We start from the raw sequence: 45,114 nt of genomic DNA, 5'->3' as shown, positions 1-45,114 counted from the left end.
CGACAACGTGTCGATCACGGTGAAGCTGATCAACCCGATCGCGATGGAAGAAGGTCTGCGCTTCGCTATCCGTGAAGGTGGCCGTACCGTCGGCGCAGGTGTCGTTGCCAAGATTCTCGAGTAAAATCGCGGATTGACGTTTTGGCAGTAAAGCTTTTGCAGTAAGTGGTGCCCGGAGCCGGGCGCCCGCTCCCGGCGGGCATCCGGCTCTACGCTCTTTTATCGTCTGGCGGTGCAATACCGCCTCGCTCTTTTCCAAGGAATTGTCATGCAGAACCAGAAAATCCGCATTCGCCTGAAGGCTTTCGACTATCGCCTGATCGATCAATCGGCTGCTGAGATCGTCGACACCGCGAAGCGGACTGGCGCAATCGTTCGTGGTCCGGTGCCGCTGCCGACCCGTATTCAACGCTTCGACATCCTGCGTTCGCCGCACGTCAACAAGACGTCGCGCGATCAGCTCGAAATCCGTACGCACCAACGCCTGATGGACATCGTCGATCCGACGGACAAGACCGTTGACGCACTGATGAAGCTGGACCTGCCGGCTGGCGTGGACGTCGAAATCAAGCTGCAATAAGGCCCTTGGGCCGCACCCGGCCCGCCGGGTAACGCTAAGTCTTTGATTGCTTGCAGAAAACGAAAAGCCTCGCTATAATGCAAGGCTTTTCGCGCATTGGCGCAAAAAAGTCGGTGTGCTGCAGCGTGAATTCACGCCCGAAACGGCACCGGCATTTTGTAAATTAGCCCCGACCAATCGCAGTCGGGAATGGAGAAAACGATGAGCCTTGGACTCGTAGGTCGCAAGGTTGGCATGACCCGTATCTTCACGGCAGAAGGGGATTCGATTCCCGTTACCGTGCTGGACGTGTCCGACAACCGCGTGACGCAGATCAAGACTGTTGAAACCGACGGCTACACGGCCGTGCAGGTTGCATTCGGTACGCGCCGTGCATCGCGTGTGACGAAGCCGTTGGCCGGTCATCTCGCCAAAGCCGGTGTTCAAGCCGGTGAAATCCTCAAAGAATTCCAGATCGATGCCGCTAAGGCTGCCGAGTTGTCGAACGGCGCCGTGGTCGGTCCTGACCTGTTCGAAGTGGGCCAGAAGGTCGACGTGCAAGGCGTGTCGATCGGTAAGGGCTACGCCGGTACCATCAAGCGTTACAACTTCGCATCCGGCCGTGCATCGCACGGTAACTCGCGCTCGCACAACGTGCCGGGTTCGATCGGTATGGCGCAGGATCCGGGTCGTGTTTTCCCGGGTAAGCGCATGACCGGTCATATGGGTGACGACACGGTAACGGTGCAAAACCTCGAAATCGCTCGTATCGACGCTGACCGCAACCTGTTGCTGGTCAAGGGCGCCGTTCCGGGTGCGAAGGGTGGCAAGGTATTCGTTACGCCGGCCGTGAAGACGCGTGCCGTGAAAGGAGCGAAATAATGGAACTTAAGCTCCTGAATGCCAATGGTCAGGAAGGTGCAGGCGTTAGCGCGTCGGACGTCGTGTTCGGCCGCGATTACAACGAAGCCCTGATTCACCAGGTCGTGGTGGCGTATCAAGCGAATGCCCGTAGCGGCAACCGCGCGCAGAAGGACCGTGAGCAAGTCAAGCACACGACCAAGAAGCCGTGGCGCCAGAAGGGTACGGGCCGCGCCCGTGCCGGTATGTCGTCGAGCCCGTTGTGGCGCGGCGGTGGCCGGATCTTCCCGAATTCGCCGGAAGAAAACTTTTCGCACAAGGTCAACAAGAAGATGCATCGCGCAGGTCTCTGCTCGATCTTCTCGCAGCTGGCCCGCGAAGGCCGTATCTCGGTGGTCGACGAGCTGACGCTCGAAGCGCCGAAGACCAAGCTGCTGGCCGAAAAATTCAAGGCGATGGGTCTCGACTCCGTGCTGGTGATTACCGACACGGTTGACGAAAACCTGTACCTCGCGTCGCGCAACCTCGCCCACGTGGCGGTTGTCGAGCCGCGTTACGCCGACCCGCTGTCGCTGATCTACTTCAAGAAGATCCTGATCACGAAGGCTGCGGTCGCCCAGATCGAGGAGTTGCTGTCATGAGCGAGATTCGCAAAAACGATCATCGTTTGATGCAGGTCCTGCTCGCGCCGGTGATCTCCGAAAAGGCGACGCTGGTGGCCGACAAGAACGAGCAAGTCGTGTTCGAAGTCGCGCCCGATGCCACGAAGCAGGAAGTGAAAGCTGCAGTCGAGCTGCTGTTCAAGGTGGAAGTCAATTCCGTCAACGTGCTGGTCTCGAAGGGCAAAGCCAAGCGCTTTGGCCGTTTCATGGGCAAGCGCAAAGACGTGAAGAAGGCGTACGTCTGCCTGAAGCCCGGCCAGGAAATCAACTTTGAAGCGGAGGCCAAGTAATCATGGCAATCGTTAAAGTTAAGCCGACTTCGCCGGGCCGCCGCGCGATGGTCAAGGTGGTCAACAAGGATCTGTACAAGGGCAAGCCGTTCGCACCGCTGCTCGACGCGCAATCCTCGACCGCCGGCCGTAACAACAATGGTCACATCACCACGCGTCATAAGGGTGGCGGCCATAAGCATCACTATCGTGTCGTCGACTTCCGTCGCACGAAGGATGGCATTCCGGCAAAGGTCGAACGTCTTGAGTACGATCCGAACCGTAGCGCGAACATCGCGCTGGTTCTGTACGCAGACGGCGAGCGCCGCTACATCATCGCTCCGAAGGGTGTCACCGTCGGCCAGCAACTGATGTCGGGTTCGGAAGCGCCGATCCGCGCAGGCAACACGCTGCCGATCCGTAACATTCCGGTCGGTACGACGATCCACTGCATCGAAATGCTGCCGGGCAAGGGCGCGCAAATGGCGCGTTCGGCTGGTACGTCGGCGATGCTGCTGGCTCGTGAAGGCATCTACGCACAGGTCCGCCTGCGCTCGGGTGAAATCCGCCGCGTTCACGTTGAATGCCGCGCGACGATTGGTGAAGTTGGCAACGAAGAGCATAGCCTCCGTCAAATCGGTAAGGCTGGCGCGAACCGCTGGCGCGGTATCCGCCCGACGGTGCGCGGCGTTGCAATGAACCCGGTCGATCACCCGCACGGTGGTGGTGAAGGCAAGACGGCTGCAGGTCGCGATCCGGTGAGCCCGTGGGGCACGCCTGCTAAGGGTTATCGCACCCGCAGCAACAAGCGCACGACGAGCATGATCGTCCAGCGCCGTCACAAGCGTTAAGGAGTAGGCAATGGCACGTTCTGTAAAAAAAGGTCCGTTCTGCGACGCCCATTTGCTGAAGAAAGTTGAGGCGGCAGCAGCTTCGCGGGATAAGAAGCCGATCAAAACCTGGTCGCGTCGCTCGACGATCCTCCCGGATTTCATCGGTCTGACGATCGCCGTTCACAACGGCCGTCAACACGTTCCGGTGTACATCTCGGAAAACATGGTCGGCCACAAGCTTGGCGAGTTCGCACTGACCCGTACGTTCAAGGGTCATGCAGCCGACAAGAAGGCTAAGAAATAAGGGGCTCATGATGGAAGTGAAAGCAATTCATCGCGGTGCCCGCATCTCGGCGCAGAAAACGCGCCTTGTGGCTGACCAGATCCGCGGTTTGCCGGTCGACAAGGCGCTGAACGTTCTGACGTTCTCGCCGAAGAAGGCTGCGGGAATCGTGAAAAAGGTCGTGCTGTCGGCGATCGCGAATGCGGAGCATAACGAAGGCGCCGATATCGATGAGCTCAAGATCACGAGCATCTACATCGACAAGGCTGCGTCGCTCAAGCGTTTCACCGCGCGCGCTAAAGGCCGCGGTAACCGCATCGAGAAGCAATCCTGTCACATCACTGTGACGGTCGGGAATTAAGGGGTCATACGATGGGACAGAAAATTCATCCGACTGGCTTCCGTTTGGCCGTCAGCCGCAATTGGGCGTCGCGTTGGTACGCGAACAACAACAATTTCGCGGCGATGTTGCAGGAAGACATCGGTGTTCGTGAATACCTGAAGAAGAAGCTGAAGAACGCGTCCGTCGGTCGCGTTGTGATCGAGCGTCCTGCAAAGAACGCACGCATCACGATTTTCAGCTCGCGTCCGGGTGTCGTGATCGGTAAGAAGGGTGAAGACATTGAACTGCTGAAGTCCGAGCTGCAAAAGCGCATGGGCGTTCCGGTTCACGTCAACATCGAAGAAATTCGCAAGCCGGAAACCGACGCGCAACTGATCGCGGATTCGATCACGCAACAGCTCGAGCGCCGGATCATGTTCCGCCGCGCGATGAAGCGTGCGATGCAAAACGCGATGCGTCTGGGTGCCCAAGGCATCAAGATCATGAGCGCTGGCCGTCTGAACGGTATCGAAATCGCTCGTACGGAATGGTATCGCGAAGGTCGCGTGCCGCTTCATACGCTGCGTGCTGATATCGACTACGCAACTTCGGAAGCGAAGACGACGTACGGCATCATCGGCGTGAAGGTGTGGGTCTACAAGGGCGACACGCTCGGCCGCAACGACGCACCGGTGGTTGAAGAAGTCGCCGAAGAAAAGCGTCCGCGCCGCAACGCACGTCCGGGTGGCGATCGCCGTCCGCGTCGCGATGGTGAAGGTGGTGGCCCGGCAGGTGCACGCCGTGGCGCTCCTCGTCGTGCTGGCGGTGCCGGCGGCGACGGGAAGACTGGAGAATAACGATGCTGCAACCGAAACGCAGAAAGTATCGCAAAGAGCAGAAGGGTCGTAACACCGGTGTCGCTACCCGCGGTAACGCGGTGTCGTTCGGTGAGTTCGGCCTGAAGGCTATCGGTCGTGGTCGTCTGACCGCGCGCCAGATTGAAGCGGCACGTCGTGCAATGACGCGTCACATCAAGCGTGGTGGCCGCATCTGGATCCGCATCTTCCCGGACAAGCCGATCTCGCACAAGCCGGCTGAAGTACGTATGGGTAACGGTAAAGGTAACCCTGAGTACTACGTCGCAGAGATTCAACCGGGCAAGATGCTGTACGAAATGGACGGCGTAACCGAAGAGCTGGCACGCGAAGCGTTCCGTCTGGCTGCAGCTAAGCTGCCGCTGAAGACGACGTTTATCGTGCGTCAGCTCGGCGCCTAAGGAGCAAATGATGAAGGCTTCCGAACTTCACCAGAAAGATCAGGCCGCGCTCAACAAGGAGCTGTCGGACCTGTTGAAGGCGCAATTCGGCCTGCGCATGCAACTCGCGACCCAGCAGCTCACGAACACGAGCCAGCTGAAGAAGGTTCGTCGCGACATCGCACGTGTGCGGACCGTCCTGACTGAGAAGGCGAACCAGAAATGAACGATAGCGTAAAAACCTCGCTCAAGCGGACGCTGGTCGGCAAGGTCGTCAGCAACAAGATGGACAAGACGGTCACCGTGCTGGTTGAGCACCGCGTGAAGCACCCGATCTACGGCAAGTACGTTGTGCGCTCGAAGAAGTACCACGCGCACGACGACGCGAACACGTACAACGAGGGTGACCTCGTTGAAATCCAGGAAACTCGTCCGATTTCGAAGACGAAGGCTTGGGTTGTGGCTCGCCTGGTCGAGGCTGCTCGCGTCATCTGACGCCGCATAGCTGTAGAAGTAGTTGAAATCGCAGTAGATTTCGCTTGCAAGACCGAGATTATTTGTTATAATCTCGGTCTTCCCTCTTTATGGGAGCCCCGTCGCGGGCGAAGTTGGTGGGGGAAGCGGTTCAGGCGCCAGTCTGTCCCGAAGGATTCACCGGATTGCGATGGCGGGTTTCGTTTGCCGTCGCTGCTGTTCTAACCCAAGCAGCCGATTGGCTGACGGGACCAAGACTGACCGGGTACGCCATGGTGGTGTGACCGGATTAAGTTGGGAAAGATAAACCATGATCCAGACCGAAACTCGGCTTGAAGTGGCCGACAACACGGGTGCGCGTGAAGTCATGTGCATCAAGGTGCTCGGCGGCTCGAAGCGTCGTTATGCCAGCATTGGCGACATCATCAAGGTGACCGTCAAAGAAGCAACGCCGCGCGGGCGCGTGAAGAAAGGCGAAATTTATAACGCCGTGGTGGTTCGCACCGCCAAGGGCGTGCGCCGTCAGGACGGCTCGCTGATCAAGTTCGACGGCAATGCTGCAGTGCTGTTGAATGCCAAGCTCGAACCTATTGGCACCCGTATTTTCGGGCCTGTCACGCGCGAGTTGCGTAGCGAACGATTCATGAAGATCGTTTCGTTGGCACCTGAAGTGCTGTAAGGAGTCGCGATGAACAAGATTCGCAAAGGTGACGAAGTTATCGTCATCACCGGCAAAGACAAAGGCAAGCGCGGCGTCGTGCTGTCCGTTGGCGAAGGCAAGGTCATTGTCGAGGGTATCAACCTCGTCAAGAAACACGTCAAGCCGAACCCGATGAAGGGTACGACGGGTGGTGTGGAAGCCAAGACGATGCCGCTGCAAATTTCGAACGTCGCATTGGTCGACGCGAATGGCAAGGCATCGCGTGTAGGCATCAAGGTCGAAGGGGACAAGAAAGTTCGTTTCCTTAAGACGACCGGTGCCGAGCTGAGCGCCTGACGCTGCGGAGTAAAAAAATGGCTCGTTTGCAAGAGTTTTACAAAGAAAAGGTTGTACCCGGCCTCATCGAGAAGTTCGGTTACAAGTCCGTGATGGAAGTGCCGCGCATCACCAAGATCACCCTGAACATGGGCCTTGGCGAAGCGGTTGCTGACAAGAAGATCATCGAAAACGCCGTTGGCGACCTGACGAAGATTGCAGGCCAGAAGCCTGTGATCACGAAGGCACGCAAGGCAATCGCTGGCTTCAAGATCCGTCAGGGCTACCCGATCGGTGCAATGGTCACGTTGCGCGGTCAGGCAATGTACGAATTTCTGGACCGTTTCGTGACGGTTGCGCTCCCCCGTGTGCGCGACTTCCGTGGCGTGTCGGGTCGTGCGTTCGATGGTCGCGGCAACTACAACATCGGTGTGAAAGAGCAGATCATTTTCCCCGAAATCGACTACGACAAAATCGACGCACTGCGTGGGCTGAACATCAGCATCACGACGACTGCGAAGACCGACGACGAAGCAAAGGCTCTGCTCGCCAGCTTCAAGTTCCCGTTCAGAAACTGAGGTTACCGTGGCTAAACTGGCACTGATCGAACGTGAAAAGAAGCGTGCTCGCCTCGCTGCTAAGTACGCGCCTAAGCGTGCAGAGTTGAAGGCGATCATCGGCGATATGAGCAAGTCGGACGAAGAGCATTACGCAGCACGTCTGGAACTGCAACAACTGCCGCGCAACTCTAACCCGACCCGTAAGCGCAATCGTTGCGCGATTACCGGTCGCCCGCGTGGCACGTTCCGTAAATTCGGGCTGGCGCGTAACAAGATTCGCGAAATCGCGTTCCGCGGCGAGATCCCTGGCCTGACCAAGGCGAGCTGGTAATAGGAGAAACGTAAATGAGCATGAGTGATCCTATCGCCGATATGCTGACTCGCATCCGCAACGCGCAGATGGTCGAGAAGGTTTCGGTGACAATGCCCTCGTCGAAAGTCAAGGTTGCGATTGCGCAGGTCCTGAAGGACGAAGGCTATATCGATGATTTCGCAGTGAAGTCCGAAGGTGCGAAGTCTGAATTGAACATCGTGTTGAAGTACTACGCCGGCCGTCCGGTCATCGAGCGCATTGAACGCGTTTCGAAGCCTGGTCTGCGTGTGTACCGCGGCCGTAACGACATCCCCGTGGTCATGAATGGCCTCGGCGTGGCAATCGTGTCGACGCCCAAGGGCGTGATGACGGACCGCAAGGCGCGCGCAACGGGCGTTGGCGGCGAAGTCATCTGCTACGTCGCTTAAGGCCGAAAGGAGAGAAACATGTCTCGAGTAGGTAAGAGCCCGATCGCGCTGCAAGGCGCAGAAGTGGCCCTGAGCGATGATCGCATCACCGTCAAGGGCCCGCTGGGTACGATTACGCAGGCGGCAAACCGCCTCGTGAAAGTGGTGAACGACAACGGCATTCTGAAGATCGAGCCGGTTGACGAAAGCCGCGAAGCGAATGCGATGTCGGGCACGATGCGCGCACTGGTTGCGAACATGGTGAACGGCGTGACGAAGGGTTTCGAGCGCAAGCTGACGCTGGTTGGCGTCGGTTACCGCGCACAGGCGCAAGGCGACAAGCTGAATCTGTCGCTGGGTTTCTCGCACCCCGTGGTGCACCAGATGCCGGAAGGCGTGAAGGCTGAAACCCCGTCGCAAACCGAAATCGTGATCAAGGGGATCGACAAGCAGAAAGTTGGCCAGGTCGCTGCAGAAGTGCGCGGCTATCGTCCGCCGGAGCCCTACAAGGGCAAGGGCGTGCGCTATGCCAACGAGGTCGTGATCCTCAAAGAAACGAAGAAGAAGTAAGGGTGCGCAATCATGGATAAGACTCAATCTCGCCTGCGCCGCGCTCGTCAGACGCGTATCAAGATCGCTGAGCTGCAGGTCGCGCGTCTCGCCGTGCATCGCACGAACACGCACATCTATGCGCAAGTGTTCTCGCCGTGCGGCACCAAGGTGCTCGCCAGCGCGTCGACGCTCGAGGCCGAAGTGCGTGCGCAACTGGCTGATCAAACGGGCAAGGGCGGCAACGTCGCCGCTGCCACGCTGATTGGCAAGCGCATTGCAGAAAAGGCTAAGGCTGCCGGCATCGAATCCGTCGCCTTCGACCGTTCGGGTTTCCGTTACCACGGCCGCGTGAAAGCGCTGGCTGATGCGGCGCGCGAAGCCGGACTCAAGTTCTAAGGGAAGAATTCGTCATGGCAAAGATGCAAGCGAAAGTTCAGGCTGACGAACGCGACGACGGCCTGCGCGAAAAGATGATTTCGGTCAACCGCGTGACCAAGGTCGTGAAGGGTGGCCGCATTCTCGGCTTCGCCGCACTGACCGTGGTTGGCGACGGTGATGGCCGCGTCGGTATGGGCAAGGGCAAGGCGAAGGAAGTGCCGGTCGCTGTCCAGAAGGCGATGGAACAAGCCCGCCGCAACATGTTCAAGGTGCCGCTTAAGAACGGTACCCTGCAACACGAAGTGCACGGCAAGCACGGCGCATCGATGGTCCTCCTCGCTCCGGCGAAGGACGGTACCGGTGTGATCGCCGGCGGCCCGATGCGCGCAGTGTTCGACGTGATGGGCGTGCAGAACGTTGTGGCCAAGAGCCACGGCTCGACGAACCCGTACAACCTCGTTCGTGCAACGCTCGACGGTCTGCGCAAGCAGTCCACGCCGGGCGACATCGCGGCGAAGCGCGGCAAGTCCGTCGAAGATATTCTGGGCTAAGGTGGACACCATGTCTGAAAAAACTGTCAAGGTCCAGCTCGTCAAGAGCCTGATCGGCACCCGTGAAACGCACCGTGCAACGGTGCGTGGCCTGGGTCTGCGCCGACTCAACTCGGTCAGCGAGTTGCAGGACACGCCGGCCGTGCGCGGCATGATCAACAAGGTTTCGTACCTCGTTAAGGTCATCAGCTAAGCGGCTGACCAGGACTCAAGGAGTTGATAATGGAATTGAATGATCTGAAGCCGGCTGAAGGCGCGAAGCACGCAAAGCGTCGCGTTGGTCGCGGTATCGGCTCTGGCCTCGGCAAGACCGCTGGCCGTGGTCACAAGGGTCAGAAGTCGCGTTCGGGCGGCTTTCACAAGGTTGGCTTCGAAGGCGGTCAAATGCCGCTGCAACGTCGCCTGCCGAAGCGTGGCTTCACCTCGCTGACGAAGGAATTCGTCGGTGAAGTGCGTCTCTCGGATCTGGAAAAGCTGCCGGTCGACGAAATCGATCTGCTGGCTCTGAAGCAAGCCGGCCTGGTCGGCGAGCTGATCAAGAGCGCCAAGATCATCGCGACGGGCGAGCTGAAGCGCAAGATCGTTGTGAAGGGTCTGGGTGCGACGAAGGGTGCGCGCGCTGCTATCGAGGCAGCCGGCGGCTCTTTTGCCGAGTAACGCGCAAGTTATTTTGCCGTCACTAGCATTTGCATCGGAGAAGGTACTTGGCTAACAGCCCGAGTCTCGCAAAACCCGGTCGCAGCGCGGCGAAGTTTGGCGATCTGCGTCGGCGGGCAGTGTTTCTGCTGCTGGCGCTGATCGTCTACCGTGTCGGCGCGCACATTCCGGTGCCGGGTATCGACCCGGACCAACTGGCGAAGTTGTTCCAGAGCCAGTCGGGCGGCATCCTTGGCATGTTCAACATGTTCTCGGGTGGCGCGCTTTCGCGGTTCACGATTTTCGCGCTTGGGATCATGCCGTATATCTCGGCGTCGATCATCATGCAGTTGTTGGCAATTGTCTCGCCGCAACTCGAAGCGTTGAAGAAGGAAGGGCAGGCGGGGCAACGAAAGATCACGCAGTACACGCGTATCTTCACGGTCCTGCTGGCAACGTTCCAGGCTTTCGGTATTGCCGTAGCCCTGGAAAATCAGCCGGCTCTGGTGATCGATCCGGGAATGGTGTTTCGGTTGACGACGGTCGTGACGCTGGTGACGGGCACGATGTTCCTGATGTGGCTGGGTGAGCAGATCACGGAGCGCGGGCTTGGCAACGGTATCTCGATCATCATTTTCGGTGGTATTGCAGCGGGTTTCCCGAATGCAATCGGTGGTCTTTTCGAACTGGTGCGAACCGGCTCGATGAGCATCATCTCGGCGATTATCGTCGTCGCGCTGATCGCCGCAGTGACGTATCTGGTGGTGTTCATCGAACGCGGCCAGCGCAAGATCCTTGTGAACTACGCGAAGCGGCAAGTCGGTAACAAGATTTACGGCGGTCAATCTTCGCATTTGCCGCTGAAGTTGAACATGTCGGGCGTGATTCCGCCGATCTTCGCATCGTCGATCATTCTCTTCCCGGCAACCATCCTGAACTGGTTCAGTTCGGGGTCGCGCACCAGTTGGTTCGCAGACACGCTGCACAACGTGGCCGAGGCCATTAAGCCCGGTCAGCCCGTGTACGTGTTGCTGTACGCGTTGGCGATCGTTTTCTTCTGCTTTTTCTACACCGCGCTGGTGTTCAACAGCAGAGAGACGGCCGACAACCTGAAAAAGAGTGGCGCTTTCGTTCCTGGCATCCGCCCGGGCGATCAAACGGCGCGATATATCGACCGCATCCTCACGCGTCTGACGCTGGCCGGTGCGATCTACATCGTGTTTGTTTGCCTGCTGCCCGAGTTTCTGGTGCTGCGCTGGAACGTGCCGTTTTATTTTGGTGGAACGTCGCTGCTGATCATTGTCGTCGTCACAATGGATTTCATGGCGCAGGTGCAGTCGTACGTTATGTCGCAACAGTATGAATCGCTGCTGAAGAAGGCTAATTTCAAAGGCGGCGGCGTCCCGATGCGTTGAAAGGACTTATGGCCAAAGACGATGTTATCCAGATGCAGGGTGAAGTCATCGAAAACCTGCCTAATGCTACCTTCAGGGTGAAGCTGGAAAACGGCCATGTCGTATTGGGACACATATCCGGCAAGATGCGGATGCACTACATCCGAATCCTGCCGGGCGACAAGGTGACGGTTGAATTGACGCCTTACGATCTCTCGCGTGCGCGGATCGTGTTCCGGGCGAAGTGATTTGAAAAAAGGGTAATATCATGAAAGTGATGGCATCGGTTAAGCGCATTTGCCGCAATTGCAAGATCATCAAGCGCAAAGGCGTTGTGCGCGTGATTTGCAGCTCTGATCCGCGCCACAAACAGCGTCAAGGCTGAACGCCGCGCTTTTGCTTGCGCTTTTTGTTTGAGGAAAAACAATGGCTCGTATCGCAGGGGTTAACATCCCGAATCACCAGCATACTGAAATCGGCCTGACGGCTATTTACGGTATCGGCCGCACGCGCTCGCGCGACATTTGCGTCGCTGCTGGTGTGGCATTTTCGAAGAAGGTCAAAGACCTGAACGACGCAGACCTCGAAAAGCTGCGTGAAGAAGTCGGCAAGTTCATCGTTGAAGGCGATCTGCGCCGTGAAACGACGATGAACATCAAGCGCCTGATGGATCTCGGCTGCTACCGTGGCGTTCGGCATCGTAAGGGCTTGCCCCTGCGCGGCCAACGTACGCGTACGAATGCCCGTACGCGCAAGGGTCCGCGTCGTGCAGCGCAATCGCTGAAGAAGTAAGCGGAACTGACAGTTACAGGAAAACGTAATGGCTAAGGCTTCGAACAACTCCGCGGCGCAACGCGTTCGCAAGAAGGTCAAGAAGAACGTCGCCGAGGGCGTGGTTCACGTTCACGCGTCGTTCAACAACACCATCATCACGATCACCGATCGTCAAGGCAATGCACTTGCCTGGGCAACGTCGGGTGGTCAGGGCTTCAAGGGTTCGCGTAAATCGACCCCGTTTGCAGCTCAGGTGGCGGCCGAATCGGCTGGCCGCGTGGCGATGGAATACGGCGTGAAGAACCTCGAAGTGCGGATCAAGGGCCCCGGTCCTGGCCGTGAATCGGCGGTGCGCGCGTTGCATGGTCTTGGCATCAAGATCACGGCAATCTCCGACGTGACCCCGGTCCCGCACAACGGCTGCCGTCCGCCGAAGCGTCGTCGTATCTAAGACGCTGTTTTCGCTAGCGCCTGTTGCCGCTGGTTCAAGTGACCGGCGAAACAGGCTGCTTGCGCTATTGAATTGACTAAGCCCACCGTTCGACCCAAAGGGTTCGGACTAGCGCGAGTGCGAGCATTCGCGTGATCAATCAACGAAGGAATCAACGTGGCACGTTATATCGGCCCTAAGGCCAAGCTGTCCCGCCGTGAAGGCACTGACCTCTTCCTGAAGAGCGCCCGTCGTTCGCTCGCTGACAAGTGCAAGCTTGACAGCAAGCCCGGCCAGCATGGCCGCACCTCGGGTGCGCGTACGTCCGACTACGGCACGCAGCTGCGCGAAAAGCAAAAAGTGAAGCGCATCTACGGTGTTCTGGAGCGTCAATTCCGCCGTTACTTCGCCGAAGCCGACCGTCTGAAGGGCAACACGGGTGAAAACCTGCTGCAATTGCTCGAGTCGCGTCTGGATAACGTCGTGTACCGCATGGGCTTCGGTTCGACGCGTGCTGAAGCGCGTCAGCTGGTGAGCCACAAGGCGATCACGGTGAACGGCGTCGTGTCGAACATCCCGTCGATGCAAGTGAAGGCAGGCGACGTCGTCGCAGTGCGCGAACAGAAGAAGAAGCAAGCGCGTATTCTCGAAGCGCTGTCGCTGGCTGAGCAAGGCGGCATGCCGAGCTGGGTCGCCGTGGATTCGAAGAAGTTCGAAGGCACGTTCAAGTCCAAGCCGGAACGCAGCGACATCGCTGGCGATATCAACGAAAGCCTGATCGTCGAATTGTATTCGCGGTAATCGGATTAACGGCCGGGGCACCTCGTTGCGTTGCGCAAGGGGGCGTCTCGGCTGTTTATTTTCAGGTTGTTACCGGTCAGCCTTATCGGTGTAACGAGCCGAGGGTATTGAAAAGGAAAACCTATGCAAACCAGTTTGTTGAAGCCCAAGATCATCGCAGTTGAATCGCTGGGCGAAAGCCACGCGAAAGTGGTCATGGAACCGTTTGAACGCGGTTACGGCCACACCTTGGGTAACGCGCTTCGGCGCGTGCTGCTGTCGTCCATGATCGGCTATGCGCCGACCGAAGTGACGATCGCAGGCGTCGTACATGAATATTCGACGCTCGACGGTGTGCAAGAGGACGTGGTCAACCTGTTGTTGAACCTGAAGGGCGTGGTGTTCAAGCTGCATAACCGTGACGAAGTGACGGTTACGCTGCGCAAGGAAGGCGAAGGCGTTGTGACCGCTGGCGACATCGAGCTGGCGCACGACTGCGAAGTGATCAACCCTGACCACGTGATCGCGCATCTGTCGAAGGGCGGCAAGCTCGACGTTCAGATCAAGGTCGAAAAGGGCCGCGGCTACGTGCCGGGCAATGTGCGTCGTTATGGCGAGGAGTCGGCCAAGATTATCGGCCGTATCGTGCTGGACGCGTCGTTCTCGCCGGTTCGCCGCGTGAGCTACGCCGTTGAAAGCGCTCGCGTCGAACAGCGTACCGACCTCGACAAGCTCGTGATGAACATCGAAACGAACGGTGTGATTTCGCCGGAAGAAGCGATCCGTCAATCGGCGCGCATTCTGGTCGATCAGCTGTCGGTGTTCGCTGCACTGGAAGGCACCGAAGCAACGGCTGAAGCGCCGTCGCGCGCACCGCAGATCGATCCGATCCTGCTGCGTCCGGTCGATGATCTCGAACTCACGGTTCGTTCCGCGAACTGCCTGAAGGCCGAGAACATTTACTACATCGGCGATCTGATCCAGCGCACGGAAAACGAGTTGCTCAAGACGCCGAACCTGGGCCGCAAGTCGTTGAACGAAATCAAGGAAGTCTTGGCGTCGCGTGGTTTGACGCTCGGCATGAAGCTGGAAAACTGGCCGCCCGCAGGGCTGGATAAGTAACTCGGCAGTCATCCGGGGCAGAGCCCGCCGCTGTACTGGCAAGGACGCGGATTTTCCTTTAAAATCCGCGTCTTGTCTTTTTTCACTACCGGCCCGTGCACTCGCTACTTTGGTAGATCGAGCGCGATAGAAGAGCTGGATCAAAACTTTGAATCGAAGGAATTAACATGCGTCACCGTCATGGTCTGCGGAAACTGAACCGCACGAGCAGCCACCGTCTGGCAATGCTCCGTAACATGTCCAACTCGCTGATCGAGCACGAAGTCATCAAGACCACGCTGCCGAAGGCGAAAGAACTCCGTAAAGTCGTCGAGCCGCTGATCACGCTCGGCAAGAAGCCGTCGCTGGCAAACCGTCGTCTGGCGTTCAACCGCCTGCGCGATCGTGACTCGGTCACGAAGCTGTTTGAAGTCCTCGGCCCGCGTTACGCTACCCGTCCGGGCGGCTACCTGCGCGTGCTGAAGTTTGGCTTCCGCGTCGGCGACAACGCACCGATGGCTCTGGTCGAACTGCTCGATCGTCCGGAAGTTGAAGAAGTCGAAGTGCAAGAAGCTGAATAAGCTTTGAAGCGCTGATAGCACAGAAGAAAGCCAGGCTCACAGCCTGGCTTTTTTGTTTATGGCGGCAGACGTAGTAGGCGCGCTGGCACAGGCGGCGAAACGCCGCATCCTCGCGTCCACGCGGTCGGGCAGCCAGCGGCGGTCCAAGACCAGGTGATACGATATTGACACGCAAATTGTGCCTGGCTGGAGCTTGCTGTGAACGTGAATGTGACTCTCCTTCTCACGACGGTGCCCGATGCGGCCGCTGCACAGAAGCTGGCCGCGGACGCATTGGCCGCACGCCTGTGTGCATGCGTCACGCAGCTCGGCCCGGTGCAGTCCAGTTACCATTGGCAGGGTCAGCTAGAAACGGCGCAAGAAATCCAGCTGCTGTTCAAGACCAGCGCCGCCCGCGTGCTCGAGCTCGAGCAGTACCTACAGGCGAACCATCCCTACGACACGCCGGAAATCCTGTCATGGCAAGCTGCCGCGTCGGCCGCCTATGGCCAGTGGATCACTTCTGAAACCCAACGTCCCCTACATGTTTAACGGTCTCAACCGACGCGCGCGCCACGCGTTGCGTACCGCCCTCCTCGTTTTCGCGTGCCTGATTCTCGCGCAGTTCGGCACGCTTGCCCGCGCTTCGGACGACTTCCTCGATCCTGCCGTCGCCTTCAAATTCAGCGCGACCGAGAAGCTCGGCGAGGTCGACGTGACCTACAAGATCGCGGACGGCTACTACATGTACCGCGAGCGCTTCGCATTTGCGGCCCGCAACGGAAACGCGACGATCGGCGAACCGCAGTTGCCGGCGGGTCATATCAAGTTCGATCAGACGTTCAACAAGAACGTTGAGACGTATCGCAACGAACTGACGATCCGGATTCCCGTGAAGCAGGCCGCAGGTGGGTTCGATCTGGCGGTCACATCGCAAGGCTGCGCCGACGCCGGCATCTGTTATCCGCCGATGGAGCGCGTCTACCACGTCAGCGGCGCGGCGCTGCTGCCGGCCGGCAGCGCGGCTGCGCCGCAATCCACGGCAAACGACGCGCCGTGGTACGAGCGCGCCACCAGCGCCGACTACGCGCAATCGCTGCTGCAAGGCGGAGGTTTCCTCGCGATCATAGGGCTTTACTTCGTTGCGGGCATCGTGCTGAGCTTGCTGCCCTGTTCCTATCCGATGATTCCGATCTTGTCGGCGATCATCATCGGTGAAGGCGCGCGGGTCACGCGGGCGCGCGGCTTCGCGCTGTCGCTGGCCTATGTCATCGGGATGGCGCTCGTCTACACCGCGCTCGGCATTGCCGCCGCGCTGGTCGGGCAGAGTCTTGGCGCCTGGCTGCAAAACCCGTGGGTGTTGGGCGCGTTCGGCGTGCTGCTGACCGTTTTCGCGCTCACGCTGATCGCCGGGTTTGACATTGCGTTGCCGCAGCGCTGGCAGGACGGCGCGTCGCACGCGTCGGCGGGACGTTCGGGCGGCAAGTTCGCAGCCGTCGCCGGAATGGGCGCGCTGTCGGCACTGGTGGTCGGCGCGTGCATGACTGCGCCGCTTTTCGCGGTGCTGGCCTTCATCGCGCATACGGGGAGCGCGGTGCTCGGCGGCGCGGCGCTGTTCGCAATGGGGCTAGGGCTTGGCGTGCCGCTCATGATTGTCGGTCTCGGCGCCGGGACTTTGCTGCCGCGCGCCGGCGCATGGATGGACGACATCAAGGTGCTGTTCGGCGTCGTGCTGCTCGCCGCGGCGCTGTGGATCGTGTGGCCCGTGCTTGGAGCAACCGCCACCATGTTGCTCAGCGCACTCTGGTTGCTGATCGCCGCCGCATGCTTGGGCCTTTTTTCCGCGCCTGGCGCGCAGGCGTCGATATGGCGGCGGCTTGGACGCGGCATCGGCGCGGCCCTCGCTGTTTGGGCGGCCGTGCTGCTGGTCGGACTTGCTGCGGGTTCGTCCGATCCATTGCGTCCGCTCGCCGTGCTGGCGTCGCGGTCGGCGGCGCCGGCCGCTACGTCTGTGGCTGGCGCGCCTCAAACCGCGTCGCACGACGATCTGGCGTTCCAGGCGGTGCGTTCATCGGCGGAACTGGACGGCGCCGTCAAAGCGGCGGCACAGCCCGCCATGCTCGATTTTTACGCGGACTGGTGCGTGAGCTGCAAAGAGATGGAGAAATTCACCTTCAGCGATCCGCGCGTCCAGGCGAAGTTAAAGCAGATGAATCTGCTGCGCGCCGACGTCACCGCCAATAACGCCGACGATCAGGCTCTGCTCAAGCGATTCGGCCTTTTCGGCCCGCCGGGGATTATCTTCTTCGACCGCGGCGGCAAAGAGGTGCTGCGCGTCGTCGGTTACGAATCGGCTGACAAATTCCTGCGTTCGCTCGAGCGGGCGAGTGCGCCGCAGACCTGATCGCACGCAAATCACACGACGATGTGCAACGCGCGGGGCTTACGCCCGGTGAACGCACAAAAAAAACGGAGGCGCGACTCAAAGTCCGCCTCCGTTTTCCATTTCTAGCGAGTTCTTCGCTACACCCGCTAACCTAAAACCCAACCCAACTCACTTCTGCGACCGCAGAATCCGCGCCGCATCCAGCGCGAAATACGTCAGAACGCCGTCCGCGCCCGCACGCTTGAACGCGAGCAGCGATTCCATCATCGCCTTGTCGTGATCGAGCCAGCCGTTCTGGGCCGCCGCTTTCAGCATCGCGTACTCGCCGCTGACCTGATAGACGTAGGTCGGGAACTGGAACTCGTCCTTCACGCGACGCACGATGTCGAGATACGGCATGCCCGGCTTGACCATCACCATATCGGCGCCTTCGTTGATATCCGCCTGGACCTCGCGCAGCGCTTCGTTCGAATTCGCCGGGTCCATCTGGTACGTCATCTTGTTGCTTTTGCCGAGGTTCGTGGCCGAGCCCACGGCGTCGCGGAACGGGCCGTAGAACGCGGACGCGAACTTGGCCGCGTAAGCCATGATCCGCGTATGCACATGGTCCTCGCTTTCCAGCATTTCGCGGATGGCGCCAATGCGGCCGTCCATCATGTCCGACGGCGCAACGATATCGACGCCGGCCTCGGCCTGCGCGCGCGCCTGCTCGATCAGGATTTCGACGGTTTCGTCGTTGATTACGTAGCCGGTCTCGTCGAGCACGCCGTCCTGGCCGTGGCTCGTGTACGGATCGAGCGCGACGTCGGTCAGCACGCCGAGCTCAGGGAAGTGCTTCTTGAGTTCGCGAACCGCGCGCGGGATCAGGCCCGCGGGGTTCGCCGCCTCGCGGCCATCGGGCGTTTTCAGCGACGGCTCGATCGCCGGAAACAGCGACAGCACGGGCACGCCCAGCTCGACGCATTGCTCGGCGACTTTCATCAGCAGGTCGACGGAAACGCGATCGACGCCGGGCATCGACGGCACCGCTTGGCGAATATTGGTGCCCTCGACCACGAACACGGGATAGATCAGGTCGTTGGTGGTGAGAATGTTTTCGCGCATCAGACGGCGCGAAAAGTCGTCGCGGCGCATGCGGCGCGGGCGATAGTGCGGGTAGAAGCTCATGTGGGATAGAAAACGTGAGTGTCTTGAGTGGGGCGGTGACACGAGCGGCACCAACTGCAGGCGGCCACTCGCGGAAACTTTTCAAGACAATGGTATATCATACCGATCGAGCAAGGCGCCTAGCGCTGACCTCCCCGCTTCTCCTCCCTGAGCGGGTGCCTGTCGTTTTTCGATTAGGCTGTTTGACCCGCCGTTAATGCGGCGGGTTTTTTTATGCGCCGACGAAAACGGCGCTTTCCCCGATTCGAAAACCGGGACTCGGCTTACTGCGCGGCGTCCGTTTCGCCCTTGGCGCCGGGGATCAGCCAGCTTTCGACCAATTCATGCGCCTCGTCGATACCGACACGCTTGAGCGCCGAAAAAAGCTGCGCCGTCAGTTCGCCCTGGTAGCCCGCGGCACGATACTCGGCGAAACCCTTCTGCGTTGTGCGCAACGCATTCACACTTTCCTGGCGCGTCAATTTGTCGCATTTGGTCAGCAGCGCGTGAATCGGCTTGCCGGTCGGCGCGAACCACTCGATCATTCGCCGGTCCAGATCGGTCAACGGACGGCGCGAATCCATCATCAGAATCATGCCGCGCAATTGCGAGCGCGACTGCAGGTACGTGGAAAGCAGCGCCTCCCAGTGAGCCTTCGCCGCGCCAGGCACTTCCGCATAGCCGTAGCCCGGCAGGTCGACCAGATGGGCGACCGGTTCGTCCTCGCGGCCGACCGAAAAGTAGTTGATGTGCTGCGTGCGCCCCGGCGTTTTACTCGCGAATGCCAGCCGCTTCTGATTGCACAGAATGTTGATAGCCGTCGATTTGCCCGCGTTCGAGCGCCCCGCGAAAGCGATCTCGGGCTGAGCGGTGGCAGGCAGATCGCGCAGGTGATTGACGGTCGTGAAGAAGCGCGATTGGTGGAGCAGGAAGGACATGAGCAGGCCAGAATTCGAGACGCCGGGGAACCCGGAGTGGGGACGGGTCAAGCCCGACTGGCGTCTTAGCGATTAGCGAGTTATTGTACAATACGATGGTTTACGGAAAACCTGAGGGGGCCAGCCCGCGTGCCTCGGCGGCTCCTGGCGGTCACTTGGGTCGCCGTCGTATTGTGCAAAACCTCTAAAATCCCACAAGACGAGACAGGGTGTGCGAATGAATCGACTGTGCAAGGCTCTGATGGTGTTTCAGGTAGCGGCAGGTCTTTCAGGTTTGGCAATTCAGGCACGAGCAGCAGATCCGGCAAAGCCGGACATCAACCGGGGGCAGGCAATCGCGGTGCAGGTTTGCGCGTCGTGTCACGGCGCAGACGGTAATAGCGCCGGCGGTGCCTATCCGAAGCTCGCGGGTCAGCATCCCGACTATCTCGTCAAACAACTCAAGGATTTCAAGCTGCAGCCCGGCGCCAAGCAGCCCGTGCGCAACAATGCGATCATGACGGGCATGGCGTCAGCGCTGTCGGATCAGGACATGGTCAACGTCGCTGCCTATTTCGCGACGCAGGCTCCGAAGCCCGGCTATGCGCACAACAAGAACACCGTGCCGCTCGGGCAGAAGATCTATCGTGGCGGTATTGCCGACAAGGGCGTGCCGGCATGTGCAAGCTGTCACGGGCCCACGGGTCAAGGTATTCCGTCGCAATATCCGCGTTTGTCAGGACAATGGGCGGAGTACACGGTGGCGCAGTTGAACGCGTTCACGCAAGGTCCGGGCGCGCGCAATAACAACGAGGCGATGCATGCTGTCGCAACGCGTCTGTCGGACAGCGAGATAAAGGCTGTAGCCGATTACATCGCGGGCCTGCATTAAGAGGTTCGCGCGCAAGTGCAACCGGCCCGTCGAGGCCGGTGAAAAACAAGAAAAGGGTGGGGGCGTCGTATCTACGATCGCCCTTCACCCTTTTTTGCTGTTCAGTCGGAGTATGAATGAGCGTCACCACGTCGGGTTTGCAGTCGAAGTCGGGCAATCGCGTCTTGCGCAGCGTCATCGAAGTATTGAGTTCGATGCGTTTTGCCATTGCGCTGCTTGTGATTCTGTCGATCGCCAGCATCATCGGCACCGTTCTCACGCAGGACGACCCTTACCCCAACTACGTCAATCAGTTCGGTCCTTTCTGGGCCGACATCTTCCGCTCGCTGAGCCTCTACACGGTCTACAGCTCGTGGTGGTTCATGCTGATTCTCGGCTTTCTGATGGTGTCGGTGTCGCTGTGCGTGATCCGCAACGCGCCGAAAATGATCGCCGACACGAAGAGCTGGAAAGACAAGGTCCGCGAAGCGAGCCTGCGCGCGTTCCATCACAAGGGCGAATTCGCGGTGCACGGCACGCGGGCGCAGACCGCGGCGGTCCTCGCGAAACTATCGGCGAAACTCGGCTATAAGTTCGTCACGCGGGAGTCCGAGGGCGCGACGCTGATCGCGGCCAAACGCGGCGCGTTGACCAAGCTCGGCTACATTTCCGCGCACATTGCAATCGTGGTGATCTGCCTGGGCGGCCTGCTCGACAGCAATCTGCCGATCAAGCTGCAAATGTGGCTCTTCGACAAGTCGCCGATCCGCGCGAACACGGTCATCAACGACATTCCGCCGGAACACCGTCTGTCGCAATCCAATCCGACGTTCCGCGGTTACGCGTGGGTGCCGGAAGGGCAGCACGTGTCGACCGCGATTCTGAACCAGCCGGACGGCTCGCTGATTCAGGACCTGCCGTTCTCGATCGAGCTGCAGAAGTTCATCGTCGACTATTACTCGACGGGCATGCCCAAGCTGTTCGCGAGCGACATCGTCGTGGTCGATCACAAGACGGGCGCCCGCGTGCCGGCGCGCATCGAGGTGAACAAGCCGTTCGAGTACGACGGCGTGTCGATCTATCAATCGAGCTTTCAGGACGGCGGCTCGCAAATGCAGATGACCGCGTTTCCGATGACCGGCGCAAGCGCGGCAACCGCGCCGTTCGGCGGCGCGATCGGCGGCAATGCGCCGTTGAGTTCCGCGACGCCGCTTGCAGACGGCCAGACGGTCGAGTTCACCGATTTCCGCGCGATCAACGTCGAAAACATTTCGAACGCCAACGGCCAGACGGATGCTCGCGGCGTCGCCGCGCACCGCTCGCTGAAGGAAGCGTTCGACGAGCGGCTCGGCTCCGGCGCGAAGACTTCGAAGCCGCTCGAGCTGCACAACGTCGGCCCTTCGGTGCAGTACAAGGTGCGCGACAAGGACGGCCAGGCGCGCGAGTACAACAACTACATGCTGCCGGTCACGGTGGGCGGCGAGCGGTTCTTCCTCGCCGGCATGCGCCTGAACCCCGACGATCCGTTCCGCTACCTGCGCATTCCCGCGGACAGCGGCGGCACCGTCAAGGAGTGGATGAACCTGCGCGCCACGCTGGAAAATCCGGGGGCGCGCGCGCAAGCCGCTCGCCGCTTCGCGCAGCGTTCGGTGCCCGAAGCGAACACCGAATTGCAGCAGCACCTGGAAGAAAGCGCGCTGCGCGTGCTGACCCTTTTTGCCGGCGCCGACACCAGCGTCAAGATGCCGAACGGGCAGCCGGTGGGCGGCTTCCAGGCGATCGCCGGATTCATCGACCATTCGGTGCCGAAGGCCGAGCAGGAAAAGGCCGCGGGTTTGCTGCTGCGTATGCTGGAAGGCTCGATGTGGGACCTCTGGCAACTGTCGCGCCAGCAACTCGGCGAACCGCAGGCGGGCGCGAACGCGGATGCGAGCCGCTTCGTCCAAAGCTCGATCAACGCGCTATCAGACAGCTTTCTGTATGGATCGCCGGTCTACTTGCAGCTCGATTCCTTCAAGCAGGTGCAAGCCTCGGTATTTCAGCTGACGCGCGCGCCCGGCAAAAAAGTCGTGTATCTTGGCAGCCTGCTCCTCGTATTGGGCATCTTCTCGATGTTCTACGTCCGCGAACGGCGCCTCTGGTTCTGGCTCAAAGATAGTGAGCAGGGCACGCATGTCGTGATGGCAATGTCGAGCGCCCGCAAGACGCTCGACTTCGAGAAAGAATTTGCTCAGACGCGCGACGCGGTCGGCGCCGCGCTGGGCGCGAAACCCGCTGATCCAGCATCCCGCAACGCGGGCGCGCAGTCCGCAAGCTCACAAGATTCGACCCGGTAATACCATGGACTTGACTCAGGTTTCCTCATCCTCTCCTTCCTCCTCCCGGCCTGCCAGGGCGGCCGCGGACGAAGCGCTCAACGCGGCTCAATACGACGAGCGGCCGTTTCTGAGGCGGCTCGGCATTGTCGACTGGCTGTTCGCCCTCGCGATGGTCGCGGGCGCCGGGTTCGCGCTGACGCGCTATCACCCGTTCATGAATTACTACGACAAACTGGTGCTGGTGTGCTCAGTGCCGGTGTTCGTTGTGCTCGGCTGGCGCTGGAAACCGGTGCGTCCGCTGATGGCGGGAATCGCGGCGCTGTCGCTGCTGGCCATCCAGATTTATCACGGCGATCTGAGCCGCGCCGACAACGCGTTCTTCCTGAAATACTTCCTGTCGAGCCAGTCCGCGATTCTGTGGATGAGCGCGCTCTTCGTCTTCGCGACCGTGTTCTACTGGATCGGCTTGCTGTCCCGTTCGCCGACGGGCGGCGCGATCGGCTCGCGCATGACGTGGGTTGCGGTGCTGATGGGTTTTGTCGGCCTGATGGTGCGCTGGTACGAGTCGTATCTGATCGGCGCGGACGTCGGCCATATCCCTATCTCGAACCTGTACGAAGTGTTCGTGCTGTTCAGCCTGATCACCGCGCTCTTCTATTTGTACTATGAGCAGCACTACAACACGCGCGCGCTCGGCGCCTTCGTTCTGCTCGTGATCAGCGCCGCCGTCGGCTTCCTGATGTGGTACTCGGTTGCCCGCGACGCGCAGCAGATCCAGCCGCTCGTTCCGGCTCTGCAAAGCTGGTGGATGAAGATCCACGTGCCCGCGAACTTCATCGGCTACGGCAGTTTTGCGTTGTCGGCGATGGTGGCGGTCGCGTATCTAGCCAAGGAGCGCGGCGTGCTGGCCGATCGTCTGCCGGCGCTCGAAGTGCTCGACGACGTCATGTACAAGTCGATCGCCGTCGGTTTCGCGTTCTTCACGATCGCGACGATTCTCGGCGCGCTGTGGGCGGCCGAAGCGTGGGGCGGTTACTGGAGTTGGGACCCGAAGGAAACGTGGGCGCTGATCGTCTGGCTGAATTACGCCGCCTGGCTGCATATGCGTCTGATGAAGGGGCTGCGCGGCGCGGTTGCCGCATGGTGGGCGCTGACCGGCCTGCTGGTCACGACGTTTGCGTTCCTCGGCGTGAATATGTTTCTGTCGGGCCTGCATAGTTACGGCAAGCTGTAATATCCGCCGTTCTCAACCGACAAAGAACCGCCGCGTGTTTCACACCGGCGGTTTTTTTATGGCTGGCGGAATATTTGCGCATCGAATGTGTTTGTTTTATAGAGCGCGCATGGATAGCCCGACGAGCGATCATCACCTGGCCCCGTTAGATGTTCCAACGCAAGGGCCGCAAGGAGCAGCACGATGTGGATCAAGCGAAGCGACAAGATTCAACTCACCGGCGACGATATCGCTCGCAGCGAAATCACGCCGCAGCACATTTTCGAAAACCGGCGGCGCGTGCTGCAGGCGGCCGGCGCGTTGGCGCTCGGCGGTCTGATCGGCGTGAACGGCGAAGCGCTGGCTGCGTACACGTCGACCGATCCGAAGGCGCAGAAGCTCAGCGCGAAGACCAACGCGAAGTTCGTCGCGCTCGACAAGATCACGCCGTTCAAGGACATCACCAGCTACAACAACTACTACGAGTTCGGCACCGATAAGTCCGACCCGGCGCAGCACGCGGGCACGCTGCGTCCGCGTCCGTGGAAGGTGAGTGTCGAAGGCGAAATCAAGAACCCGAAGGTGTATGACATCGACGAGTTGCTCAAGCTCGCGCCGCTCGAGGAGCGCGTGTATCGGCTGCGCTGCGTCGAAGGTTGGTCGATGGTGATTCCGTGGATCGGCGTGCCGCTCGCGGAGTTGATCAAGCGCGTGCAGCCGACCGGCAACGCGAAATACGTACAGTTCATCACGCTCGCGGATCCGTCGCAGATGCCGGGGCTTTCCACGCCGATACTCGACTGGCCTTACTCGGAAGGCTTGCGCATGGACGAGGCGATGAATCCGCTCACGCTGCTCACCATGGGCGTCTACGGTCAGGTGCTGCCGAATCAGAACGGCGCGCCGGTTCGCATCGTGGTGCCCTGGAAATACGGCTTCAAGAGCGCGAAGTCGCTCGTGAAAATCCGCTTTGTCGAGAAGCAGCCGCCGACGAGCTGGAACACGTACGCGTCGAGCGAGTACGGGTTTTATTCGAACGTGAACCCGAATGTTGATCACCCCCGCTGGAGCCAGGCGACCGAGCGGCGCATCGGCGAAGACGGATTTTTCACGCCGAAGCGTAAGACGCTGATGTTCAACGGCTACGGCGATCAGGTCGCGTCGCTGTATCAGGGCATGGACCTGAAGAAAAACTTCTGAGCGACATGACGATGGCTTCCGACACTCAATCCGTCGCTCGCACAGAGCGCAACGCGCCACGAGCGCAGGCTCGCGCAACGCAGACGGCGGGCGCAGCCGCGAAACGGCCGAGCGCCGGCGCGCGCTGGGTCGTGCCCGCGAAAATCGCGGTGTTTATCGCGGCGTGGTATCCGCTTGCGCGCATCGTGTTGTTCGGCATGACCGACCGGCTCGGCGCCAACCCGATCGAGTTCATCACGCGTTCCACGGGTCTCTGGACGCTCGTGTTTCTGTGCATCACGCTGGCCGTGACGCCGTTGCGTCGTCTGACAGGCGTCGCGGCGTTCGTGCGCTTTCGCCGCATGCTTGGGCTCTACGCGTTTTTCTACGCGACGCTGCATTTCACGACGTACCTGTGGTTCGACAAGTGGTTCGACGTCGCTGAAATCGTCAAGGACATCGGCAAGCGGCCGTTCATCACCGTGGGCTTTGCCGCTTTTGTGCTATTGATCGCGTTGGCTGCCACGTCGCCGCGCGCAATGGTGCGCAAGCTCGGCCGCCGCTGGCAGACTTTGCATCGTGCGATCTACGTGATCGGAGCGCTGGCGATTCTGCATTTCTGGTGGATGAAGGCCGGCAAACACGACCTGATTCTGCCGAAGATCTACGGCGCGATCATGCTGGCGCTGCTGGGCTGGCGCCTGATCGTGTGGCTGCGAGCGCGCAGTTTGAAGCCGCGTTAGACAAGCGCGCGCGCCGCAAACAAAAAAGGCGATGCCACGGAGGGCATCGCCTTTTTTATTCGATCGCCTGTTGAGGCGTCGCGTCGCTGGTTACGCCGGCAAGATCGCTTCGCCCGCAAACAGTTGCTGGACTTCCTCGCGCGCGCGGACCACATGCGCCTGTGTACCATCGACCATCACCTCCGCTGCGCGCGGACGCGTGTTGTAGTTCGAACTCATCGCGAAGCCATAGGCGCCGGCCGAACGAATCGCGAGCAGATCACCCGGCTCCACGGACAGCAGCCGCTCGCGTCCAAGCCAGTCGCCGCTTTCGCAAACGGGACCGACGATGTCGTAGACATGCGCCGGCACGTCGCGCTTAACCGCGGCGTCGATCGCGTGATACGCGTCGTACATCGCGGGGCGGGCGAGATCGTTCATGGCCGCATCGACGATGGCGAAGTTCTTTTCAGCGCCCGGCTTCAGGAACTCGACGCGCGTGAGCAGCACGCCCGCGTTGCCGACGAGCGAACGGCCCGGCTCGAAGTACACCTCGCGATGGCCGTGGCCGCGCGCCTCGATCCGATCGAGCACGGTGCGCACGAACTCGCCGATATCCGGCGGCGTTTCGTCGTCGTAGGTAATGCCCAGACCGCCGCCCACGTCGATATGACGGATCGTGACGCCGTCCTGCTCGATCTGCTCGACCAGTTCCAGAACCTTGTCGACCGCGTCGAGATAAGGCGCGATCTCGGTAATCTGCGAACCGATATGGCAGTCGATGCCGACCACCTCGAGGTTCGTCATGGCCGCGGCCGCCTGATAGGTCGCGCGCGCATCTTCGAACGCGACGCCGAACTTGTTCGACTTGAGCCCGGTGGAAATATACGGATGCGTTTTCGCGTCGACGTCGGGGTTCACGCGCAGCGAGACCGGCGCCTTCTTGCCCATTTGGGCAGCGACCTGATTCAGCCGATCGAGCTCCGGTATTGACTCGACGTTAAAGCACTTGACGCCCGCCGCGAGCGCCTCGCGCATTTCGTTGGCATGCTTGCCGACGCCGGAAAACACCGTGTTTTCCGCTTTGCCGCCGGCGGCCAGCACGCGCGCCAGTTCGCCGCCCGACACGATGTCGAAGCCCGCGCCGAGGCGCGCGAACACGTTCAGCACCGCTAGATTGCTGTTGGCCTTGACGGCGACGTGCACGCTCGCGCGACGGCCGGCGCATGCGCCGGCGTACGCGTTCCACGCGGCGGTGAGCGCGGCGCGCGAATAAACATAGAGCGGCGTGCCGAACTGTTCGGCGAGCGAAACGGCGGACACGCCTTCGGCGTGAAGCACGCCGTCGACGTAGTCAAATGCAGGTCGAGTCATGCGAAGGTCTTATTGAGCGGGAGTGGCGGCGGGCTGCGAGGTCGGCTGCGAAGCTGCCTTTGCAGCCGATGCAGCGGAAGCTGCGGACGTAGGCGATGCAGACAGCTCATCTGCCGGTGCAAGCGAAAGCGGCGTGCCGGAAGTATCGGGAATGGAGTCCGAGTCGGTAGCGGTTTCTGCGCCCGGTTTCACTTCATCAGGCGACGACGGCTGCGTGCGGTCGATCGGCTTGGCCGGCAACGGCGGCACCGTGGGCAAATAGAGCGAACCGCGTTGCCCGCAACCGGTGAGCGAACCGCCGAGCGCGCAACCTGCGAGAATGGCTAAACCCGCTACAATCGCGCGGCCGGGCGCCGCCGCGCGCATCCGAGATACGACTCGCATGACTGTCCCTGAATAAATAATCGATGGAGTTTAGCATGTCCGATAGTGATTACCTGACCCGCGCGGAGGCCGCGCTAGCCGTCATCGAACGCGCTTTGGACGACACCGAGGCCGACATCGAACTCGAGCGCAGCGGCAACGTGCTGACCCTCGAGTTCGCGAATCGCTCGAAGATCATCGTCAACCTGCAACCGCCTATGAGCGAGATCTGGATCGCCGCGAAAGCGGGCGGTTTTCACTACCGTTTCGTCGACGGCGAGTGGCGCGACACGCGCAGCGGCAAGGAGTTTTTCGAGGCGCTCTCCGAATACGCGACGCAGCAGGCTGGCGAACCGGTCCGCTTCGAGGCCTGAACGCAGAGTCGGGCTGTCGACGGAAAGAAGGTCAAAAAAAGCCGCCGCGCAGATCATGCGCGGCGGCTTTTTTCTTTAGCAAGCGGGACGCTATGTCAGTGCCCGCGGAACAGATTCATGATGTCCTGCTTCTCCTGCTCGCCGACCTGTGCCGGCGCGGCGGATGCGGCGCTCGCTTCGTCGAGCGCAGCCTGGCTGATGCCGACCGTCGAGACAAAGCCGTGCCCCGGCGTGAATTCGTCGAAATACAGTTCGGAGCCGATTTCGGTCACGCCATCGGGCTTCGGCATCTTGTAGTCCGGCACGCCTTTGAGCGCGCGTCCCATGTACTCGATCCACACCGGCAACGCGAGGCCGCCGCCGGTTTCCTTGTCGCCGAGACTACGCGGGTTGTCGTAGCCGATCCACGCAATCGCCGTGAGCGTGTGCTGATAGCCGGCGAACCAGGCGTCGCGCGAATCGTTCGTCGTGCCGGTCTTGCCGCCGAGATCCGTGCGCTTGAGCGCGTTGGACTTCGCGCCCGTGCCGCGCTGCGCGACGCTTTGCAGCAGGCTGTTCATCACATACGCGTTGCGCGGCTCGATAGCGTGCGGCGCGCTTTGCTCGGCGACGAGCGGCTGTGCGTGTGCGACGACGACGCCGCGCGGATCGGTGACTTCGGCGATCAGGTACGGGTTGATCCGATAGCCGCCGTTCGCGAACACCGAGAACGCGCCCGCCATCTGCAGCGGCGTGACGAGACCCGCGCCGAGCGCCATCGGCAGATACGCCGGATGACGGTCCGCATCGAAGCCGAAGCGCGTGATGTACTGCTGCGCGTACTTCGTGCCGATGTGGTTGAGGATACGAATCGACACCAGGTTTTTCGACTTCTGCAACGCGGTGCGCATGCTCATCGGGCCGTCGAAACCGCCGCCGTAGTTCTTCGGTTCCCACGGCTGGCCGCCCGTTTCCGCGGCGCTGAAAAAGAGCGGCGCGTCGTTGATGACGGTTGCCGGACCGAGTCCCTTTTTGAGCGAAGCCGAATAGATGAACGGCTTGAAACTCGAGCCCGGCTGACGCCATGCCTGCGTGACGTGATTGAACTTGTTCTTGTTGAAGTCGAAGCCGCCGACGAGCGCACGAATCGCGCCGTCCTGCGGCACGACGGAAACGAAGGCGCCTTCGACTTGCGGCAACTGGGTGATTGCCCACTCGCCTTCGTCGTTCTTCACCAGACGAATGATCGCGCCAGCCCGCAGCCGCTGATTCGGCTGCGCGCGTGCGCTTAGCGCCGATTGCGCGAAGCGCAGGCCGTCGCCCTGAATGGTCGCCACATTGCCGTCGATAAACGTGGCCTGCACCTGCTTCGGGCTCGCCGCGGTCACGACTGCCGCAATGATTTCGCCGTTATCCGGATGCTCGAGCAGCGCGTCGTCGATGGCCTGCTCGCGGTCGTCCGCGTCCGACGGCAAGTCGATGAACGCCTCCGGGCCGCGATAACCGTGGCGCCGCTCATAGTCCATCAAACCTTTGCGCAACGCGCGATAGGCGACGTCCTGATCGGCGGAGTCGATCGTCGTCACGACGTTCAGGCCGCGCGTGTACGCTTCCTCGCGGTACTGCGCGTACATCATCTGCCGCACCATTTCCGCGACATACTCCGCGTGCACGCTGAATTCCTTGCCGGCGCCCTTGACGACGAGCGGCTGACGGCTCGCTTCGTCGTACTGCTGCTGGTTGATGTAATGCAGCTCGTACATGCGCTGAAGGATGTACTCCTGGCGCACCTTCGCGCGCTTCGGATTCACCACGGGGTTATACGCGGACGGCGCCTTCGGCAAGCCGGCCAGCATCGCAGATTCCGCGAGCGTCAGGTCCTTCAGATCCTTGCCGAAATACACGCGTGCCGCGCTCGCGAACCCATATGCGCGCTGACCCAGATAGATCTGATTCATATACACCTCGAGAATCTGATCCTTGCTGAGCTTCGACTCGATCTTGTACGCGAGCAGCATCTCGTAGATCTTGCGCGTATAGGTCTTCTCGCTGGACAGGAAGAAGTTGCGCGCGACCTGCATCGTGATCGTGCTCGCGCCTTGCGTCGCGTGGCCATTGGTCAGCGCGACGAAGCCGGCGCGCGCGATGCCCGTCAGGTCGACGCCGCCGTGATCGTAAAAGCGCGCGTCTTCAATGGCGAGCACGGCCTTCTTCAGGCTGTCGGGCACGTCCTGAATGCGGACGATGTCGCGGCGTTCTTCGCCGAACTCACCGATCAGCACGTGATCGGCCGTATAGATGCGCAGCGGCACTTTCGGCCGGTAGTCGGTGAGCGCTTCGAGCGAGGGCAGGTTAGGCGTCGCGACCACGAGCGCATAACCGAGCACCAGCAGCACGCACGCGATGCCCGCGACGATCAGGCCAAAAAACCCAAGCAGGAGCTTGAGCCACAACGGGCGTTTGCGCTTAGGCGGCGCGGGCGGCGGAGAGGTGGGAGACGTGGATTGCATATAGGCACCAAAAAACAGTCCCGCGATTATAGCCGCCCCGCTTTTCAGCTTTCGGCATGCTTACTGACAGTTCTTTACAAGTCTCCGCGCCACGTTGAATGAGGCCTCACTGTAGCTGCTTTGACGATCGCCGGCGCGTCGGTTTCGACGACGTTGGCCGTTTGGCTGAGTGTCGCTCAGACGCGCCGATGCGCACAATCCTCCTCGCTGCTCGCGTTCGAATCGTTCGCCGCGCGAGTCTCAGGGAGGGCGTGATGACAATAAGAAGTTCATGGCTGGAAGCTGTGCAGGCGGGTATGCAGCGTTTCGCTGCGGGTATCGACGTGAGTTCGCAGGACGTGCGGCTCGTCGTGGTGAGTCAGCGTGCGCGAGCCTGCGCGTCGTTGCAGATCGAATATGTGCGCACGGTGCCGTTGCCGCCGAATGCAATGGCCGGCATCGAGATCGCGGATCGCCAAGCGGTCTCGCGCGCGTTGCGCGATGCGTTTGCCGATCTGCCTCATTCATGCGCGACGTCCGCATTGCGATGCGCGATGGCGGTGCCCGCGTCCGCGACGCTGACCGCTACGGTCCCGCTCGCACGCCTCGCCGTGCAAAGCGGTGGCGCCGAAGACGGCGGATATGAACTCGCCGAACTCGAACCGGCGGTGATGAGCGAAGTGGAACGCATCGCGGGGCTCGAGCGGCATGCATTGGCCGTCGACTGGTTTGTCGATGACCGGCCGTCGCCGGTTCGTTCGGTGACGATTGCCGCGACCGCGCGTCAGCATATCGAAGCGCGCATCGAATGCGCGGCGGCCGCGGGCATTTCGCTGACCGCGATCGACGGCGAGCCGCATGCCGCGCTGCGTGCGATGCGCTACGCGGCGAGTCGCGAGCTCGATCCACATGAACCGTATGTGGCGCTGTGGATCGGCGCCGACGGCGTGCAAGGCTGGCGTCTCGTCGACGACAGCGTCGCCGCCGAAATGCGCTACCCCGCGCCTGAGCATTCCGATCTCGCCGATGCGTTGCGCGATCTGGCGCATGGCCCGGAGTGCGACTGTGCGCTGGTGGGCGGCGAACTCGATCTGCTCGAGGGCGTCGGCTTCTCGATGGCGGATATCGCGGATGTTCTCGGCTGCACCGTGTTGCCGTTCGAGTGCGGCGCATTGGGCGGCGTCGCGCGCAAGCTGAGCGATCCGCTGCTGCACGAACCGGCAGGCGCCGTTGCATTCGGGCTTGCATTGCGCGGGGTGCTCGAATGAGCGCGGCCGCTTTCGATGCAGGGCGTCTCGGCGCGGCGGCGCAATCGCATGTCGCGCGCGATATGCGCCGGCTGCGCGCCGCGCATTCGTTCACGCCGAGGCTCGGCGGTTTCAATCTGCTGCCGCACAGACAACGCGACGCGCGGCTTGCGCGTCGGCGGTGCGTCCTTCTATGGGCCGCCGCCGCGTTGGCCGGCTGCGCTGCTGTGGTTGCGCTCGCCGGATATCAGATGGTCGAGAAAGCGCGGCTCGATGCGCAGCGCGAGTCAGCCGAGCAGGCGCTTGCGCAGCTCGCCGCTCCGCTGGCCGAGCATACGAAGCTGCTGCGCGCGCGCGACAGGCAACGCGATGAAGCCGCCCGCGCAAAACGTCTCGCCGAGCCGCTCACCTATTTGCGCGATCTGCTCGATGCGCTGAGTTTCGAACCTGGCGACGGTGTGCTGTTGCAGCAGCTTCGCCAGCGCGAGCATGAGACCGAGCTCGTGGCGAGTTCGCGAGCGCACATCGATTCCGCGCAGTGGCTCAAGCGCCTCGGTGCGATACGCGGTGTAGAGAGCGCGGAGATGAGCGAATCGCATCGCGCGTCGGGCAAGGCGAATGCCGCGGCGAGCACTGCCGGCTCAACGGAGTTCGGTGCCCGCCTGCGCTGGGAGCACACCATAAAAAATACGGCCGAGCATGCGGGCCTGGCGGCATCGCCGAAAACGAGCGCCGATCACAGCGGAGGTTTGAAATGAGTACGACGTTTATCGACTTCGGCGGCGCGCAACAGCCAGGCTCCATGCTGGCGCATTGGATCAAACGTGCGCGCGCACCGCTGCATACATGGAGCAGGCGTCGCCGCTGGGCGGTTGCGTTGCTGATTGCGCTGGTGGTGTTCGGCCTCGGTGCGCATGGCTGGATCGTGGCCGATCTCGGGCGCCTCGAAGCAAGCCGCGCGGCGCTGCATGCGAGCGCGCAGCGTCTCGCGGAGGCAAAGCGTGCGCTTTTGCAATTGCCCGCGTTGCGTCGCGAAGCCGATGCGGCGAGCGGAACGACAGGAGGCGCGTGGCCGTCGCGGGCGCAATGGACTTCGGCGGATGACGTGCGCGTCGTCTCCGAACTCGCCGCGCAAAACGGCGTGATGTTGCTGGCCGTGGAGCCCGGCGCCGCGAGCGGCACGGGCGCACAAAGCGAGCGACCGTTGCAGCTCGCGGCGCATACGGACTTCGTTCATCTGATGTCGTTCCTGCGTGGCTTGACGGAGTTGCCGGTACTGATGGTTCCCGTCGACGTCACGATCAAGCGCGATGCGGCGTCGCTCTCGGTGAACGCGACGCTGCGCGTGTACAGCGGTTTGCGCCCGGCGCCTGTGAGCCTCTCGGTGCAGGAGCTCGCCGACGCAAGCCTTGATTCGGATGACGAAGAAGATGTCGTGTTCTTCGACCCGTTCTCGCCTGCGCAGATGCAGGCCGCGATCGACTCGCCGGGACTCGCGCAACTGCGTCTCGTTGGATTGCTGCATGACCGCGCGCGCGGGCTGGCGTTAGTCGATACGCCGGACGGCGCAGCGACTGTCGCGTCCGGTCAGCAGATCGGCGACGAGCGCTTCACGCGCTTCGATGCGTCGGGTATCACGCTCGCCCGAGGTGATGCGGCGCGCACGCTGCTGCTCGTGGAGGCTTCGTGATGAGCATCAGGAAGGTCTTGTGTGCCGACGCGCGGTCGATTGTGGGCGCTGTTCTTCGCCGTGCGGCCCGCGCATGCTCCGGCTCTGGGCTGCCGATTAGCGTGTGCGTCAGCATGGCAATCGGCGTGGCGCTGAGTGCCGGCATCGCGCATGCCGCGATTCCATCGCTGCCACCGTTGCCTGCCTATCTGCCGCTCGACGAGGCATCGTCGCCTTCCGACGCGCGCTACGATGCCCCGCCGCTGCCACGCGGCACGATCGCCGAGACGCCGAACCCGTTCCGCGACGATTCTCCCGATGACACGGCGGTCTCGCACACGACGCCTGCGCTGGCCGATCGAACCCACACGGGCGATGCAACCGACCCCGCCGACGGCTCCGCGCCTCTTGGCCCGCAAGCGGCAGCCTTAAGTCGCGAGGCCGCTGCGACATCATCCGCGCTCGAAGGCCCGCCCGTCCCGTTGCCGCCGCTCGCACGCCTGAGCGGCGCGCCGAAAACCGCCGCCGACGCCTCGCTAGCCGCCGACGACAAGCCGATCTCGCTGAACTTCCAGCGCGCCGAGCTGGGCGCGGTGCTGAATGCGTTTGCGCAATTCACCGGCTTGAACATCGTCGCGAGCGAGAGAGTGCGCGGCGCCGTGTCGCTGCGCCTCGACAAAGTGCCGTGGCGCGTCGCGTTCGACACGCTGCTCGACGTTCACGGCCTCGCGATGGAGCGCCACGGCAACGTCGTGTGGGTCGCGCCCATCGCGGATCTGGCGGCGCGCGAGCGGCAGCGCTACGAGGCCCACGCGCGGGCCGCCGATCTCGAACCGCTCGCGAGCCGCACATTCCAGTTGCACTATGCACGCGCCGAAGACGTGCGGCGTCTGTTGACCGGCTCGGGCAACCAGCGCGTGCTGTCGAAGCGCGGCGCCGTGACCGCCGATCCGCGCACGAATCTGCTGTTCGTGACCGACCTGGAGGGCCGCCTCGCGCAGATAGCCGCGCTGCTTGCTTTCGTCGACCGGCCGACGCGGCAGGTGCTGATCGAGGCGCGCATCGTCGAAGGCGAGCATGGTTTTTCGCGCAATCTCGGCGTGCGGCTTTCGATGGCGGGCACCAGCGCCGACGGCACCACGCGTGGCCTCAGCGGCGGCAAGGACGGTCTGGTCGCCGATCTGTCAGCGCGGCCGATCGCGGGCTTCGACGCCGCCACGGCCGGGCTCACGCTGTTCGCGGCCGGCGCGACGCGGCTTCTGAACATCGAATTGAGCGCGCTCGAGGCCGAAGGGCGTGGAGAGGTCGTTTCCAGTCCGCGCGTCGTTACCGCCGACCGGATGAAGGCCGTGGTCGAGCAGGGCACCGAACTGCCGTATCAGGCGAAAGTCGGGCAGGGCGTGTCGGGCGTGCAGTTCCGGCGGGCCACGCTGAAGCTCGAAGTCGAGCCGCAGATCATGCCGGACGGCCGCGTCGTGCTAGACCTCGATGTGGCCAAGGACAGCGTCGGCGAACAGACCGATGCCGGTCCCGCGATCAACACCAAGCACGTGCAAACCCGGGTCGAAGTGGAAGATGGTGGTACGGTGTCGATCGGCGGAATCTACGCGACGGACGGTCGCGACGATGTGACTCGGGTGCCGCTCCTGGGCAAAATACCGGTTTTAGGCGCGCTTTTCCGCCATCGGGCTCATCGCGACCAGCGCAGCGAACTGGCTGTTTTCATCACGCCGCGCGTCGTTCAGACGAATTGAGGGCACGCGCCCGCCGCGCGAAAGCGGCGGCGCGCAGGCTCGACAAGGCAGCCGCTTTGCCAGTAAGCTGCGGCACGAACCATACCGGATTAGCCAGAGGACACCGTTGCAAGCGCGGGACGCACACGCCAATGTATTTTTTGTAGGGCTCATGGGGGCAGGAAAGACCACCGTGGGCCGGGCCATTGCGCGCCGTCTCGATCGCCCGTTCTTCGATTCGGACCATGAAATCGAAGCGCGTACGGGCGCGCGCATTCCGGTCATCTTCGAGCTCGAGGGCGAAGCCGGCTTTCGCGACCGCGAAGCGAGCGTCATTTCGGAACTCACGGAGCGCGACAACATCGTGCTGGCAACCGGCGGCGGCGCCGTGCTTCGGCCGGAAAACCGCGCGGCGCTGCAAAACCGCGGCGTCGTGATTTACCTGCGCGCGAATCCGCACGATCTGTGGCTGCGCACGCGGCGCGACAAGAATCGTCCGCTGCTGCAAACCGAAGACCCGAAAGCGCGGCTCGAAGCGCTCTACGAAGTGCGCGATCCGCTCTACCGCGAGTGCGCGCACTTTGTGATTGAAACAGGCCGGCCTTCGGTCAACGGACTCGTCAATATGGTTCTGATGCAGCTCGAGATGGCCGGCGTCGCCAAACATCCTGCGTCATAATGGGCCGTATGATTACCGTCAACGTCGAACTGGGCGAACGCGCCTACCCCATCCATATCGGTGCCGACCTGATCGGGCAGACTGCGCTGTTCGCGCCGCACATTGCGGGCAATTCGGTCACGATCGTCACCAACACCACCGTCGATCCGCTCTATGGCGACACGCTGCGCGCGGCGCTTGCGCCGCTCGGCAAGCAGGTGTCCACGGTCGTGTTGCCCGACGGCGAGGCGTACAAGAATCTCGAAACGCTGAACCTGATTTTCGACGCGCTGCTCGGTTCGCGCGCCGACCGCAAGACGACGCTGATCGCGTTGGGCGGCGGCGTGATCGGCGATATGACGGGTTTTGCGGCGGCCTGCTATATGCGCGGCGTGCCGTTCATCCAGGTGCCGACCACGCTGCTCTCGCAGGTCGATTCGTCGGTGGGCGGCAAGACGGGCATCAATCATCCGCTCGGCAAGAACATGATCGGCGCGTTTTATCAGCCGCAGGCCGTGATCGCCGACATCGGCGCATTGCGTACGTTGCCCGCGCGCGAACTGGCGGCGGGTATCGCCGAGGTCATCAAGACCGGCGCGATTGCCGACGCCGGCTTTTTCCGCTGGATCGAGGCCAACGTCGAGGCGCTCAATCGCTGCGAACCCGCGGCGCTCGCGGAGGCGGTCAAGCGCTCATGCGAGATCAAGGCGTCGGTGGTCGCGCAGGACGAACGCGAAGGCGGGCTGCGCGCCATTCTCAACTTCGGCCACACGTTCGGTCACGCGATCGAAGCGGGCCTTGGCTACGGCGAGTGGCTGCACGGCGAGGCCGTCGGCTGCGGAATGGTGATGGCGGCGGATCTGTCCGTGCGTCTCGGCTATCTCGACGAAGCGTCGCGCAAGCGGCTCGTCGACGTGATCGTCGCCGCGCATTTGCCGACCCGCGCACCCGCGCTCGGCGAATCGCGCTACATCGAACTGATGCAGGTCGACAAGAAGGCGGAAGCCGGCGCGATCAAGTTCATTCTGCTGAAGCGTTTCGGTGAGACGCTCATCACTCAGGCACCCGACGCCGAGGTGCACGCCACGCTGGCCGCCGCCGTCTGATACGCGGACATTCCAGCAAGGCGCCGCGCACAGCGTCGAGCGGCGCCGCCCATGTTTCGGAGAAGCCGGTGACAGACAGGCGCAGCGACGATGTAAAGCAGCAACCCGCCGCAGCCGCAGCCGCGGCCGCGCTCGGCGCGCTCACGCAGGAAGCGCTCGAAGCGCATCTCGCGCCATATGCCGCGCACGCGGCGCATTCGCGCGGGCGCCGCTATCCGGAAGCCCCGCCGAGCGCGCGCACCGAGTTCCAGCGCGACCGCGACCGCATCGTTCATTCGACGGCGTTCCGCCGCCTCGAATACAAGACGCAGGTGTTCGTGAACCATGAGGGCGACCTGTTCCGCACGCGTCTCACGCATAGTCTGGAAGTCGCGCAGATCGCGCGCTCCGTGGCGCGTAACCTGCGCGTGAACGAAGACCTCGTCGAAGCCATTTCTCTTGCCCACGATCTCGGCCACACGCCGTTCGGTCATGCCGGCCAGGACGCGCTGAACGAGTGCATGCGCGAGCACGGCGGCTTCGAGCACAATCTGCAAAGCCTCGCAGTGGTGGACGATCTCGAGGAGCACTATGGCGCGTACAACGGCCTGAACCTGTGTTTCGAAACGCGCGAAGGCATTCTCAAGCATTGCTCACGTGAGAATGCGCGGCGGCTCGGCGCTTTAGGCGAGCGGTTTCTCGAAGGGCGTCAGCCGTCCATCGAAGCGCAGATCGCGAATGTCGCCGATGAAATCGCCTACAACAATCACGATGTCGACGACGGCCTGCGCTCGGGTCTACTGACCGTCGAGCAACTCGCCGAAGTCGAGCTTTGGCAAACGCACTTCGAAGCGGCGCGGCGCGATTTCCCGCAGATCGAAGGACGCAGGCTGATTCACGAGACGGTGCGGCGCATCATCAATACGCTAATCGTCGATCTTATCGACACGACCAAGCTGAACCTTGCGCATCATGCGCCCGATTCGCTCGACGCCGTGCGCGCGGCGCCGGCGCTCGTCGCGCATAGCGAGCTGATCGCGGCTCAGGCGGCGGCGCTCAAGCGCTTTCTGTTCAAGAACCTGTACCGCCATTACCGCGTGATGCGGATGGCCAACAAGGCGCGCCGCGTCGTCGTCGGTCTGTTCGACGCGTTCACCGACGATCCGCGGCTCCTGCCGCCCGGCTATCAGTCGACCGACGCCGCGCTGCAACCGCGCCTGATCGCGCATTACATCGCGGGCATGACGGACCGCTATGCGCTGAAGGAGTATCAGCGCCTTTTCGTCATCGACGACAACTGAGCGGCCACGACGGCGACGCCGTAGCGTGCCGCGGTGGCCGCGCGCCTGGCAAGCGCGCGTTCGCAGTAGCCGCGCCTGTCAGCGCACCCGCGAGGCAAACAGCGCGCCTACGATCAACGCGACGCCGCCGACAATCGCCAGCGTCTGCCACGGATTCTCATGCACGTAGTCGTCGGCATCGGCTAGCGCGACGTTGGCGCGTTCGCGCACGGCTTCGCGCGTGTCGCTTAAACGGGCGCGCGCGTTGTCGAGCTGCTTGCGCAATTTGCCGCGCAGTGCGACGGCGTCGGCCTGCGTGCCGTCCGCCAGGGTGGACTCAAGCTCGGACATCAGCGTGCGCAGTTCGCCTGCAATGTCTTCGGCCGCGTGGCGGCTGTGTCGCGCAATGCGTCGCGCGCGGCGGCTCGTGCTGGTCCAGGATTCGCCGAGGGCGTCTCGCGTATTCGGAAGTGCTGTCATGGTCGCTCCGTCGATGAGGGTGAAAAAGGCCCACGTTCACGGTTGCGTTAAACCTGATCGCAACGCAGGAAACACCAGCAGAACGCAACTTCGGTGCCACAGCCGAATGCTCCGCCCACGGCGGCGCGCGCCGAATTTCCTCAGCACATATTGCCTTCGCGACGGGTCAAATTTACAAACGCAGCGGCAACGGGACGCGCGGCATCGGTAAAGCCGGCGCGGTGGCCTGCGGCGCGCACAAAATAAAAAACGCCGCCATTGGATGAATGACGGCGTTGTTCAAGCCCCGGAAATTCGACTACCCTAATCGCACGGCATGGTTCGATGCCCGCGCGTTGAACGCTGTGCGAAGCGGGCGTTCGGAGCGACAGCAAAAAGCGAGTGTTAAAAGCGGTAACCGATATTGACGTACGTAACGATCGGGTTCAGCTTGATCTTGGTTTCCGATTGCACATTGAGCGTGCCGACCGGCGTCTTCGCCTGCGTGTTCAGTTTGGCCGTCGTGCTGAGCGGCAGGTACGACACCGAAGCGCCCGCGAACCAGTGCTCGTTGAACGCGTAAGTGAAACCCAGATTAAACACCGGCTCCCACGAACTATCCGTAGTGACGCTGGTCGGACCATGCAGGACGTTTGCCTGAAATGCGCCGTTGGTGATCTTCTCGTCGGTGAACCAGATACGGCTCACGCCGATACCGAGATACGGACGGAACGTAGCAGTGGGGGCGTTGAAGTAGTACTTGAACAGCAGCGTCGGGCTCCACTGTTTCGCCTGCCCGATCTTGCCGAATTGTTCGAGGCTGCCGCTGCCGTTCAGGTCGAACGAAGGCGGATAGCCAACCACGAATTCGGTCGCGATATGGTCGGTGATGAAGTAGCCAAGAGCCAGGCCGATGGTGTCGGCCGAACTCAGCGTTGCTCCGGTGTTCGGTTCGGTGATGTTGGTCGGACTACCGCCGATGCTCGTCACTTTCAGGGGCTTGCTGCTCGATTGAGGCGCAAGATGGAACCAGCCTGTTGTGACGGTAAAGCTACCGGCCGATTGTGCGTATGCTGCCGTTGTCATGCCGGCTAGCATCGCGGTCCCCACTACGGCCTGTTTTAATTTCATATGTGCTCCTCCAAAAAAGGCCCGCTCATTATGAACACAACGTTTGAAACTAACCATACGCGGCGGTTAGAGTTTTCTCCCTAAGCCACGCGCGCTTTCTGGCCTGGCCGCGCCGCGCCGAATCTCCGGCGCATGCGGCTCTTCGGACCTTCGGGTATGTACCAACGCGACTATCGGATACTTCAGCATGGCACGGCTTGCACGTCTTTATGTTCCTGACCAGCCGCAGCACGTCATCCTCCGCGGACTCGATCAGCAGCCTGCGTTCGTCGACGACCAGGACTATGAATTGTTCATCGACTGTTTGAAAGCGGCTTCCCGCGACCATCACCTGTCGATCCACGCTTATGCGTTGATGCCGGGCGCGGTTCAACTGCTCGTCACGCCGACCGAGGAGTCGAGTCTGCCCAAGGCGATGCAGGCGGTGGGGCGCCGCTATGTGGCGCACTTCAACCGTCGCTACGCACGGCGCGGCACGCTGTGGGAAGGGCGTTATCGCGCCACGGTGATCGAGGGCGAGCGGTACTTTCTGCTGGCGAGCCGCGTCGTCGAAATGTGTCCGGTGCGCATGCAGCTCGTGAGCGCGCCGGAAGACTACCGGTGGTCGAGCTACCGGCATCACATCGGTCTCACGCTCGACAGCCTGATCACCGACCATCCGCTTTACTGGTCGCTCGGCAATACGCCATTCGAGCGGCAACGCGCGTACCGCGAGCTCTGCGAACAGCCACTCGACGAACGCGAGGCAAGCCAGCTTCAGCAGGCCACCTTAAAGGGCTGGGTGCTCGGCAGCGACACGTATCGCGAATGGGCGGCGCGCGCGGCGAACCGGCGCGTGTCTCCGTTGCCGCGCGGACGGCCGCGCAAGGTTCGCGAGACGCCGCAGACGCAATAAACGCAGCGAGCGCCCACGCTCGATAGGCAATCAGAATCAACGGTTTAGGTTTTGAACGGCATTCGGACATGCCGTTTTATTTTGCCCATTTTCGATATGGCACCAATAAAAGCGAGCCGCAATGCACCAAATTGATAATTGGGGATCGAACGCAACGTTTTATTTGCTATTCCGTTGATTCGTCGCGTATATTCCGAATTCCGGCGTTTTTGATATGTGCAGGATGCAGCCTCAGAAGCGCCTTCGCCGTTGCGGGTGTGCACGTGCGGCAATAGAAAAAACGGTTTAACGGCCTGTCCGGCCCCTCACAGACGGTGTCCCCATGAACGATCACCAGCAACCGGTTCACCCGGTTCCCGCCGCGCAAGGGTTGTACGACCCGCAAAACGAACATGACGCCTGCGGCGTCGGCTTCGTCGCTCATATCAAGGGCAGGAAAAGTCACGAGATCATCGAGCAGGGCCTGAAGATTCTGGAGAATCTCGACCACCGCGGCGCTGTCGGCGCCGATCCGCTCATGGGCGACGGCGCGGGCATTCTGATCCAGATTCCGGACGGTTTCTATCGCGAGGAAATGGCACGGCAAGGCGTGACCTTGCCGCCGTTCGGCGAATACGGCGTCGGCATGGTGTTCCTGCCGAAGGAACACGCATCGCGTCTCGCCTGCGAGCAGGAACTGGAGCGCACGGTCAAGGCCGAAGGTCAGGTCGTGCTCGGCTGGCGCGACGTGCCGGTCGATCACACCATGCCGATCTCGCCCACTGTGAAGGCGAGCGAGCCGCTGATCCGCCAGATCTTCATCGGCCGCGGCAAGGACATCATGGTGACCGACGCGCTCGAGCGGAAGCTGTATGTGATCCGCAAGACCGCGAGCCACCGCATCCAGGCGCTCAAGCTCAAGCACGGCAAGGAATACTTCGTGCCGTCCATGTCGGCGCGCACGGTCGTCTACAAGGGGCTGCTGCTCGCGGGTCAGGTCGGCGTGTACTACCGCGACCTGCAGGACGAGCGCACGGTGTCGGCGCTCGCGCTCGTGCATCAGCGCTTCTCGACCAACACGTTCCCGGCGTGGGAACTGGCTCACCCGTACCGGATGATCGCCCACAACGGCGAAATCAACACGGTGAAGGGCAACGTCAACTGGCTGAACGCGCGTACCGGCGCGATCGCGTCGCACGTGCTCGGCGACGATCTGCCGAAGCTGTGGCCGCTCATCTATCCGGGCCAATCGGACACGGCATCGTTCGACAACTGCCTCGAACTGCTCGTGATGGCCGGCTATCCGCTCGTCCACGCCATGATGATGATGATCCCGGAAGCCTGGGAACAGCACACGCTGATGGACGACAACCGCCGCGCGTTCTACGAATACCACGCCGCGATGATGGAGCCGTGGGACGGTCCCGCGGCAATCGCGTTCACCGACGGCCGTCAGATCGGCGCGACGCTCGACCGTAACGGCCTGCGTCCGGCGCGCTACATCGTCACCGACGACGACCTCGTCATCATGGCGTCCGAAGCGGGCACGCTGCCTATCCCCGAGTCGAAGATCGTCAAGAAGTGGCGTTTGCAGCCGGGCAAGATGTTCCTGATCGACATGGAACACGGCCGCATCATCGACGACAAGGAACTGAAGGACAACCTCGCGAACGCGAAGCCGTACAAGAGCTGGATCGACGCCGTGCGCATCAAGCTCGACGAGATCGAGCCGAAGGCCGAAGACGTCGCGACGGAACGCCGCGAAGCCGCCGCGTTGCTGGATCGTCAGCAGGCGTTCGGCTACACGCAGGAAGACCTCAAGTTCCTGATGGCGCCGATGGCGCAAGCCGGTGAAGAAGCCGTCGGTTCGATGGGCAACGACTCGCCGCTCGCGGTCATGTCCAACAAGAACAAGACGCTCTATCACTACTTCAAGCAGCTGTTCGCGCAAGTCACGAACCCGCCGATCGACCCGATCCGCGAAAACATGGTGATGTCGCTCGTGTCGTTCGTCGGTCCGAAGCCGAACCTGCTCGACACGAACAACATCAACCCCCCGATGCGTCTCGAAGTGTCGCAGCCCGTGCTCGACTTCAAGGACATCGCGAAGATCCGCGCGATCGATCAGTACACGGGCGGCAAGTTCAGCTCCTACGAACTGAACATCTGCTATCCGGTTGCGTGGGGCAAGGAAGGCATCGAGGCGCGTCTCGCGTCGCTGTGCGCGGAAGCCGTCGACGCCGTCAAGTCCGGCTACAACATGCTGATCGTGTCGGACCGCAAGACCGACCGCGACAACGTCGCGATCCCGGCGCTGCTGGCCACGGCCGCTATTCACACGCATCTCGTGCAGCAAGGTTTGCGCACGAGCACGGGTCTGGTCGTCGAAACCGGCTCCGCGCGTGAGACGCATCACTTCGCGCTGCTCGCGGGCTATGGCGCGGAAGCCGTGCATCCGTACCTCGCGATGGAAACGCTCGCGCAACTCGCGGCCGGCCTGAAGGGCGACCTGTCGGCGGAAAAGGCGATCTACAACTTCACGAAGGCGGTCGGCAAGGGCCTGCAGAAGGTCATGTCCAAGATGGGCATTTCGACCTACATGTCGTACACCGGCGCGCAAATCTTCGAAGCAGTCGGCCTCGCTGAAGACCTCGTGCAGAAGTACTTCAAGGGCACGTCGTCGAAGGTCGGCGGTATCGGTTTGTTCGACGTCGCCGAAGAAGCGATCCGTCTGCATCGCGATGCATTCGGCGACAACCCGGTTCTCGCGAGCATGCTCGACGCGGGCGGCGAGTACGCGTATCGCGTGCGCGGCGAAGAACACATGTGGACGCCGGATGCGATCGCCAAGCTGCAACACTCGGCGCGCAGCAACTCGTATCAGACGTACAAGGAATACGCACATCTGATCAACGATCAGACGAAGCGTCACATGACGTTCCGCGGCCTGTTCGAATTCAAGCTCGATCCGGCCAAGGCAATTCCGCTCGACGAAGTCGAACCGGCGAAGGAAATCGTCAAGCGTTTCGCGACCGGCGCCATGTCGCTCGGCTCGATCAGCACCGAAGCGCACGCCACGCTGGCGGTCGCGATGAACCGCATCGGCGGCAAGTCGAACACGGGCGAAGGCGGCGAGGACGAAAACCGCTATCGCAACGAACTGCGCGGCATTCCGATCAAGAACGGCGACACGATGAAGTCCGTCATCGGCGACGAAGTGATCGTCGACATTCCGTTGAAGGACGGCGATTCGCTGCGCTCGAAGATCAAGCAGGTCGCATCGGGCCGCTTCGGCGTGACGGCGGAATATCTCGCGTCCGCCGATCAGATCCAGATCAAGATGGCGCAGGGCGCGAAGCCGGGCGAAGGCGGCCAGTTGCCGGGCCACAAGGTGTCCGACTACATCGGCAAGCTGCGTTATTCGGTGCCGGGCGTCGGCCTGATTTCGCCGCCGCCGCACCACGACATCTATTCGATCGAAGATCTGGCGCAGCTCATCCACGATCTGAAGAACGCGAACCCGGCGGCGAGCGTCTCGGTGAAGCTCGTGTCGGAGTCGGGCGTCGGCACGGTTGCCGCGGGCGTTGCCAAGGCGAAGGCCGATCACGTCGTGATCGCGGGCCACGACGGCGGCACGGGCGCGTCGCCGCTGTCGTCGATCAAGCACGCCGGCACGCCGTGGGAACTCGGTCTCGCCGAAACGCAGCAGACGCTGGTGCTCAACCAGTTGCGCGGCCGTATCCGCGTGCAGGCCGACGGTCAGATGAAGACCGGCCGCGACGTCGTGATCGGTGCGCTGCTCGGCGCCGACGAATTCGGCTTTGCGACGGCGCCGCTCGTCGTCGAAGGCTGCATCATGATGCGCAAGTGCCATCTGAACACGTGCCCGGTCGGCGTAGCGACGCAAGATCCGGTGCTGCGTGCGAAGTTCAAGGGCCAGCCGGAACACGTCGTGAACTTCTTCTTCTTCGTCGCTGAAGAAGCACGCGAACTCATGGCGCAACTGGGCATCCGCAAGTTCGACGATCTGATCGGCCACGCCGAATTGCTCGACATGAAGAAGGGCGTCGAGCACTGGAAGGCGAAGGGTCTCGACTTCTCGCGCGTGTTCTACCAGCCGCAAGTGCCGGCCGAAGTCGCGCGCAAGCACGTGGAACAGCAGGATCACGGTCTCGATCGCGCGCTCGATCACACGCTGATCGAGAAGGCGAAGGCGGCCATCGAGAAGGGCGAGCATGTGTCGTTCATCCAGCCGGTGCGCAACGTCAATCGTACGGTCGGCGCGATGCTGTCCGGCACGATCGCGAAGAAGTACGGCCACGACGGCTTGCCCGACGACACAATCCACATCCAGTTGAAGGGCACGGCGGGCCAGAGCTTCGGCGCGTTCCTCGCGAAGGGCATCACGCTGGATCTCGTCGGCGACGGCAACGACTACGTCGGCAAGGGTTTGTCGGGCGGGCGGATCATCATTCGTCCCACGAACGATTTCCGCGGCAAGTCGGAAGAGAACATCATCTGCGGCAACACGGTGATGTACGGCGCGATCGAAGGCGAAGCCTTCTTCCGCGGCGTGGCGGGCGAACGTTTCTGCGTGCGTAACTCGGGCGCGACGGCGGTTGTCGAAGGCACGGGCGACCACGGCTGCGAATACATGACGGGCGGCACGGTGGTCGTGCTCGGCGAAACCGGGCGCAACTTTGCAGCGGGCATGTCG

At 61.8% G+C, this 45,114-nt stretch carries 54 protein-coding genes (1 of these 54 only partly in view); 47 read left to right on the top strand and 7 right to left on the bottom strand.

Features of this window, described 5'->3' with window-relative positions; translation table 11 throughout:
- From P0D87_RS24095 to dsbD, 32 genes are all read left to right on the top strand, one after another.
- Nucleotides 1-124 (top strand): EF-Tu C-terminal domain-related protein (locus P0D87_RS24095; RefSeq protein ID WP_459252722.1); only part of this gene is annotated, 124 nt, incomplete at its 5' end.
- A gap of 144 nt (nucleotides 125-268) precedes the next feature.
- Nucleotides 269-580: a 30S ribosomal protein S10 gene (gene rpsJ / locus P0D87_RS24090; RefSeq protein WP_006998489.1), complete on the top strand. Its 312-nt coding sequence runs from the start codon at nucleotides 269-271 to the stop codon at nucleotides 578-580.
- 201 nt (nucleotides 581-781) lie between these two features.
- On the top strand, nucleotides 782-1,441 hold the full coding sequence (gene rplC / locus P0D87_RS24085) for a 50S ribosomal protein L3 (RefSeq protein ID WP_029971245.1): 660 nt from the start codon (nucleotides 782-784) through the stop codon (nucleotides 1,439-1,441).
- Nucleotides 1,441-2,061 carry a 50S ribosomal protein L4 gene (gene rplD / locus P0D87_RS24080; protein WP_007180136.1) on the top strand — a complete coding sequence of 207 codons (621 nt, stop codon included), beginning with the start codon at nucleotides 1,441-1,443 and terminating at the stop codon, nucleotides 2,059-2,061. The genes rplC and rplD overlap by 1 nt, the downstream gene beginning before the upstream one ends.
- Entirely contained in the window at nucleotides 2,058-2,372 is a 315-nt protein-coding gene (rplW, locus tag P0D87_RS24075; RefSeq protein ID WP_007180135.1) for a 50S ribosomal protein L23, read from the top strand. The genes rplD and rplW overlap by 4 nt, the downstream gene beginning before the upstream one ends.
- A 2-nt stretch (nucleotides 2,373-2,374) precedes the next feature.
- A complete protein-coding gene (rplB, locus tag P0D87_RS24070) occupies nucleotides 2,375-3,202 on the top strand; it encodes a 50S ribosomal protein L2 (RefSeq protein WP_029971246.1) in 828 nt (275 codons plus the stop codon).
- Nucleotides 3,203-3,212: 10 nt separating this feature from the next.
- Nucleotides 3,213-3,488 carry a 30S ribosomal protein S19 gene (gene rpsS / locus P0D87_RS24065; protein ID WP_004199273.1) on the top strand — a complete coding sequence of 92 codons (276 nt, stop codon included), beginning with the start codon at nucleotides 3,213-3,215 and terminating at the stop codon, nucleotides 3,486-3,488.
- A 7-nt stretch (nucleotides 3,489-3,495) separates the two neighbouring features.
- Entirely contained in the window at nucleotides 3,496-3,828 is a 333-nt protein-coding gene (gene rplV / locus P0D87_RS24060) for a 50S ribosomal protein L22 (RefSeq protein ID WP_007180133.1), read from the top strand.
- Between the two features lie 11 nt (nucleotides 3,829-3,839).
- The gene (rpsC, locus tag P0D87_RS24055; RefSeq protein ID WP_012434570.1) at nucleotides 3,840-4,646 is read left to right on the top strand and encodes a 30S ribosomal protein S3; all 807 of its coding nucleotides are present in this window, start codon (nucleotides 3,840-3,842) and stop codon (nucleotides 4,644-4,646) included.
- A 2-nt stretch (nucleotides 4,647-4,648) separates the two neighbouring features.
- On the top strand, nucleotides 4,649-5,065 hold the full coding sequence (gene rplP, locus P0D87_RS24050; RefSeq protein WP_013340739.1) for a 50S ribosomal protein L16: 417 nt from the start codon (nucleotides 4,649-4,651) through the stop codon (nucleotides 5,063-5,065).
- 10 nt (nucleotides 5,066-5,075) lie between these two features.
- Complete coding sequence (rpmC, locus tag P0D87_RS24045; protein ID WP_007180130.1) at nucleotides 5,076-5,270, top strand: 50S ribosomal protein L29; 195 nt, start codon at nucleotides 5,076-5,078, stop codon at nucleotides 5,268-5,270.
- Nucleotides 5,267-5,539: a 30S ribosomal protein S17 gene (gene rpsQ, locus P0D87_RS24040; RefSeq protein WP_007180129.1), complete on the top strand. Its 273-nt coding sequence runs from the start codon at nucleotides 5,267-5,269 to the stop codon at nucleotides 5,537-5,539. The genes rpmC and rpsQ overlap by 4 nt, the downstream gene beginning before the upstream one ends.
- A 289-nt stretch (nucleotides 5,540-5,828) precedes the next feature.
- Nucleotides 5,829-6,197: a 50S ribosomal protein L14 gene (gene rplN, locus P0D87_RS24035; RefSeq protein WP_006052212.1), complete on the top strand. Its 369-nt coding sequence runs from the start codon at nucleotides 5,829-5,831 to the stop codon at nucleotides 6,195-6,197.
- 9 nt (nucleotides 6,198-6,206) lie between these two features.
- Nucleotides 6,207-6,515, top strand: a complete 309-nt coding sequence (gene rplX / locus P0D87_RS24030) for a 50S ribosomal protein L24 (RefSeq protein WP_006052213.1) — start codon at nucleotides 6,207-6,209, stop codon at nucleotides 6,513-6,515.
- Between the two features lie 17 nt (nucleotides 6,516-6,532).
- On the top strand, nucleotides 6,533-7,072 hold the full coding sequence (gene rplE / locus P0D87_RS24025) for a 50S ribosomal protein L5 (RefSeq protein WP_006052214.1): 540 nt from the start codon (nucleotides 6,533-6,535) through the stop codon (nucleotides 7,070-7,072).
- Nucleotides 7,073-7,079: 7 nt separating this feature from the next.
- Nucleotides 7,080-7,385, top strand: coding sequence for a 30S ribosomal protein S14 (gene rpsN / locus P0D87_RS24020; RefSeq protein WP_006052215.1), 306 nt, complete (start codon nucleotides 7,080-7,082; stop codon nucleotides 7,383-7,385).
- Nucleotides 7,386-7,399: 14 nt separating this feature from the next.
- Nucleotides 7,400-7,795 (top strand): 30S ribosomal protein S8, encoded by a 396-nt coding sequence (rpsH, locus tag P0D87_RS24015; protein WP_006052216.1) that lies wholly within the window; start codon nucleotides 7,400-7,402, stop codon nucleotides 7,793-7,795.
- An 18-nt stretch (nucleotides 7,796-7,813) separates the two neighbouring features.
- A complete protein-coding gene (gene rplF, locus P0D87_RS24010; protein WP_006052217.1) occupies nucleotides 7,814-8,344 on the top strand; it encodes a 50S ribosomal protein L6 in 531 nt (176 codons plus the stop codon).
- Between the two features lie 12 nt (nucleotides 8,345-8,356).
- Nucleotides 8,357-8,722 carry a 50S ribosomal protein L18 gene (gene rplR, locus P0D87_RS24005; RefSeq protein ID WP_006052218.1) on the top strand — a complete coding sequence of 122 codons (366 nt, stop codon included), beginning with the start codon at nucleotides 8,357-8,359 and terminating at the stop codon, nucleotides 8,720-8,722.
- 14 nt (nucleotides 8,723-8,736) lie between these two features.
- Nucleotides 8,737-9,255, top strand: coding sequence for a 30S ribosomal protein S5 (gene rpsE, locus P0D87_RS24000; protein WP_006052219.1), 519 nt, complete (start codon nucleotides 8,737-8,739; stop codon nucleotides 9,253-9,255).
- Nucleotides 9,256-9,265: 10 nt separating this feature from the next.
- Entirely contained in the window at nucleotides 9,266-9,448 is a 183-nt protein-coding gene (rpmD, locus tag P0D87_RS23995) for a 50S ribosomal protein L30 (RefSeq protein ID WP_006052220.1), read from the top strand.
- Between the two features lie 29 nt (nucleotides 9,449-9,477).
- Nucleotides 9,478-9,912: a 50S ribosomal protein L15 gene (gene rplO, locus P0D87_RS23990; RefSeq protein WP_006052221.1), complete on the top strand. Its 435-nt coding sequence runs from the start codon at nucleotides 9,478-9,480 to the stop codon at nucleotides 9,910-9,912.
- Between the two features lie 47 nt (nucleotides 9,913-9,959).
- Nucleotides 9,960-11,306, top strand: coding sequence for a preprotein translocase subunit SecY (gene secY / locus P0D87_RS23985; protein ID WP_006052222.1), 1,347 nt, complete (start codon nucleotides 9,960-9,962; stop codon nucleotides 11,304-11,306).
- Nucleotides 11,307-11,314: 8 nt separating this feature from the next.
- Nucleotides 11,315-11,533, top strand: a complete 219-nt coding sequence (gene infA / locus P0D87_RS23980) for a translation initiation factor IF-1 (RefSeq protein ID WP_004521905.1) — start codon at nucleotides 11,315-11,317, stop codon at nucleotides 11,531-11,533.
- A gap of 20 nt (nucleotides 11,534-11,553) precedes the next feature.
- The gene (gene rpmJ, locus P0D87_RS23975) at nucleotides 11,554-11,670 is read left to right on the top strand and encodes a 50S ribosomal protein L36 (RefSeq protein WP_004199844.1); all 117 of its coding nucleotides are present in this window, start codon (nucleotides 11,554-11,556) and stop codon (nucleotides 11,668-11,670) included.
- Between the two features lie 41 nt (nucleotides 11,671-11,711).
- A complete protein-coding gene (rpsM, locus tag P0D87_RS23970) occupies nucleotides 11,712-12,077 on the top strand; it encodes a 30S ribosomal protein S13 (RefSeq protein ID WP_006052223.1) in 366 nt (121 codons plus the stop codon).
- Between the two features lie 28 nt (nucleotides 12,078-12,105).
- Entirely contained in the window at nucleotides 12,106-12,510 is a 405-nt protein-coding gene (gene rpsK, locus P0D87_RS23965; RefSeq protein ID WP_006052224.1) for a 30S ribosomal protein S11, read from the top strand.
- Between the two features lie 156 nt (nucleotides 12,511-12,666).
- Entirely contained in the window at nucleotides 12,667-13,290 is a 624-nt protein-coding gene (gene rpsD, locus P0D87_RS23960) for a 30S ribosomal protein S4 (protein WP_006052225.1), read from the top strand.
- 123 nt (nucleotides 13,291-13,413) lie between these two features.
- A complete protein-coding gene (locus P0D87_RS23955) occupies nucleotides 13,414-14,391 on the top strand; it encodes a DNA-directed RNA polymerase subunit alpha (RefSeq protein ID WP_006052226.1) in 978 nt (325 codons plus the stop codon).
- A 167-nt stretch (nucleotides 14,392-14,558) separates the two neighbouring features.
- Nucleotides 14,559-14,951: a 50S ribosomal protein L17 gene (gene rplQ / locus P0D87_RS23950; protein ID WP_006052227.1), complete on the top strand. Its 393-nt coding sequence runs from the start codon at nucleotides 14,559-14,561 to the stop codon at nucleotides 14,949-14,951.
- A gap of 198 nt (nucleotides 14,952-15,149) precedes the next feature.
- Nucleotides 15,150-15,482, top strand: a complete 333-nt coding sequence (cutA, locus tag P0D87_RS23945) for a divalent-cation tolerance protein CutA (RefSeq protein WP_006052228.1) — start codon at nucleotides 15,150-15,152, stop codon at nucleotides 15,480-15,482.
- Nucleotides 15,475-17,334 carry a protein-disulfide reductase DsbD gene (gene dsbD, locus P0D87_RS23940; RefSeq protein WP_053858829.1) on the top strand — a complete coding sequence of 620 codons (1,860 nt, stop codon included), beginning with the start codon at nucleotides 15,475-15,477 and terminating at the stop codon, nucleotides 17,332-17,334. The genes cutA and dsbD overlap by 8 nt, the downstream gene beginning before the upstream one ends.
- 150 nt (nucleotides 17,335-17,484) lie before the next feature.
- On the opposite strand, the gene hemB is transcribed toward dsbD, so the two are convergent.
- Both hemB and yihA read right to left on the bottom strand, forming a co-directional pair.
- The gene (gene hemB, locus P0D87_RS23935) at nucleotides 17,485-18,483 is read right to left on the bottom strand and encodes a porphobilinogen synthase (protein ID WP_006052230.1); all 999 of its coding nucleotides are present in this window, start codon (nucleotides 18,481-18,483) and stop codon (nucleotides 17,485-17,487) included.
- A 263-nt stretch (nucleotides 18,484-18,746) separates the two neighbouring features.
- Entirely contained in the window at nucleotides 18,747-19,400 is a 654-nt protein-coding gene (yihA, locus tag P0D87_RS23930; protein WP_006052231.1) for a ribosome biogenesis GTP-binding protein YihA/YsxC, read from the bottom strand.
- A 217-nt stretch (nucleotides 19,401-19,617) separates the two neighbouring features.
- On the opposite strand from yihA, the gene P0D87_RS23925 reads away from it, so the two are divergent.
- From P0D87_RS23925 to msrQ, 5 genes are all read left to right on the top strand, one after another.
- Nucleotides 19,618-20,271: a c-type cytochrome gene (locus P0D87_RS23925; RefSeq protein ID WP_006052232.1), complete on the top strand. Its 654-nt coding sequence runs from the start codon at nucleotides 19,618-19,620 to the stop codon at nucleotides 20,269-20,271.
- A 116-nt stretch (nucleotides 20,272-20,387) separates the two neighbouring features.
- Entirely contained in the window at nucleotides 20,388-22,586 is a 2,199-nt protein-coding gene (locus tag P0D87_RS23920) for a cytochrome c biogenesis protein ResB (protein ID WP_053858828.1), read from the top strand.
- A 4-nt stretch (nucleotides 22,587-22,590) separates the two neighbouring features.
- Complete coding sequence (gene ccsB / locus P0D87_RS23915) at nucleotides 22,591-23,802, top strand: c-type cytochrome biogenesis protein CcsB (RefSeq protein WP_053858827.1); 1,212 nt, start codon at nucleotides 22,591-22,593, stop codon at nucleotides 23,800-23,802.
- A gap of 183 nt (nucleotides 23,803-23,985) precedes the next feature.
- Entirely contained in the window at nucleotides 23,986-24,981 is a 996-nt protein-coding gene (gene msrP, locus P0D87_RS23910; protein ID WP_053858826.1) for a protein-methionine-sulfoxide reductase catalytic subunit MsrP, read from the top strand.
- Between the two features lie 11 nt (nucleotides 24,982-24,992).
- Nucleotides 24,993-25,703, top strand: coding sequence for a protein-methionine-sulfoxide reductase heme-binding subunit MsrQ (gene msrQ / locus P0D87_RS23905; RefSeq protein ID WP_321175751.1), 711 nt, complete (start codon nucleotides 24,993-24,995; stop codon nucleotides 25,701-25,703).
- Nucleotides 25,704-25,793: 90 nt separating this feature from the next.
- Here the strand turns inward: msrQ and lysA are convergent, their stop codons facing one another.
- Nucleotides 25,794-27,056, bottom strand: coding sequence for a diaminopimelate decarboxylase (gene lysA, locus P0D87_RS23900; protein WP_053858824.1), 1,263 nt, complete (start codon nucleotides 27,054-27,056; stop codon nucleotides 25,794-25,796).
- 9 nt (nucleotides 27,057-27,065) lie between these two features.
- Nucleotides 27,066-27,440, bottom strand: a complete 375-nt coding sequence (locus tag P0D87_RS23895; RefSeq protein ID WP_053858823.1) for a lipoprotein — start codon at nucleotides 27,438-27,440, stop codon at nucleotides 27,066-27,068.
- Nucleotides 27,441-27,475: 35 nt separating this feature from the next.
- On the opposite strand from P0D87_RS23895, the gene cyaY reads away from it, so the two are divergent.
- A complete protein-coding gene (gene cyaY, locus P0D87_RS23890; RefSeq protein ID WP_053858822.1) occupies nucleotides 27,476-27,793 on the top strand; it encodes an iron donor protein CyaY in 318 nt (105 codons plus the stop codon).
- Between the two features lie 95 nt (nucleotides 27,794-27,888).
- Here cyaY and P0D87_RS23885 read toward each other — a convergent pair whose 3' ends face one another.
- Nucleotides 27,889-30,282 (bottom strand): penicillin-binding protein 1A, encoded by a 2,394-nt coding sequence (locus tag P0D87_RS23885; RefSeq protein WP_408637068.1) that lies wholly within the window; start codon nucleotides 30,280-30,282, stop codon nucleotides 27,889-27,891.
- Nucleotides 30,283-30,536: 254 nt separating this feature from the next.
- Here P0D87_RS23885 and pilM point away from each other — a divergent pair, with 254 nt between their 5' ends.
- The 7 genes from pilM to P0D87_RS23850 all read left to right on the top strand — a co-directional run bounded on the left by pilM (nucleotide 30,537) and on the right by P0D87_RS23850 (nucleotide 37,954).
- Nucleotides 30,537-31,529: a type IV pilus biogenesis protein PilM gene (gene pilM / locus P0D87_RS23880; RefSeq protein WP_029971258.1), complete on the top strand. Its 993-nt coding sequence runs from the start codon at nucleotides 30,537-30,539 to the stop codon at nucleotides 31,527-31,529.
- Complete coding sequence (locus P0D87_RS23875) at nucleotides 31,526-32,266, top strand: hypothetical protein (RefSeq protein ID WP_053858820.1); 741 nt, start codon at nucleotides 31,526-31,528, stop codon at nucleotides 32,264-32,266. Before pilM ends, P0D87_RS23875 begins: the two co-directional genes overlap by 4 nt.
- Entirely contained in the window at nucleotides 32,263-33,198 is a 936-nt protein-coding gene (locus P0D87_RS23870) for a hypothetical protein (RefSeq protein WP_053858819.1), read from the top strand. Before P0D87_RS23875 ends, P0D87_RS23870 begins: the two co-directional genes overlap by 4 nt.
- Nucleotides 33,199-33,311: 113 nt before the next feature.
- Nucleotides 33,312-34,931 (top strand): type IV pilus secretin PilQ, encoded by a 1,620-nt coding sequence (locus P0D87_RS23865; protein WP_408637067.1) that lies wholly within the window; start codon nucleotides 33,312-33,314, stop codon nucleotides 34,929-34,931.
- A 106-nt stretch (nucleotides 34,932-35,037) separates the two neighbouring features.
- Nucleotides 35,038-35,589 (top strand): shikimate kinase AroK, encoded by a 552-nt coding sequence (gene aroK, locus P0D87_RS23860; protein ID WP_006052245.1) that lies wholly within the window; start codon nucleotides 35,038-35,040, stop codon nucleotides 35,587-35,589.
- Nucleotides 35,590-35,597: 8 nt separating this feature from the next.
- Nucleotides 35,598-36,674 carry a 3-dehydroquinate synthase gene (gene aroB / locus P0D87_RS23855; RefSeq protein WP_035570640.1) on the top strand — a complete coding sequence of 359 codons (1,077 nt, stop codon included), beginning with the start codon at nucleotides 35,598-35,600 and terminating at the stop codon, nucleotides 36,672-36,674.
- Nucleotides 36,675-36,742: 68 nt separating this feature from the next.
- On the top strand, nucleotides 36,743-37,954 hold the full coding sequence (locus P0D87_RS23850; protein ID WP_053858817.1) for a deoxyguanosinetriphosphate triphosphohydrolase: 1,212 nt from the start codon (nucleotides 36,743-36,745) through the stop codon (nucleotides 37,952-37,954).
- Nucleotides 37,955-38,032: 78 nt separating this feature from the next.
- Here P0D87_RS23850 and P0D87_RS23845 read toward each other — a convergent pair whose 3' ends face one another.
- Entirely contained in the window at nucleotides 38,033-38,413 is a 381-nt protein-coding gene (locus P0D87_RS23845; protein ID WP_006052248.1) for an ElaB/YgaM/YqjD family protein, read from the bottom strand.
- Nucleotides 38,414-38,797: 384 nt separating this feature from the next.
- Nucleotides 38,798-39,523 (bottom strand): OmpW/AlkL family protein, encoded by a 726-nt coding sequence (locus tag P0D87_RS23840; protein ID WP_006052249.1) that lies wholly within the window; start codon nucleotides 39,521-39,523, stop codon nucleotides 38,798-38,800.
- Between the two features lie 187 nt (nucleotides 39,524-39,710).
- Here P0D87_RS23840 and P0D87_RS23835 point away from each other — a divergent pair, with 187 nt between their 5' ends.
- Together P0D87_RS23835 and P0D87_RS23830 are read left to right on the top strand one after the other, a co-directional pair.
- Nucleotides 39,711-40,418: a transposase gene (locus tag P0D87_RS23835; RefSeq protein WP_006052250.1), complete on the top strand. Its 708-nt coding sequence runs from the start codon at nucleotides 39,711-39,713 to the stop codon at nucleotides 40,416-40,418.
- Nucleotides 40,419-40,740: 322 nt separating this feature from the next.
- Nucleotides 40,741-45,114 carry the 5' portion of a glutamate synthase-related protein gene (locus P0D87_RS23830; RefSeq protein WP_053858816.1) on the top strand. Its footprint extends 330 nt past the window's final position, so 4,374 of the gene's 4,704 nt are visible here — the first part of the coding sequence; its start codon is at nucleotides 40,741-40,743; its stop codon lies beyond the right edge, outside the window.

Source organism: Paraburkholderia sp. RL17-368-BIF-A (assembly GCF_046054045.1).
Lineage (GTDB): Bacteria > Pseudomonadota > Gammaproteobacteria > Burkholderiales > Burkholderiaceae > Paraburkholderia > Paraburkholderia graminis.
The sequence above is the reverse complement of the archived record's forward strand: the minus strand, read 5'-3'. Positions and strand labels throughout refer to the sequence as shown.

What these genes read in the sequence shown, in the direction of transcription:
- rpsJ (WP_006998489.1), top strand. Translation starts at nt 269, where the DNA reads ATGCAGAACCAGAAAATCCGCATTCGCCTGAAGGCTTTCGACTATCGC.
- rplC (WP_029971245.1), top strand. Translation starts at nt 782, where the DNA reads ATGAGCCTTGGACTCGTAGGTCGCAAGGTTGGCATGACCCGTATCTTC.
- rplD (WP_007180136.1), top strand. Translation starts at nt 1,441, where the DNA reads ATGGAACTTAAGCTCCTGAATGCCAATGGTCAGGAAGGTGCAGGCGTT.
- rplW (WP_007180135.1), top strand. Translation starts at nt 2,058, where the DNA reads ATGAGCGAGATTCGCAAAAACGATCATCGTTTGATGCAGGTCCTGCTC.
- rplB (WP_029971246.1), top strand. Translation starts at nt 2,375, where the DNA reads ATGGCAATCGTTAAAGTTAAGCCGACTTCGCCGGGCCGCCGCGCGATG.
- rpsS (WP_004199273.1), top strand. Translation starts at nt 3,213, where the DNA reads ATGGCACGTTCTGTAAAAAAAGGTCCGTTCTGCGACGCCCATTTGCTG.
- rplV (WP_007180133.1), top strand. Translation starts at nt 3,496, where the DNA reads ATGATGGAAGTGAAAGCAATTCATCGCGGTGCCCGCATCTCGGCGCAG.
- rpsC (WP_012434570.1), top strand. Translation starts at nt 3,840, where the DNA reads ATGGGACAGAAAATTCATCCGACTGGCTTCCGTTTGGCCGTCAGCCGC.
- rplP (WP_013340739.1), top strand. Translation starts at nt 4,649, where the DNA reads ATGCTGCAACCGAAACGCAGAAAGTATCGCAAAGAGCAGAAGGGTCGT.
- rpmC (WP_007180130.1), top strand. Translation starts at nt 5,076, where the DNA reads ATGAAGGCTTCCGAACTTCACCAGAAAGATCAGGCCGCGCTCAACAAG.
- rpsQ (WP_007180129.1), top strand. Translation starts at nt 5,267, where the DNA reads ATGAACGATAGCGTAAAAACCTCGCTCAAGCGGACGCTGGTCGGCAAG.
- rplN (WP_006052212.1), top strand. Translation starts at nt 5,829, where the DNA reads ATGATCCAGACCGAAACTCGGCTTGAAGTGGCCGACAACACGGGTGCG.
- rplX (WP_006052213.1), top strand. Translation starts at nt 6,207, where the DNA reads ATGAACAAGATTCGCAAAGGTGACGAAGTTATCGTCATCACCGGCAAA.
- rplE (WP_006052214.1), top strand. Translation starts at nt 6,533, where the DNA reads ATGGCTCGTTTGCAAGAGTTTTACAAAGAAAAGGTTGTACCCGGCCTC.
- rpsH (WP_006052216.1), top strand. Translation starts at nt 7,400, where the DNA reads ATGAGCATGAGTGATCCTATCGCCGATATGCTGACTCGCATCCGCAAC.
- rplF (WP_006052217.1), top strand. Translation starts at nt 7,814, where the DNA reads ATGTCTCGAGTAGGTAAGAGCCCGATCGCGCTGCAAGGCGCAGAAGTG.
- rplR (WP_006052218.1), top strand. Translation starts at nt 8,357, where the DNA reads ATGGATAAGACTCAATCTCGCCTGCGCCGCGCTCGTCAGACGCGTATC.
- rpsE (WP_006052219.1), top strand. Translation starts at nt 8,737, where the DNA reads ATGGCAAAGATGCAAGCGAAAGTTCAGGCTGACGAACGCGACGACGGC.
- rpmD (WP_006052220.1), top strand. Translation starts at nt 9,266, where the DNA reads ATGTCTGAAAAAACTGTCAAGGTCCAGCTCGTCAAGAGCCTGATCGGC.
- rplO (WP_006052221.1), top strand. Translation starts at nt 9,478, where the DNA reads ATGGAATTGAATGATCTGAAGCCGGCTGAAGGCGCGAAGCACGCAAAG.
- infA (WP_004521905.1), top strand. Translation starts at nt 11,315, where the DNA reads ATGGCCAAAGACGATGTTATCCAGATGCAGGGTGAAGTCATCGAAAAC.
- rpmJ (WP_004199844.1), top strand. Translation starts at nt 11,554, where the DNA reads ATGAAAGTGATGGCATCGGTTAAGCGCATTTGCCGCAATTGCAAGATC.
- rpsM (WP_006052223.1), top strand. Translation starts at nt 11,712, where the DNA reads ATGGCTCGTATCGCAGGGGTTAACATCCCGAATCACCAGCATACTGAA.
- rpsK (WP_006052224.1), top strand. Translation starts at nt 12,106, where the DNA reads ATGGCTAAGGCTTCGAACAACTCCGCGGCGCAACGCGTTCGCAAGAAG.
- P0D87_RS23955 (WP_006052226.1), top strand. Translation starts at nt 13,414, where the DNA reads ATGCAAACCAGTTTGTTGAAGCCCAAGATCATCGCAGTTGAATCGCTG.
- rplQ (WP_006052227.1), top strand. Translation starts at nt 14,559, where the DNA reads ATGCGTCACCGTCATGGTCTGCGGAAACTGAACCGCACGAGCAGCCAC.
- dsbD (WP_053858829.1), top strand. Translation starts at nt 15,475, where the DNA reads ATGTTTAACGGTCTCAACCGACGCGCGCGCCACGCGTTGCGTACCGCC.
- hemB (WP_006052230.1), bottom strand. Translation starts at nt 18,483, where the DNA reads ATGAGCTTCTACCCGCACTATCGCCCGCGCCGCATGCGCCGCGACGAC.
- yihA (WP_006052231.1), bottom strand. Translation starts at nt 19,400, where the DNA reads ATGTCCTTCCTGCTCCACCAATCGCGCTTCTTCACGACCGTCAATCAC.
- P0D87_RS23925 (WP_006052232.1), top strand. Translation starts at nt 19,618, where the DNA reads ATGAATCGACTGTGCAAGGCTCTGATGGTGTTTCAGGTAGCGGCAGGT.
- P0D87_RS23920 (WP_053858828.1), top strand. Translation starts at nt 20,388, where the DNA reads ATGAGCGTCACCACGTCGGGTTTGCAGTCGAAGTCGGGCAATCGCGTC.
- ccsB (WP_053858827.1), top strand. Translation starts at nt 22,591, where the DNA reads ATGGACTTGACTCAGGTTTCCTCATCCTCTCCTTCCTCCTCCCGGCCT.
- msrP (WP_053858826.1), top strand. Translation starts at nt 23,986, where the DNA reads ATGTGGATCAAGCGAAGCGACAAGATTCAACTCACCGGCGACGATATC.
- msrQ (WP_321175751.1), top strand. Translation starts at nt 24,993, where the DNA reads ATGGCTTCCGACACTCAATCCGTCGCTCGCACAGAGCGCAACGCGCCA.
- lysA (WP_053858824.1), bottom strand. Translation starts at nt 27,056, where the DNA reads ATGACTCGACCTGCATTTGACTACGTCGACGGCGTGCTTCACGCCGAA.
- P0D87_RS23895 (WP_053858823.1), bottom strand. Translation starts at nt 27,440, where the DNA reads ATGCGAGTCGTATCTCGGATGCGCGCGGCGGCGCCCGGCCGCGCGATT.
- cyaY (WP_053858822.1), top strand. Translation starts at nt 27,476, where the DNA reads ATGTCCGATAGTGATTACCTGACCCGCGCGGAGGCCGCGCTAGCCGTC.
- P0D87_RS23885 (WP_408637068.1), bottom strand. Translation starts at nt 30,282, where the DNA reads ATGCAATCCACGTCTCCCACCTCTCCGCCGCCCGCGCCGCCTAAGCGC.
- pilM (WP_029971258.1), top strand. Translation starts at nt 30,537, where the DNA reads ATGACAATAAGAAGTTCATGGCTGGAAGCTGTGCAGGCGGGTATGCAG.
- P0D87_RS23875 (WP_053858820.1), top strand. Translation starts at nt 31,526, where the DNA reads ATGAGCGCGGCCGCTTTCGATGCAGGGCGTCTCGGCGCGGCGGCGCAA.
- P0D87_RS23870 (WP_053858819.1), top strand. Translation starts at nt 32,263, where the DNA reads ATGAGTACGACGTTTATCGACTTCGGCGGCGCGCAACAGCCAGGCTCC.
- P0D87_RS23865 (WP_408637067.1), top strand. Translation starts at nt 33,312, where the DNA reads ATGGCAATCGGCGTGGCGCTGAGTGCCGGCATCGCGCATGCCGCGATT.
- aroB (WP_035570640.1), top strand. Translation starts at nt 35,598, where the DNA reads ATGATTACCGTCAACGTCGAACTGGGCGAACGCGCCTACCCCATCCAT.
- P0D87_RS23845 (WP_006052248.1), bottom strand. Translation starts at nt 38,413, where the DNA reads ATGACAGCACTTCCGAATACGCGAGACGCCCTCGGCGAATCCTGGACC.
- P0D87_RS23840 (WP_006052249.1), bottom strand. Translation starts at nt 39,523, where the DNA reads ATGAAATTAAAACAGGCCGTAGTGGGGACCGCGATGCTAGCCGGCATG.
- P0D87_RS23835 (WP_006052250.1), top strand. Translation starts at nt 39,711, where the DNA reads ATGGCACGGCTTGCACGTCTTTATGTTCCTGACCAGCCGCAGCACGTC.